The organism is Streptococcus ratti FA-1 = DSM 20564, from assembly GCF_000286075.1.
GTDB classification, from domain to species: Bacteria; Bacillota; Bacilli; order Lactobacillales; family Streptococcaceae; genus Streptococcus; species Streptococcus ratti.
Genome location: NZ_AJTZ01000005.1, coordinates 690,144 through 747,814 on the forward strand (window position 1 = coordinate 690,144; position 57,671 = coordinate 747,814).

Sequence of the window (57,671 nt, forward strand, 5' to 3'; positions counted from 1 at the left end):
GATGACTGCGGCCTTGCAGAGTTTCAAGCTGGCTGGTGTAACCGAGCATGAGGGTCAGAGGGTTGCGCAGATCGTGACTGATACCGCGTATCCAATGGCTGCGCATTTCCTTGGTTTCAATCAAGAACTGCGAGGTCTGATTAAGAGCGGACTTGATTTCAGACAGGTTGCCTTTTTCATTAAGGACAACAGGTCGGCTGTCAGACAAATCAGCAAGAGCTTGAGTGATTGGTTTGAATTCCTTACGCAGCCTCATTTGCGACCGTAGATAAATAGCCAATAAGGCTATGATCAGTCCCACAAAAATACCTGCAACCAGCTTTGCGATGCTAAAGAAATTTTGGACGTTGTAGTAGTTGGCAGGATATTTTTCAAAAGACCCCTTGGGATAGCCTAAGATGAGAACTTTTTCACCAACGACAAAGGTAAAAACAGGATAATCGTCCAAATACCAGCGTGACGAACGAGCCACATCTGCCATGCTGTAGTGGCGCTTAAGCTTGTCTGGTAAGCGGTAGGATTGTTCAATGTTCCCTTGCTCTGACAATAGCATAAGCCAGATTTTTTGCTTGTCTAGAACTTTCTTATTCTGAGTGGTTAGCTGTAACTGGCTATGACTGACCATTGTTTTGACGATAGCTGTCGGCTCTTCATGACTGTTTTGCATGCTATCAATGATGTGATAGCTACCAAATAAAAAGATAAAAATGGCAGTCAGCCCCAGAAGAACCACTGTCGCAAAATAGGTCAGCAAAACCTTAGAAAAATACTTAAAAGTCGTCATTTAATCCACCCGCAGCTGGTAGCCCAGCCCCTTAATAGTAATGAGGTGGACAGGTTTAGACGGATTAGCCTCTATCTTCTGCCGCACCTTGCGGATATGAGCCATGAGCGTATTTTCATAACCTTGATAATTGTCGCCCCAAACCTTACTCAAGAGCTGGTCGAAGGTGACGATTTTATTTTTGTGATTGTATAGCACCTTGAGTAGGCTGTATTCTTTAGCGGTTAGCGGAATTTCTTGGTCCTCTTTGAGAATGGCTGCGCGCTCAAAATCAATCTGACAACTATCTAATTGCACCACGTCATCTTGCGGCGGATAGCTGCGCTTGAGAATGGACAAGAGCCGTAGTTCTAGTTCCTTAGGACGAAAAGGTTTGACGATGTAGTCATCCGCTCCCAGCTCGAAACCTTGGTATTGTTTTTCAATGTCAGACACCGCAGACAGAAAGAGCACAGGCATGGCTGAGGTCTTCCGAATTTCTCTCAGCACCTCAAAACCAGAGCCGTCTGGTAACATAATATCCAAAATCGCCAAGTCAAAGGCTTCCCTTTCCAGAAGCTCTAGGGCTTCTTTTTTGCTGGCAGCCCGTGTCAAATGACTGAAACCAGCAATAGATAGACTTTCTGTGATCATGTCTAAAATCTCAGGATTGTCATCTAAGATGAGTAGTTTTCTCTCTTTTTCTTTCATATCAGTTTACCTCAATCTTAGTATAGCATAATCAAAAAGCCCGCTCTGCCATTTTCCTAAAAATTAAGGAAGAATTAAGGTAGAGAGTAAGGACTGGTAAGGTAGGAACGCTATACTGAATATGTAAAGACAAGGAGGAAGTCAAATGATAACAATGATAGAACTGAAGAATGTCAAACGCGTTTTCGGTAAGCAGGTAGCAGTAGACTTGAGCGACTTGAGTATTGAGCAAGGGGAAATTTACGGTCTGATTGGGCCAAATGGTGCTGGTAAATCAACCATTATGAAAATGATATGTGGTCTTCTAGAACCCAGTTCTGGTCAGGTTACAGTGGCAAGTGTTCCTATGACAGATACCAATCGGATTGGTATTCTGAAACAAATAGGTTCTCTGATTGAAGAACCAGCCTACTACGATAATCTGACAGGTTTTGAGAATATGCAGATTCTCAAAGAGTTGAAGGGGCTGACTGATCATGACGTGGCAGAAGCGCTGGCTATTGTCCGTTTGACGGATCACAAGGATAAGCGTGTCAAACATTACTCGCTTGGAATGAAGCAGCGCCTTGGAATTGCTATGGCCATCATGGGTCGTCCAAAGTTAATTATCTTGGATGAACCAACTAATGGGCTTGACCCGCAGGCGCGTGAAGAGATTCGTAAGCTTATTCGTAGCCTGCCTGAGAAGTTTCACACCACGGTCATGATTTCTTCTCACGCGCTAGATGAAATCGAAAAAATGGTAACTCAGATTGGTATCATCGGAAAAGGTAAACTGCTCTACCAAGGAACAATTGGTCAGTTCAAGAGCCAGCATAGCAGCAATATCTGCTTGAGAACATCAGCCAATGATAAGGTGGCTGCGCTTTTGGGGCTTGATGCCAGTCAAATCCAACTAACAGAGCAGGGCATTTTATTGCCGCATTATGCTGATGCCCAACTGGCACAAGTCGTGAAACGCTTGGTGCTTGCTGATGTAGCTGTCTATCGCGTGGTTGAAGTTAGCAAGTCTTTGGAAGAGCTCTTTATTGACTTCACGGCTAGTGATGTCTTATAGGAGGTGGCTATGTTGAAACTTTTTAAGATTGAAACTAAAAAGTATCGGGGGTTACCCGTCTTTAGACTTTTGTTTGTTTCTCTTGTCATATCTATCTTATTTTCTTGCATACAGATTTTTGATCATAAAACCGCGGCAGATTTGGCGAGTCTGGCCAAACTCTATGGGGTTTGGGATGCAGTTGCTATGGTCAAAATTATTGTTCAGCCGGTGATATTGGCTAGTCTGGTTAGTATAGCTGTTCAGCTGGAAAATCGTCATAAGATGTGGAAAATTTTGACTAGCAGCGGTGTGGATTATAAGTCTATCTACGCTGTCAAATTCTGCTACATCTATGCCGCCTATGCCCTAATGCAAATCTTAGAATTCTTGGCGATAGCTACCCTGATTAAAATGAAGGGATATACCGTCAGCATACCGATAGGAAGAATGGTTTTGTATGGCCTGACCATGCTGGCTATTTCAGGGGCAATCATGCTTATTCATTATCTCTTGTCGCTCAAATGGGCTAATCAGCTCATCAGCTTGTCAGTAGCTGTTTTAGCAAGTTTGATGAGCGTGATTATGATTTTCATTTCAAAAGCTACTATGTATGTCATTCCTTATACTTGGTATGCTTTTCTCATAGCCAGTCAGCCTGAGAAAGTTGGCGACAAGTTTATTTACCGTATCGCTGCATTTGATTATTATCCTTTGATAGCCTCGATTATTCTAGGACTTGTCCTTTATCAAGTCGGCAAGCGCGTTAAGATTGGAGATTAAGATGACTTTATTAAAAATTGAATGCTTAAAATTATGTCGGGCAAGATTGTGGCTGCCGCTCTTAATCTTACCACTCTTGTCAGTTCTTTATGGCAGCGTGAATTATGCTGGTAATCAAGGCATACTACATAAAGAGTGGCTGAGCCTTTGGACACAAGTTTATCTCTTTTACGGTGCTTTCTTCTTTCCATGTATGATTGGTATTGTCTGCGCCTATATTTGGTATGGTGAACACAAACATAATAACATCAAACTTTTGCTGACGTCGGCTTATTCACTTAGGCAGATTATCTGGGCAAAAATGCTGCTAGCCCTTGCCTTGGTTATGCTGTCGCAAGTTTACTTTTTGGGTCTGTATTCTCTAAGTGGTTTCTTTTTCCACTTTAAGATGGCCTATCCACTGGAGCTGCTGGGCTGGAACTTAATAGCTACGCTCTTTTCCATTGCTTTGGTGGCCATCCAGTCTTATCTCTCGCTGGTGATTAAAAGCTTTGCACCGCCTGTTGCTTTGTCAATGCTGGTAGGACTTGGAGGCTTTATTCTCACTGCGCAAAATCTCATTCCAGAGCTTGGCTATGTTCTCGCTTCCTTAAAATTAGCTAGCTTGATGAACCAAACGGATACTTCTCATATTGTCTTGCCTATGTCTATGTGGCTGCGCTTTGTTATCTATTCAGCCCTGATTGTACTTGTATCCGTCTTTTTGCAGAGAAGACATCTGAAAAGACAAATGCGTTAAAACTAGTCAGCTTAGGCTGGCTTTTTTATGTATAGACAGAAAAAAACTGACAGCGCCTTCTGACGATTCCCGTCAAACCACGTCGTATAGTTCTAGCAAAAATCGCTAGTCTATCTCTTATCATGACCATCAGTCAAGTGTTGGTTCTCTTGTTCTACATTGCCAGTGCTCTGATCTTGAAAGTACCTATCCTTGACCATTTGACAGACTTCTGTCTCTGGTCCATTACAGGCTGGCGACCATTACTACTGTTACCATACAAGTTTTTATTGGCATTCGACTGAAAAACTTTGCAGTCCCCATTCTTATCTCCGCTGTTTTGGCTATGGCAGGTCTCATGATCCTCTTCGTTGGAAAAAGTCTGTTTACCATTTTCCCTTACACTCAAGTTGCTGTTGGTATTCAGGCACGTACTTCGCCACCTTTTACCTTTCCAGAATTAGCCTTGTTCTTAGAGCTTAATGCGCTTTACATTATTCTCTTTTATGGCTTAGCCGTTAGACAATTAAAGAAGAGATTCATCTGATTAGCATTTCATAATAAAAAATAAGAAGTCTGAAATCTATTACCTCAGACTTCTCTTCTAGTTTCATTTATACATCACGATTAAAATCACTGTCCAATTCAAGGAAAGGCTGAATATCTTGAACATATTCCAGAACACCTTGAAAATCGCCAGTTTCATTGCGCACAGCTGCATAAGTTACATAAACAAATTTATTCAGTTTTTCCGACTTAAACCACATATCAACCTTATCACGCTGACCGCTGCGTAAAAGTTCAAAAATCTTTTTAACTTTATCTAAAACTTTTGGTGGATGGCAAAGCTCCACATGGCGGCCAACTTGGCTTGGTGTCCGCTTAAATATCATTTCCTGAGCTGGAACACTGTCGTTATAATATTGGAAAATATCGTCCTTATTGACAAAGGTGATTTCTAAGGGCAGATTGTTGAGAATGAAATTGGCTTGCTCGACTGACAAATAGCCGTTGCCAAAGGGCTGCGGTGTTGTACGGTCTGCCGCTGCTTCCTTTTCTTTGGGTTTAAAGGTAATGGTAAACTGGCCTTCTGGCATCTCAATGACTTTTGTATTGGTCAGATCAGTCAAACTGCCTGTTGGGGCTTGGTCAAGAGCGTCAGCCAGCTTGTCGTCAGAAGTGTCTGCGGCAGCCTCATTTGCAAAAGACTGACGCTCAGGAACCCACTTTTCCAGTGGTTTAATAATGGCGTAGCCATAAGCATCGCTCTCGCTGGCTATCTGCAGCCAATCGTCTTGGGTGAGAGATTCCAAGAGAATCATGAGGAGGATAGCTTCTTCCTTGAAAATCATCTCTTCAAATTCTTTGGCAAAGGCTTCAAACTTATCTAATAAGTCTTTAATGGAACCCTCAGGCAGTTTTTCCAATGCTGCCTTGGCTTCCTTAAACAAATCACGAATCTCATCGTCCACTCCCCACATCACCTTGGGCGGAGCATCATGACCGTAGCGCTCCATAATGGGAAAGAAAAGCTTTTCCTTTCGTGTGTAGTGCTTCTCGAATTGCCCCAAAAGACTAAATTGATGCCTAAGTCCTTTTAGAATTTCCCCGTGAAATGCTTCATTTTCAGGCTTGGCATAGTTTTCGATAATGCGACGGATACGCATGATAGCTGCGCGGAGAGCCAAATTCTCATCCTTGAAAACCTTGACGGGATGCCCTTCCTGCTCAGTGTCTGGAACATCTACATCAGCAATAGCTCCTTTAAAAAGATTGGCGTGGACATTGCAAAGCTTCATGACATCTTCAAAGGTTACTCCCGTATCAGTCGACATCAGTTCATGCTCCATGAGACTGATTTCCATCGCTGAAACACCTGTAAAATGCTGTTCAAAGCGCTCCTGAACACTTTCTGGCGAGGCCCCTCGATGGAGTTCCAGTAAAATATCTTTTAAAATGTCAATTCTTTCATCTACCATCATTTGTCTCCAATCACTTCATAGCCATTAAAAGTCAAGGTTTTCTTGATGTCATCAAGTGAAATACCTGCCATCTTTGAACCCGTTTTCAGGCTGGTAACCTTACCAACTGTATTGAGCATCGCCGGATTAGCCAAAGGCTTAAAGCCTAGGTCAATGAGCAGTTCCTTGATTTCTGGATGTTCTTTTAAAACTTCTGCTACAGGCTTTGATAAATCTATCGTATTATTCATAAGAATACCTCACGTTATTGATAACTTTATTATAGCGGAAAATAAAGAAAAAACCAGAAAAGGGGCATTTCCTCCTTGGTTTCTCTTATCTTTATTTCGGGTTAAATCTTTCTCAAGAAAGAAAAAAGGACCAAATAGATCCCTTTTAGAAATTACCAGTGTTTCAAACTCTTGTTAATAGCATTGTAAATCGAATTGTTTTCATGAGGCACACAATCCTGAACCCATTCCCACCAGAAATAACCACCAACATAGTGTTTTGTGTATTTAGGCATGGTATAATATCTCTTTGCCATAGCACCCTTACTGTTTTTAGTTGCATTAGCCGCTGTATTACCGCATTCACCCATGCCAACATTTGAATTTGGAAACAGATTCTGTAGCCGACTGAAAACTACTTGCCAGTCAGGCTGGTAATCTTCATTATCATCTTCATAATAACTGATAAAACTATAGTCAAGCTTAGAACGCAACCTAACTGGAATATTTTTCTTAATCCAAGCTAGCATATCATGGTCATACTTAGGATTTTCATAATAAAAGGTCAAAGCAGTCTTACCACCTGCAGAAGAGATAATTTGATAGGCTGCCTTTAACTTACTGACAACCAACGTGTCCTTTTGTTTGATCCAGTCGCTGCCGTTTACTTCATTACCAATTTCCCAAATATCTGTATAGTCTGACAAATACCGGTAAGAATCCGCAAAACGTTTTTGGTAGCTCTTGACATCTTTATACTGTCTCATTTCATAAGAATCAACTGGGCAGGCCATGACATAAGCGACCCGGTGAATCTTTTTGAATAGCCTGACATAATCCTTGGGAGATGTATCTTTAGACATGACAATTCTAGCAGTTGGCTTGACAGGCATGGCTTTCAGCGCTGATACAATGTCAGCTGTTTTAGTCGTGTCATACCAGCTGTCATCAATCGTCACACCATAAATTTGCTCATCCTTTTTCAAAGTCGTTTTTCTTGGCCTAATCTTACTGACACAAAGCCCTATAAACACAAAGATGGATAGACAAAGCAAACCTATTAGTATCATTTGACTTTTTCTTTTCATTGTTTCTCCCTCAAATGACAAATCATATTATGGTAATTCTCTTGCGGGACTTCTTATCGTACTTCCAACTTTTAGACTACTTATACCTATTAACTTAAATCTCTAAGGCAAAGCCGTAGCTTGCCTGTTTGAAACCGTAGTTTTGATAGAACTGATGCGCCTTATTGCGTTCATCTCTAATGCCACTATTCAGCGCTAAGGCATAGGCCCCTTCTAGGTGGGCAACTTCCTTCACGTGATCGATTAAAGAAGTCGCGACTCCTTGATGACGGTAGCTTTTTCCGACAGCCAAGGCAAGAATGCGATAATAAAACCCATCACGTTCAAAAAAATACATTTTTGAAAAACCAATAAAACCAACGACCTGATCATCAAGAAGAGCTATTTTTAACTGATAATTAGGCTGCTTCAACAAATGACTTAAACGCTTTTCTAATGACCTTTTATCTGTTGGATAGCCTAAATCAACATACAAGGGCAGCAGTTTCTTGAGGTCAGAAGACTGATAATGTCTGATTTCCATAAGAATCACTCCTTCAGGGCTTCAAATTTCGCTTTCATTGTCGGGTTTTTGCGGGTTAGTTTTTTGACGGAAACGTCGTCTAGTTTATTATTGGCCAAGCGCAATTGATTTTCGCTGGTAGTTAGAGCGGTCTTAACAGCTTCCATCCGCTTAATGGCCTTGTCAATTTCATCAATGGCTTTTTGGAAATTTTTACTGGCTGAATTATAGTTCTTGGCAAAGGCATTTTTGAAGGTTTCCAAATCATCTTCAAAGTGGGTAATGTCAATATTCTGTTCACGGACCAAAGCCAGCTCCTGCTTATATTTGAGTGAATTGAGGGCTGCATTGCGCAAGAGGCCAATTAACTGGATAAAGAACTGCGGCCGCACCACATACATCTTCTCATACTCATGACTAACATCAACAATACCTGTATTAAAGTAATCATTATCAGCCTCCAGCATGGTTACCAGAACCGCATACTCGCACTTCTTCTCACGGCGATCTTTGTCCAATTCCTTATAAAAATCACTGTTTTTATGCTTGGTCTTGGTTGTATCGGCTTCATTTTTCATCTCAAACATGATGGAAAGAATCTCAACCCCATTGTCATCAGCTTCACGAAAAATAAAGTCTCCCTTAGAACCAGAAGCAGACGACACCTCATTATCCTTGCCAAAGTAAGCATTCGGAAAGGCATAGGAACGAACTTTGTTGAACTCACTTTCTGCATAAGCTTCTAAGCTCTCGCCGATGGCCTTGGTCGATTGCTGCGCCTTGAAATTTTTATAAAATTCAACTTGCTCATTAGCAGCCTTAAGCTGTACTTCGTAATCGCTGCGCACTGCAGCTAAGGACAATGCTGATTCCTTTTCCTGCACCACCAATTGATTTTGCGCCTCATCGCGCTCCTTTTCAATCTGAGCAAGGGTCTTTTGCAGCTGATTTTCATGCTCCAAACGCAGCTTGTCTACTTGATTTTTCAGACTCTGCACTTCCTTATCCTTGTCAGACAAAGCATTAGCCAGTTCCAACGCATTCTTATCGGATAACTTATCCAACTCAGCCCTTAACTCAGCAATCTCCTTATCCTTATCACTGAGATTAGCCTGCAAGTCATTCTTTGACTTTTCTTGCAAAAGCTGAGTTTCTCGCTCTAGACGCTCATGAATCTCTTTTTCAAACTCTGCTCCTCGCACCTGAGCCAAAAGCTGACTGTATTCTGTTTCGTTGATCGTAAAAACTGTCCCGCAGTGGGGGCATTTGATTTCGTTCATGGTTTCTCCTTTAATTGATAGTTTTTGTTGTTAAACTTCTATTAAATATCATCTCTATTTTTTATAAAATAATTCCAAACACTACCATTATACCCCAATCAAGACAAAAAAGCACTGGGTTTAGCGTTTGGATACTCTTAAGGCTGACCATCAATTAAAGATCCAGTTAAATATAAATTGATATTTGAGTGTTTTAAAAAAACCTGTAAAATGTCGGGTTAACATTTAAAAGAGTTTTGTATTTGTTTACTTATAAAAAGGAGAAAACCTCATTTTTCATGGTTCTCTCCCTTTTGCTTCCCTGCCCTTGTTGGACAATTTGTCCTCTTTAAAATGTCAATCCACTGATTTCAGAGCCTCTAACATATCGAGATTTTTGAGACGGCGGTTGACCAGCCAGCCCAAAACTAGCAAAATCAAGAGGATAAAGAAAACTGGAATAAGATAAACAGTACTGTCAACTGTTGTGCCAAACATGACATTATCCGAACCAATCATTTCCATAATGAATTGATGCAGATAACGCCCTGAGAATAAACCAAGAACAATTCCCACTAAGGAAAGCACAATGGTTTCCCGATAAATATAGAGGGTTACTTCTCTATTGTAAAATCCTAGAACCTTAATGGTCGATAGTTCTCTAATTCGCTCGGCAATATTGATATTAGTCAAATTATAAAGAATAACAAGAGCTAAAAGAATGGTGTTGAAGACTAAAACAGTCATAGCAGCGTTCAGTGAGGTTACAATGGTTTTAATAGTCTTCATGCGAGCTGTATTTTGCGTAACCGAGGCAACATTAGTCATGGCTAAAAGCTTTGTTGCTGTATCCTTAATATGGGAGGTCGAATCATCTTTTAAATTGATAAAATAGGCATTCTTATCTGGTTTGTCAGCAAAGATTTGCTGGTAAACAGACTGGGTCATAAAAAGATAATGGCCAGCATTCATCTTAACGATTGCTGCCACTTTCACGCGTCTTCTTTTCCCGCTATTGTCCTTGAGAGTAAAGCTGTCACCTGCTTTAACCTTGTAAAAACGAGCTAATTTTTCAGAAATCAGGGCGCCTTCTTTTGGCAAGCGCAAGGATTTTCCAGAAGCAAGGTCTTGCAAGTGGACAAAGTCAGCAAAATCTTTCTTGTCCGATACCATAACGGCAATGGTCTGACGGTCCTTGATATTGGGAATCTTTTCCATCATGTGGGTATAGTAAAGACTTTGATAGCTGGATATTTCTTTTGATTTTAAGAAATCCGTCAACTCTTTATTATCCTTAGCGTCTTCCTTCTTGGTAACGACTAAATGATAAGGGGTTAGCTGTGTGAACTGCTCCTTGATAACCTTTCCCAAAGAAGACTGTATACCAAGTCCTGCAAAGAGTAAAGCTACAGAACCAGCAACACCAAAAACAGTCATCAGCATCCGCTGCTTATAGCGAAAAATATTTCGCGTGGTTACCTTATGCGTGAAACTTAAATGATTCCAGATAAATCCCACTCTCTCCAATAAGATTTTTGCCCCTCTCATCGGCGTCTTAGGCAGTAATAATTGAGCTGGCTTTTCACTTAGTTCCCGTCTGGCAATTAAGTAGGCGGGTAAGACGGCACTGATAAGTCCCAAAACAAGGGCAATGAGACTGTAAGTCCAATAGAAGGCAAGATGCGGATTGCCAATAGTCATTTTACCTGTAAAAATCTGAGCAACAATTCTAGCCAGAAGATAATGGCCGCCAAGGATTCCAAGAATGGTCCCTATTAAACTTGCCACAGCTCCATAAATCAGAAATTTTCTAATTACATCTCCATTAGAATAGCCCAGAGCCTTTAAAAGACCTGAATTGCTTCTTTCTTCATCAATAAAACGTGTCATTGTCGTAAAGGTAACCAGAGCCGCAACGGCATAGAGGACAATAGGAAAGATATTGCCAAGATTGCCCATGCTATTAGCATTAGAGTTATAAACAGTGTAACCTTCACCGCCTAACATGGTAGAGCGTGTATAAGTACTGTAAGTTGGCTCTGCCATAGCATCAACCTCAGCCTGGGCCTTTTGAATCTGCTTTTCTTTCTTAACAAGATCAAGCCTTGCCTTTTGGAGAGATTGTACCGCCTGCTGCTGCCGATAAGAGGATGGCAGAGCATTGACTTCTTCGGTTTTTTCTTGCAGCTGCTTTTTAGCTGCAGCTAAAGCCAGCTTACTCTGGTCAACTTTTGCCTGCGGTGCTTTCTTTAAATCAGCCAAACGCTTTTCCCCATTATCTTCCAGTAACTTATCCAGCTTATCTTGATAATAATTGACCCGTGAGCTGTAATCATCAGAAAAGGGATTGCTGTTTTTCAATTTACGATAGCGAATACGCGCTAAGGTATTGGTCTTATTAGCAAAGGCTGATGAAGTGACCAGAGCATAACTTGATAGGCTACCGTCCCCTGCTGTTGACGCTCCTAAATTTAAAGTTGACCATATTTCTGATGAATTGATAAAGCCAACAACCTTGAAGGTTCTTCTCTTTAATAAAGACTTTTGAGAAGACTGAAAAGTCAAAGTGTCTCCAATTTTGTAGTCTTTATTCAAGGTTGAAATCAAAGCAATTTCGTTTTCCTTTTTGGGTAAACGCCCCGATGTTACTTGATAGGTTGAAAGAGACTGACTGTCAGAAAATACACGCATGGCATCATCTTTACCTTCAAGCGTCATGTCGCTTAGTTTGCCAAAATCCACCTGCGTATTTTTAAGATGCTTTAATTCTGCTTCATCATCTCGACTAAAACCATAGTTGGCTGTGACAAACAGATCTGCCGTTCGATGCGTTTTCAGATAATCTTTTGCCAGAGTTTGCATATTGGGCTTGGTTGCTTTTAGACCGATAAAGGTAAAAGACCCCAGAAACATCAAAAGCAGAATTGAAATGAAACGTCCTTTAGATTGTCGTAAGGCAATATAAATCGTTTTCCAGTAAATCCTTCTTTTCATAAGACCAGCCTCCTTAATATGTCAAGTTCTCAATATCCTGAGGCTGCTCATTGATTTCAACAGCTTTGACTTTGGCATCATGCAAATGAATAACTCGATTAGCAATCGGTGCTAGGGCAGAATTATGGGTCACAATAACCACAGTCGAACCTTTTTGACGCGACATATCCTGTAAGAGTTTAAGAATTTGTTTGCCTGTTTGATAATCCAGTGCACCTGTTGGTTCATCGCACAAGAGCAATTTGGGATTTTTAGCCAGTGCCCGCGCAATGGATACACGCTGCTGTTCACCGCCAGATAACTGGGCAGGGAAATTATTTAAACGCCCGCCCAGCCCTACTTCGTTCAAAGTTTCTTCAGCATCTCTAGCATGACTAACAATTTCAGAAGCCAATTCAACATTTTCCTTGGCTGTTAAATTGGGGACCAAATTATAAAACTGAAAGACAAAGCCAACATCATTACGACGATAAGTCGTCAGCTGTTTCTGATTATAGTCTGCGATATTGACACCATCAATGATGACCTGACCTTCATCATTATTATCCATACCCCCAAGAATATTAAGAACCGTTGATTTTCCAGCACCGGATGCTCCTAGAATAATCACCAATTCCCCCTTTTCAACCTCAAAGCTAATGTCATCATTGGCAACAATCTCGCTTTCACCCATCTGATAGCGCTTATAGGAATGCTGCATTTCAATATAAGCCATAAGAAAACCTCCTTATTTAGACGTGTGTTGATTTAATTTTTGCTTTAGTATATAATGATTTCAAGACAAAAACAAGCATCATTATTTAGACAAATGTCTATTTAAGGAGAAAATATGGTTCAAAAACGACAGACACAAAGCAAGGCTAAAATAAAAGCAGCCATTACTGAGCTGCTGCTGGAAAATTCCGATTTCAATAGCATTACCATTCGAAAAATTACTGAAAAGGCTCAGGTTAATCGCAGTACTTTTTATCTGCATTATCAAGATAAATATGATCTTGTCAATAAACTGGCTCATGAAGTGACGGGAGATTTCAAAAAATACTTGATGACCAATTCTGCCAATAAAGACCTTCGGGCAAACCTCATCCAAGGCTTAACTTACCTTAAAAGTCAGCAAAAATTTATTTATGCTTTATCACAAATTATCCAAATTAATTTTTCTCAAAAAACGAGGAATTTTATTCAAGAATTGATCGATGAGGTTCCCTCTTTCTTTTATGACACCATCAATCCTAACTTAGGCCTGTCCCAAAAATATATGGCCGTTACTTATGTCGCCAGTCTTGAAAGCCTTTATATGCAATGGGTTCTAAGCGGTGCTCAAGAATCCCCGCAAGAGATTGCTGATATGTTCTTGATTGTTAGAGGCTTTTACCAAAACACTTAATACTCAATGAAAATCACAATCAGACTAGGCGACGCAGATGCAGATAGAACTGTCTTCATCAAATCAAGGCAACAACGTCTGAGTTTGATTTTCGAAGACTATAAAAAGTAAACATCCCCGCCTGACAAAACAGACGGGGGTAGTTATTATTTCAATTTATTAAGATAGTATTTAAGAGAGCTTTCGTCAAGACCGCCTGCAATCTTTTGCGAAAGACTGCCATCGCTGTTGATAAAAATATGGGTTGGAATAGAGCGAATGCCGTAAGCCTTAACAAAATTATCTTTATAGTCGTAAAGAATAGGATAAGTAATTCCTTTTTTCTTTGCTTTTGCTAAAATAGTGCTTCTCTCTTTATCAATAGGATTATTGTTTTGATATTTCAAATCACTGGGCGATGTTACAGACAGAAAAACAAAATTTTTCTTGCCTTTATAGGCTTGATAAACTTTTTTCAAACCAGGAATTTCCTGCATGCAGGGATCGCACCAAGTTGCCCAAACATTGATATAAACTTTTTTCCCTTTATAGTCAGACAGACTGACAATTTTGTCCTTTTTATTTTTTAATTTGAATGCAGGTGCTGACTTTTTAGCTGTCTGAACTAATTTAGGAGATGTTTTACCTTGAGCAGAAGACTTTGTCTGATTTATTAATCCCATTCCTAATAAGCTAACACCGAGAGCTAATGGCAACATAAACTTTTTCATGACTATCTCCTTTTAATTAAATAAGTGTGCTATTTTAGCAAATGAACCGGTCAAAATGGAAATTCCAATAATAATGAGAAGAATCCCTGAAACAAGCTTAGTATACTTTAAAAACCGCTGTTGTTTTTTAAAAATAGTCATTAGCTTCTGTGAGAAGACAGCAATTAAAACAAAAGGGAGAATAAATCCTAAACAATAGACTAAAATGAGCAAAACACTGTAAATTCCCTGATGAGTGCTGGCATACAAGAAAACACTGGCTAAAATCGGACCAATACAAGGGGTCCAAGAAAAACTAAAGGCAAAGCCCATCAAAAAGGCGATGAGTGGTGTCACTCTCTGGCCGGCTTGATAAACTCGATTTTTAGCTGAAAATTCTCTTGTCAAAAAACGAGATTTAATAAGCCCTATCTGGACTAATCCCATAATCAGAATTAAAACACCACCCAAATTCTGAAGAAAGTGGATATGACTTTGAAGAAACTGACTGATAAGACTGCTAGCAAAAGCTAGGATAAAAAAGGTAGCTGCTATGCCAGAAGTAAATAAGAGTGTATTGCTAAAAACTTTTCGCCTATCCCAAATTAATTCTCCAGATTGCTGCTCTTCTCCCTGACCAGCTAAAACACCAATATAAACGGGCAAAATAGGCAAGACACAAGGGGAGAAAAATGATAGAAGCCCTTCAATAAAGAGCGTTAAAATCGTAACATGTTGAAGATTCATCTCATTCCTTTATCAGCATTTTAAATCTTTTTGTTTATTATATCAAAAAAGCGTTTTCCAACTTTAAGCGTAATTTAAGGAATCATTACAGTTTAACTGAAAGAGCAAATCTAAAGTTTAGGATTTGAATTTTTCAAAGGTCGCTGCTATCTTGTCTGCCACCTGTCTGTGATAATCTTTCTCAAGTTTGACTTGCGTATCCGCAAAAGGGGTCAAATCTGCAAAATCACCCACCTGCACACTATAAAATGCTGCTTGAAACATAGCAATATCATTGCGATCATTACCAAAAGCAACAAAATCGTGATCAAAAAGTTCCTGAATGGTTGAAGACTTAGTGACTTCCTTGGGATTGAGATAGAGACAGCTTTCATCCTCATGAAAAGTAATGTCTAACTGTCTCAACTTAGCTAACTGATGACTGATTTCCGCTATCTTTTCAGAATGATCTCCAAAGAAAATAACCATTTTAATGGGATGTTTCAATTCTTCAACCCTTACTTTTTTGGCCAATTTTAAAGGATCCACACTATGAATAAAAGGAATAAACTGTCCCAAATGGTGTGCATAATTAAAATCATCATCCACAAAATAAGGAAGCTGATAGCGATGACAGAACTGAAGAGCCAAAGCAAAAGCCTGATGATTCATAGGCTTTTCCAAAATTAATTTACCAGCTTTATAGGCAAGCCCGCCATTAAGGCCAATGACAGTTTTTCGGCTTAATTCCTGACCTAAAACATCTATGCAGTCACGGTAAGAGCGTGCCGAAGCAAAGCAAATCTGATGACCATAGCTAGGGGCTTCATGTAAGATCGTTTTGATTCTCTCGTCTATCTGAAAACGATCAAAACAAATCGTCCCATCTATATCAAATACAAACTGCATTACCATCTCCTTTTATCTTTTTTGCCTAATACTTTTTTCATCTGCTCACTTTAATAAAAAAGACTGAGAACTATTGAACTGCCTCCACAAAATTCATTTCATGCTCAATTCAAGGGGCAATACAAATTATTCTCAATCCTGTAACTTATTAATCAACTATTGTCTAGCGCTGAGCGTAAATCTTCAATCAAATCATCAACATTCTCCAGACCGATGGAGACACGGATTTGATTGGGTTCAATACCGCAGGCAAGGAGATCCTTAGGGCTCATCTGAGCGTGAGTTGTTGTCGCCGGATGCACAACGAGAGATTTGGCATCAGCTACATTGGCAAGGTCTGAAAAGATTTCCAAGCTATCAATAACCTTACGGGCTGCCTGGGCTCCTCCTGCTACATTGAAAGTAAAGATAGAGCTGGCCCCCTTAGGCAGGTATTTTTGTGCCAGTTCATAGTAAGGGCTCGATGGCAGGCTGGCGTAGTTAACCTTGGTTACTTTGGGGTGATTTTCCAGATATTCTGCGATTTTCTTAGCATTTTCCACATGGCGTTCCACACGCAGAGACAGAGTTTCCAACCCCTGTGTTAATAGAAAGGCGTTAAAAGGCGACAAGCAGGCACCGGTATCGCGCAGCAACTGTGTCCGTACAGCAGTAATGAAGGCCGCTGTCCCGATGTCACGGGTGTAGCTGAGATTGTGATAAGAAGGATCTTCATCTACAAACTGCGGAAACTTTCCAGATTTTTCCCAGTCAAATTGACCCGAATCAACAATGACACCGCCAATAGAGGTTCCGTGTCCGCCGATAAATTTAGTAGCAGAGTGAACTACAATATCAACGCCATAAGAGAAGACATTGATCAGATAAGGGGTGCCAAAAGTATTGTCAACAACCAAAGGAAGAGCATGGCGGTGGGCAATTTCGGCCAATTTTTCAAGATCGGCAACATTGCCAAGGGGATTGCCCAAGGTTTCAGCAAGGATAAACTTGGTATTGTCCTTGATAGCTGCCTCAATAGCTTCAAAATCAGCCACATCTACAAAGCTGGTTGTAATCCCATAGCGCGGCAGGGTTTCTTTAAGCAGGTTAAAGGTTCCGCCATAAACAGTGGTTGCTGACACAATATGATCACCAGCATGGGCCAAAGCTAAAGCGGTATAAGTTATGGCTGCCATACCTGAAGCTGTCGCCAGCGCACCAACACCGCCTTCAAGAGCTGCCATCCGCTCTTCAAAAACAGCAGTTGTTGGATTAGTAATCCGCGTATAGATATTGCCTTCTGTACGCAAAGCAAAAGAATCCTCAGCATCCTGCGAATCATTGAAGACATAAGATGTGGTTTGATAAATCGGTAAGGCCCGAGATTTAGTCGTTGGATCAACAGTCTGACCTGCATGTAGCTGTAAGGTTTCAAATGAATAGTCTTTCGTCATAACCCTTCCTCCAAAAACATAACTAGAGTTATTGTACACCTAAAATCCTTTACTGGCTAATAGTTATCAGGCTAAAGGAGGTATAGCTGAAAGCTATACCTAATACGCTTACTCATCTAGCATAAAAATGCTCTGCCCCTACCACACCAACTCAAAGAAAATCACACATAAAAGTTTTTGAGCGGCCAAATACAGATGACAGAAGAAAACTAGGAAGTGAAACAGAGCCCAGCTAAAATGCAGACTGCTGTGAGCCGATAAGGAACTCTTTTGATGTTCAAAGCGTCTTATTTCTTTTCGATGGGTGCAAGGCTGGCTAGAACCTTTTTGAGACCAACGTCCGGAAACTTAATTTTAAGTTCTTGGGTCTTGCCGCTGCCTGAGACTTCCAAGACGGTGCCATCTCCCCATTTGCGGTGGCAGGCAATATCGCCAATCTTCCAATCGGTAGCTGGTGTATCATCAGCCTGTGTGGCAGCATTTGCCAGAGGCAGCTTGGTCTTTGTTGGCTGCGCCGCAGTTTTACGGGCCTGCAGAGCCTGAGCTAGGCTCATGCCTTGACCAAATTTGACAGGCCTGTCATCAGCATAACTGGCTTTAAAGGAGCTTGCTGCGGGGCGTGCCAAGCCTTGATAAGCCAATAAATCTTCTGAAATTTCCTTAATAAAACGGCTTTCACGGTTGTAATCCGTCCGGCCAAAAAGCGTACGAGCATTTGCATTGGTGATGAATAACAGCTCTTCTGCCCGTGTGATACCAACATAGGCCAGACGACGCTCTTCTTCTAATTCATCTTCTTCTTCAATGGAGCGCGACAAAGGAAAGACACCTTCTTCAAGGCCGATAATAAAGACAACTGGAAACTCCAAGCCCTTGGCAGCATGCAGAGTCATCAAAGTTACCTCAGCTGCTTCGGTATCGCCTTCATCAGTATCGGCAATCAGAGCTAAGTCGTTGAGGAAACGGCTGAGTTTATCAAGACCTGTTTCATCTTCGGGAGCCTCTTCGGTGTTTTCATCAAAATTCTTCGTAACAGATAGGAATTCCTCAATATTTTCAATACGTGCCTGACTCTCCAGTGTATTTTGCAGCTGCAGAGCTTCCATATAGCCGGTCTTTTCTAAGACGTTTTCAACCAGTTCGCTGATGCTGTACTGGTCCAAGTCAGACCGCAGGCCAAGCAGCGTATTAGCCAGATCCCAGACAGCCTGAGCAGCTTTTCCTTTGATGCTTGAGAGCATAATTTGCTCAGACGCTTCCAGCAGACTCATATCTTGCAGATTGGCAAAGGTCCGAATTTTTTCCAAGGTACCGGGTCCGACGCCGCGCTTAGGTTCATTGACAATACGTTCAAAAGAGATATTATCTGCGCTGTTAGCAATGACATTAAGATAAGCAATGACATCACGAATTTCCTTGCGGCTGTAAAATTTAGTACCGCCAACCATGGTATATGGAATATTAGATTTGAGCAGAGCTTCTTCAATGGTACGGGACTGGGCATTGGTACGGTAAAGGACAGCAAAATCTTTGAAGCTCTTACCCGTTTCACGAACAATATTATCAATAGTTGAAGCGACAAAAACAGCCTCGTCACGTTCATCATCTGCCCTGTAATAGACAATTTTCTCGCCATCAGCATTCTGCGTCCAGAGCTTTTTAGGACGGCGCTTGCGATTGTTTTTAATCACTTCATTTGCGGCCTGCAGAATTTTTTTCGTCGAGCGGTAATTTTCTTCAAGAAGAACGACTTTAGCCTGAGGATAGTCCTTCTCAAAATCAAGGATATTCTGCATATCAGCACCGCGCCAACCATAGATTGACTGATCCGCATCACCGACTACACAAATATTTTTAAAGCGCGATGCTAAGAGCTTGACCAGCTGATACTGAGCATGGTTGGTATCCTGATACTCATCCACATGGATATACTGGTAGCGCTGCTGATAATAGGCCAATACATCAGGATTTTTATCGAAGAGCCGCAGGGTCAGCATGATTAAATCATCAAAATCCATGGCTTCACTGCGGCGCAGTTCCTCCTGATAAGCCTTATAGCACTTGGCCACAATTTGGGTGTACATATCACCTGCTTGATTTTCATAAGCTACTTCATCAATCAGATCGTTCTTAGCGTTGGAAATGGTGCCTAAAATCGCCCGCTCATTCCATTTTTTAGAATCCAGATTAAGATTCTTAATAATACGTTTCATGAGGGTGCGCTGCTCACCTGGGTCAACAATGGTGAAATTGCGGTTATAGCCAATGTGGTCAGCATCACGGCGCAAAATTCGCACGCACATAGAGTGGAAAGTCGCAATCAAAGTGTCTCTGGTCGCCGGATTCAAAGCCATAGCCCGTTCACGCATCTCACGCGCCGCTTTATTGGTAAAGGTAATAGCTAAAATATTCCAAGGATTTACAAATTTTTCATCAATTAAGTAGGCAATGCGATGTGTTAAAACACGTGTCTTGCCAGAACCAGCGCCTGCCATAATCAAAAGCGGGCCTTCTGTTGTTTTAACAGCCTCTGCCTGCTTATCATTCATTCCATCTAATAAAGGATTCATTACATTTAACCAAAAGTCAAGTCAGTCTTTTAAAATTCCCTGCAAACACAGTCCCTTACAAGGTCATGTACCTTCTGCACAAACAGCAAGATTTGACTTTTGTTGTCCATTCCTTTCTTTACTATAATTATGCCTGTCTATTGTACCATTTTTAAAGCTAAAAAGAAAAAGAGAGTTGCCCCTCTTTTTAAAAATTAAAAACATCATTTAGGTTTTCAGCCATTGTCGGATGGGTGAAAACTTGATTTTTAAGATAAGTATAGGGAATCTTATTGTCCATAGCCATCTTGATCAGATTAATATTTTCCTGAGAAGCTTGGCCAAAAAGACTTGCTCCGAGGATTTCCCTAGTTTCTGAATGAACGACCACCTTATAGAGACCGCGCAGATCATTGTTGACATGGGCACGCGGCATATTGGCAACAGCTAATTCCTTGCTTTGATAAGGCAGACCTGCAGCTTGAGCTTCTTTTTCGGTCAAACCAACCTGAGACAAAGGTGGCTGAATAAAGATGGTATTGGGAACATTGCGACGCTCTTTTAAGCTGTAATGGCCTTTGCCGGTCAATTTGCCAAAAACAATTCGGAAATCATCAAGTGAGGTGTAGGTAAATTGAAGCCCTCCGTGAACATCGCCTACTGCATAAACATTTTCGACGCTCGTCTCACAGAAATCATCCACCTGCACAGCTCCGCGCTCAGTTAATTGGATGTCAGTATTTTCAAGTCCTAAATCCTCTACATTAGGTTTTCGTCCTGTAGCATAAAGGAGCGCATCAAATTCATAAGTTTTACCGTTTGCCTTAACAAGCACCGCATCGTCTTGGTTGCTCACCTTTTCCACTTGAGCAGCTAAAACAAAACTGACTCCGTCTTCTTCCAAATAGGATTTCGCCAGCTGCGCTACCGCTTCATCAGTAGGTCCCAAAATCATCGGTGAATTTTCAAATACAGTCACCTGACTGCCTAAATTGGCATAAAGACTGGCAAATTCTAAACCAATATTGCCGCCGCCAATAATTCCCAGACGCTGAGGCTGGCTCTCTAACTGCTGAATTCCTGTGCTGTCATAGACATTGCGGCTTTTTGCCAGACCTTCAATAGGCAGTCGGTTGGAAACGGCTCCTGTATTAATGACAATAACGTCAGCGCTCAGCTGCTCACGATCATCACCGGACCAGAGTTCCACCACCTTATTTGAAAGAAATTTTGCCTTGGCTGTATAAAGATCTACTCCCGATCCTGTAAGCGTAGCTTGATTTTTTTGACGCAGGCGTGCTGTAACGGTATCTTTCAGCTCCATGGCTTGAGCGAAAGATAGGTTTTCCTCAGCTGCATGAATCAAGGTCTTTGTCGGAATGCAGGCAACATTGATGCAAGTTCCGCCATACATCTGCGCATCCTTTTCTACCAAAGCAACCTTCTTGCCTAAGCTGCTCATTTTAGCTGCCAGAGTCTTTCCAGCCTTGCCAAAACCAATAACCAACAAATCATATGTTTTCATCTTTTTCTCCCTTTTATCTGATAGAGCCATTCTATCAACTTGCAGGGCTTTTGTCAGAAATCTGCTACGGAAACACTGGACAGACTGCCCAAAAATGAAGCTGCATTTTTAGCAATCATTCGGTTTTTGACCAAAAAATCCGGAAGGTGACCTTGACATCATTCGAGTTTTGTTATATCATAATTTTACTATATTAAAACCGATTGACGTTTTCAGGAGAGAAAAGATGGCAGACATCTTTCACCGAAGGAGTAATACTTTCAGGTGTCTTATGACAGGACTGATAAACTGACGGACTTCTGGAGAGACCTTTTTAGGCGCCGAAGGGGCAAGGCAGATGCTCAATCTCTCAGGCAAAAGGACAGAAGATAAGCAGATTTTTAGTGTTTTTCTAATGGCACTGCTTATCACCCGCTCACGGAAGTTGTCTTCAGGCAGCTTCTTTTTTCTGTGAAAAACGCAATCACTAAAGGAGATATTTTTTCATGTTGGACTTTTTTACAGCCTTGGACAATATCGTTTGGGGCGCCCCCCTACTGATTCTCTTGGTAGGTACCGGTATTTATCTTAGTTTACGGCTGAAACTTTTGCAGGTCTTAAAACTCCCCAAAGCTTTTAAGCTTATTTTTACCGATGACAAGGGAGAAGGAGATATCTCCAGTTTTGCAGCACTGGCAACTGCTCTTGCGGCAACTATCGGAACTGGAAATATCGTTGGGGTCGCTACAGCTATCAAGGCCGGCGGACCCGGGGCCCTTTTTTGGATGTGGGTCGCGGCTTTCTTCGGTATGGCAACCAAATATTCAGAAGGCCTGCTTGCCATCAAATACCGCTCAAAAGATGCTAACGGTGAAATTTCAGGCGGTCCCATGTACTATATCACTAATGGGATGGGGCAACAATGGAAACCTTTAGCTGTTTTCTTTGCGGTCGCCGGCATTCTTGTTGCTTTCTTAGGAATCGGGACCTTCTCTCAAGTAAATTCTATTACGTCATCGCTTGAAAACAGTTTTCATTTTTCACCAAAAATTGTTAGTATCATTGTCGCTCTTATCGTTGCTGTTATTATCTTTGGCGGTATTCAGTCTATTTCCAAGGTTTCTGAAAAAATTGTTCCTTTCATGGCAATCATCTATATCATTGCAACCTTGACCGTTATTTTCGCCAATGCTGATCAGATTATTCCAGTCTTTAAGGCGGTTTTCACTGGAGCCTTTACCGGAACCGCTGCTGTTGGCGGTTTTGCAGGAGCTGTTGTTAAAGAAGCTATCCAAAAAGGGATCGCCCGTGGCGTCTTTTCCAACGAATCAGGACTCGGCTCGGCACCAATTGCTGCTGCTGCCGCTAAGACTGATCAGCCTGTCGAACAGGGCCTTATCTCAATGACAGGAACTTTCATTGATACTTTGATTATCTGTACTTTAACAGGAATTTCTATCCTAGTAACCGGTAAATGGACGGTTGCAGGTTTAGAGGGAGCTCCTTTGACTCAGGCTGCATTTTCATCTGTCTTTGGCACACCGGGATCTCTTGCCTTAACCCTTTGTCTGGTTCTCTTTGCCTTTACAACTATTCTTGGCTGGTCTTATTACGGTGAGCGCTGTTTTGAATTCCTCTTTGGAACAAAACACATCGCTGTCTATCGAACTATTTTTGTTATCATGGTCAGTCTCGGCGGTTTTCTCAAACTAGAACTTATCTGGATTATCGCAGACATTGTCAACGGACTTATGGCTCTGCCAAATTTGATTGCCTTGCTTATTCTTTCACCGATCATTATTAAAGAGACAAAGATCTACTTTAACAGTAAACATTAAATCGCAAAAACCATTTTTTAATGGTTTCAGGTTGTAGACAAACTCTATAGTTAGCATTTCACAAGCACACACATCTTAGGATAATATCAATTCACAATCTATAAGAAAAATAGGCGAATTGAACGAGCTTAGCCCAGATACTTTCCGCTGTAGCAAAAACGCCAGAAATGAGTGATTTCTGGCGTTCGGAGATTTTGAGACTTAGGCTCAAAATCTAGGTATGAAATTCCAAAGGAAGTTGCTACCGTCCGCGCTACCTAAGGAAAGTATCATAACACAATAGTTCTTTTGATAAAAATTGACTTTGTCTTCAGTCTGAAACCATTTTTAAATGGTTTTTGTTTTGCCTTAAACGTGTTATAATAAGGACTATTAATACTTTTTGGGAGAACATTATGGCGACACCGGCAGATAATCTCAAACTGGCACAGCGCGGTCCTGTTGTCAGTATTATTGTTTATTCATTGTTAACTGTGTTTAAGCTTCTTGCTGGCCACTTTTTGCATTCGGCAGCCTTGATGGCTGACGGTTTCAATAATGCCTCTGACATTGTGGGAAATGCAACTATTTTGATTGGTCTGCATCTGGCAAGCAAGCCCGCAGACCGCGATCATAAATTCGGCCACTGGAAAATAGAAGATCTAGCAAGCCTTGTGACATCTTTCATCATGTTCACCGTTGGCTTTCAAGTACTTCTTGAGACAATCAATAAGTTGATCCACAATAATCAAATCAAAGTTGACCCTGTAGCAGCTTTTGTCGGTCTCATATCGGCTGTTCTGATGCTTTTGGTTTACAGTTACAACATCAGCCTGGCCAAACGGCTTAAATCTGGGGCACTCAGAGCAGCTGCCAAGGATAACCTTTCTGATGCCTTGACTTCGCTTGGAACAACCATTGCTATCGCAGCCAGCAGCTTTAGCCTTCCTATTATTGATAAGATTGCCGCCGTTATTATTACCTTTTTAATCTTGAAAACAGCTTACGATATCTTCATGACCAGCGCTTTTAGCCTTTCAGATGGTTTTGATGAAAAACAGCTGCAAGAGTATGAAAAAGCTATTTTGGAAATTCCTAAAATTTCAGCGGTTAAATCCCAGCGCGGACGTACCTATGGCAGCAACGTTTACTTGGACTTGGTCTTAGAAATGAATCCGGATTTATCGGTTTATGAGAGCCATGATATCACAGAAAGGGTAGAGAACCTGCTGCAGGAACGTTTCAATGTCTATGATATTGACATACACGTTGAGCCGGCCGCTATTCCTGAAGATGAGATCTTTGAAAATGTTTATCATAAGCTTTATAAATACGAAAAAATCATCTTATCTAAGATTCCCGATTATGAAAAATTATTAGCAGAACATTTTGCTCTGATTGACGAAGACGGCCATATCACTACCAAAAAGAATTTCCTTCAATCACAGCAAAGCAGAGCCAGCAATTTCACTTACTTTAAAATGATTTCCATCAGCCGAAAAAACAAGCTCATTACCTACGAACTTGATGGCTGCCGCCACAGCAGCCTTTGGCGCAGACATGAAAAATGGTTGCTCATTTACCATCAGATTACACCAATAAAAGCAATTAAAAAATAAGCCCGATTGGACTTATTTTTTAATTGCTTTGGTTGCGACGTCTTCGCCAAACCATTTTTGAGAAATTTCTTGGAATTTGCCATCTTTATACAGTTTCTTGAAGGCTTGATTGATCTTTTTAACCAGTGTCTTATCAGATTTGCGAGCGCCGACTGAGAAATCTTCGCTGGCATATTTTCCTTTAATAATATTATAATTATCCAGCTCTTGCTCCTGTTTGAGATAGTAATTGGCATAGACGCGGTCAATCAAGAGCCCAGCAATACGATCATTTTTTAAATCGATAAAGGCTTGTGTAAAGGTTTCATACTGGGTTGCATCATTATCCTTGACAATATCCTTTAACACCTTAGGATTGGCTGTAAAAGCATCATAACCTGATGAGCCTGACTGCGCTCCCAAGGTCTTACCCTTCATGTCGGCAAAGCTGGTAATGCCGGAAGATTTTTTTACCACAAGAACCTGATCATTTTTCATGTAAGGCTCTGTAAAGCTGACCTTGCGGGCACGTTCCTTGGTTTTTGAATAGCCGTTCCAAATAAGATCAATCTTACCGTTTTTTAACTCAGTTTCTTTTAAATCCCAGTTGATGGGCTGCCATTTGACCTTGATACCGTACTCAGCAAATACCGCATTAGCTAAATCAACGTCAAAACCAACGTTTTTCCCGTCTTTATCCTTGAAGCCCATAGGAACAAAGGTGTTGTCAAAACCAATGGTAATGGCCTTCTTCGATTCGAACTTCTTCCAATTATCCTTAGCATTAGTATCTTTTTTACCGCAGGCAATTAAGGTTACTGCTGCCAGAAGAGTCAGAAAAACCGCTGCTGCTTTTTTTAATGTCATCTTACTACCTAAACTTTCCTTTTTATTTTGGATTGATTTTAATAATCTCATCAGAGATGTTTTGGGCAAACTGCATATCATGCGTAACAACAATCTGCGTAATTCCCATTTCCTGATTTTGTAAAATCAGCTTTTCTACTTCCTGACGCAGCTCTGGATCAAGAGCACTGGTCGGTTCATCATAGCCGATAATTTTAGGATTAATCATCATGGCACGCGCCAAGGCCACCCGCTGCTTTTGCCCGCCTGATAAAGAATAGGGATAGGCATTTTCATGCTCCTGCAGTTCCAGCCGTTTCAAAAGCTCCCTGGCTTTTTGCTTGGCTTCTTCTTTTGATTCATGCATCGTTTTAGTCGGCGACAAAATTAAATTATCTAAAACTGTCAGGTGCGGAAACAGCTGAAAATCCTGAAAAACAAACCCCAGCAAGTTACGATTTTCCAAATGATTAATAGGAACTTCCTCGTCATTATAGATGACCTGACCGGAATCAATTTTTTCAAGCCCTGCCAGCATTCTAAGAAGGGTTGTCTTTCCGCCGCCGGATGGCCCTACCAAGGATAAAATCTTACCTTCCGGAATACTTAAATTAAACTGATCAAAAATAACTTTCTGACCGAATTGCTTGGATATATTTTTTAATTCTAACATGATTCACCCTTACTTATAATAGCTAAATTTCTTCTCAACATACTTAGATAAGAGAGTAACGATACCAATTAAAATCAAATAGATACCGCCGGCAATAAACATTGGTGCTAAAGTTGCATCGCGGTTAGCCGCTGTTTTGCTGGCCAAAAGCAAGTCGCCCACGCCCAGAACATAAACCAGCGAGGAATCCTTGACAAGGTTAATAATTTCATTAAAAACACTTGGCAGAACAATCTTAACCACCTGAGGCAAGATAATATAGCGGATAGTTTGCAGCTGGTTCAGCTTTAAGACCTTGGCGGCTTCATACTGGCCCTTAGGAATTGCTTCGATTCCGCCGCGGAAGATTTCTGCAAAATAAGCAGCATAATTCAGCGTAAAGGCTAAGATGGCTGCCGGCATGCGGTCAAAGGCAACACCTGCACTTGGTAAAACATAGTAAATAAAAATCAGCTGCAAAAGAAGCGGCGTCCCGCGCATGACCCAGACATACAGATTTAAAAGCCAGCGCAAAGGCTTGAATTTAATCTGCATCAGAAAAGCCAAAACAGCTCCTAAAGGAATAGATAAGACAATAACAATAAAAAAGACCTGTAATGTGATAAGCGCCCCATCTAAAAGACTGGGTAAAACTTCCGATATATAAGACATAACCGCTCCTGTAAAGATAATCGCTATTATTATATCAAATTTTCTGAAAATTTGATAGATAGATTTACATCTTTAAGTATCTTTTATCAGCTAAGTCATTCTAACAGCAGCCCGGATTAGCTCATCAGTATGTGCAAGCAAATAAGAGCAGGGTAATTTTCGATACCCTTTGTCGAAAATTACCTTGCTCTTTCCCATTTAAGTCAAAATACCTTTAACTGCAATCTACAGTTTTTTAACGAATTCTGATTTTAATTTCATGGCTCCAAAACCATCAATCTTGCAATCAATATTGTGATCTCCCTCAACAAGACGGATATTTTTAACACGCGTTCCTTGTTTGAGATCCTTGGGTGCTCCTTTAACTTTGAGGTCTTTAATCAGACTGACAGTATCCCCGTCAGCTAGTTTGTTGCCATTGGCATCAACAGCAATAGCTCCTTCATCTTCTTCAGCATCTGCCGGGTTCCATTCATAAGCACATTCCGGACAGACCAAAAGAAGGCCATCTTCATAGACATATTCTGACTGACATTTTGGACAATTAGGTAAAGACATATAAACTCCTTATTATTTTATTACTATCTAAGTTTACCGAAGTTTTCACTGCTTAGCAAGTCCTAAATATTCAATCTGAAGATCAAGCAAACCGCTCGTAAAAAGCAGCCAAACTTCATTATTTCAGCTGCTTTTTATTGTTATTTTAAGGATTAAATGCTGGCTGCAATTTCTTTGACCAGAGCTTCGTCTGTTAATCCCGTTACTTCTTTGATGACATCTTCCAAAGGTTTTTCCTGCAGCAATTTTTGAAGCTGAACACTTTGTTCATCATTTGAATCTTTGTAATGGAAAACATAGGCTACTGTCTTTAAAAGATTTTCATAAGACAAACCGCGGTCCCTTAACTCACGAATCGGACGAATAAAGCGTTCATCATAGCCCAGCTTTCGGATTGGGGTGCGGGCAACACGCGCCACATCATCAACAATATAAGGATTTTCAAAACGGCTGATGATAATGTCATGATAGGCTTTTAACTCATCTTCCTTGAAATTCCATTTAGCCATTAAAAGCTGTCTGATTTCTCCCAGCACGGCTTTGACCTGCTCTTTGACCTGCTGATTTTGAAGGGCTTCTAAGACTGTTTTAGCTCCAAAATAAGCACCTGTATAGGCAGTTGTGGCATGGCCAGAGTTAACAGAGAAGAGCTTTCTTTCAATGAAAGGCTCCAAATTTTCTTCATAGTGAACTGATGACAATTTTAAATCAGGATTTTTCATAGCAGCAGTTTCAACGACCCATTCTGAAAATGGCTCAACAACAACAAAGAGCGGATCCTCATGAACCTGAGCTGGAACAATGCGGTCAACAGCAGCATTGGGAAAACCGATATATTCTTTGGCGAAAGCAAGGCCGTCAGAATTAAGATATTTTTGTACTTCCTGCCAAAGAAAAGCAGAGCCGCCAATCATATTTTCACAGGCAATAACGTCAAGAGGCTGTTTATTGTCGTTTTCACGGCGTTTTTCAATACCTTTAGCAATCAATTCAGCAATAAAAGGCAAAATATTAGGACCGATGGCTGTTGTTACTAAATCAGCATCTGCTATAGCTTCTACAACAGCTTGGGGATTCTCTTTGTTGTTAATTCCTGAAACATTTGATACGGCAATATGGCGTTTGCCGTCTTCAGCAATTTCAATCTCGTAAGCGTGCCGCTCATTGAGAGCGCTGATAATCTTGTCATTGACATCAACAAAGTCAATAGCAAAGCCATTTTCAAATAAGATTTGTCCGATAAAACCGCGCCCGATATTTCCGGCACCAAAATGTACTGCTTTTTTCATGATTAACTCCTTTTAATGTACATTGCTCAAAAGTTTGATGACTTCATCTTCTGTCTGAGCATCAGCCAGTTTAACGACATTATCAACATCTGCACAGAAAATCGAAATCTTCTGAATGATTTGCAAATGCTCATCGCCAATTCCAGCGATACCGAATAAAACTGTAGCAACCTGTGGCTTATCTTCTGTACCAAAATTAACGCCTTCTGGTACCTGAACGACTGTGATGCCTGATTTAAGGACATTCTTCTTAGCCTCATCTGTTCCATGAGGAATAGCTATAAAATTCCCCATGTAAACAGATAGTTCTTTATCACGCTGCACCATGGCATCAACATAAGCAGGCTCTACATAGCCGCCATCAAGCAGGAGCTGACCGCAAAAGCGGATGGCTTCTGCTTTGTCTGCAAACTGCTGATTTAGTTTGATTAATTCTTTTTGAAACTCCATTTTAGGTCTCCAATTTCTTTATTTTTTCTGTAAATATCTGATTGAGTAATTGATAGATGATATCTTTATTACCGGTCTTATAAATTTCAGTATAAAGATGATTTTCGATAATTGACTGGCTGATAGCAGTCATTAGGTCTCTCATTTCCTGCGACTCATCCAATCGTGTCAGCATGACTAAAATTCTACTGACTTTTTCTTCCTGGTAATTCATCGATAAAGCAGTCACTGGATTTTTTAAATCATAAATCTTAAAACAAGATGTTTCAACCTTACTTGACTGTGTGTGCAAAAGAGCCAAATTAGTCTCTGGAATAGCCAAAGGACTAACTGCGAAACGTCTTAGCAATTTATCTGCCAGATAGGACTTATCAGATACTGCATCAATCGTATCAACAACTTGAGGAACAGTCATTTCAAATGAAACAGGATTATCAATCATTTGATAAGAAAACTCCCGTAAAAGCTGCTGAGTCGCCAAAAAATAATTTTGCAAATTATAGCCTTTTGCATCTGTTTTCTCGTTTCTGAGAATAATTTTTTGATGGGCCTGAACCTCCTGCAGATAATCTTGCAGCTGTACCATTTCCTTAGTGTTAGGGTAGATTGAAATCACTTTGATATCTGCTTCTTTAACAGGATTTGTTGCTAGAACACAGTTATAATAATTCTGATCTGAGTCCTGATACTGAGCCAATGTTTTAACAACTATTTTATCAACAAAAGGTGCAATCGTTTTGATACGCGTGATTAATAGTTCTCTGGCAAGCGGCCGTTCATCTGTCAGCAACAATATCCTAATCGGATAAATATCTGGGCTTCGCCGTAAACTAGAAGCAAAATGTAAGGTAATTAATTCATACTCAGATTCCCTTTGTAGGTATTTGGGGAAAATATCCTGAACCAAAAGACTGACAACACGGTGCAAATGCTCATTTTTCTGAACAACCTCATGAGCAATATGGATGTTAGACTTGTCTTCAAACATCTGAGGTACAGCTAAATTCAGCCGAATATGATTGAATAAGAAATGAAAAAGTGTCTTATCTTTAGCAAAATTAATTTTGGTATAAAGAGATACTTTATCAATCAAATTCGAAATATTGTAGAAAAAAGCACTGTCAAATTTTTCATGAAAAAGCGGCGTTTCCTGCCTCTTAATAACCAACTCATCTAAAACACTGGCATAATAAAGAATTTCTTGAATACTGTAAAATTGATTGGTCTCTTTCGAAAATTCGGTATAAATCTTCTGGGAAAAATCAAGTGCTGCTTTACTAATATTGTGTCCAGCCGCTTCATTATCCTGCCAGCCAGAAAGAGCTAAGAGAATGATGAAAAACTCACACATTTTAGCATCTAAATCTGGCAGGTCAGTCTGTGAGGCCTGAAAAATCTGCTTGGCTGTCTCAAGCTTATCGCTGCCAATATCTGTAAAATGTCCGTATTTCCCAGTCCAAAAATCAGAAACAGAGATATTATTTGTTAAGAGAACAGCCAGCAAGCGCCGCAGAGCATTTCTGCCGCCCAGCAGCTGGTAGCCCTTGTTACGTTCCAGATATACATCAAAATCAGCTAAACGTTTTTCAATTTCAGCAATATCCTGAATAATGGTCACATTTGATACCTTAAAATCGGCTTGCAGCTGTTCGTTTGTAATGCTGTCAGAGGCCAGCAAGAGCTTATAGGTAATCAAATTCAAACGCTCATACTGCTCGTAATTATCCAAATAATGAAAATCAGCTAAATTTTCTAATTCCCCCACTAAAAAATAGTGCCGGTCTTCTTTGATAATACTGATATTAATAGAACTAAGACTCTTTGTTAGGTCAGAAATAACCCGATAAACGGTTCGCTGAGATACCTTCAGCAAGTCCGCTATCTGCTTTATTGAAAGCTTCCCATAACCCTGGAAAGCTTTCAGCAATTGTTCTTCTCTTTTTGTTAGTAACATAAACTTATTATACAATATTCCAGTTTATTTTACTTATGCATTCTGGCAACAAGCTTATCATATTCCGGAGTTGTTACAAGACTGTCAACAACCAGCAGCTGAGCATGAGGAGCTGACTGCTGTACTTCTCCTTGATGCGCAATCGTTGTGACCACTAAAATGTTTTTAGCATTGTAATCTTTTAAGTCCTGATAAGCTGCTGTTGAAACTGGAATTTTGACCTCGTTATTTTTAAAGATTGAACGGAGCGTTTCCTGTCCCATAGTTGCTGAACCTTTAGCTTTGCCATAAGCAAAGACGACAGCATCAATATGGTTTAAATCAATTTCTGCACTATCAGTTTCTTCTGCAGAAGCTTTGCTGGCTTCAGAAACAGTACCACTATTTGTCAAATTTGCAACAATTTCATCATATTTTGGAGTTGCTAGGAAGTTATCTACCGCTACATGAACAGCTCGCGGTGTCTTTTGACCTGCACGATCAGCCAATTCTTCCTGAGTGACAATTAAAGTATTTGCTGTATCTTGCAGGTTAGAAATCGCTTGATTGCTTACAGGAATATCAAGACCCGCTTTTTTGACCTTATCACGAAGGATTGAAGCACCCATGGCTGAACTTCCCATACCAGCATCACAAGCAAAAATGATTTGATGGATATTATCTGTTGTAATATCTGAATTACTAGTAACCGCTTGACCTTTAGATTCAGCCTTTGCTGCTTGTGTCGCTGCCTGAGCTGCTTCTAAGGAGTCATCGTCAGATTTATCTGATTTTAAAATAACTGAAGCAACAAGGAAAGAAACTGCTGCTGCTGCAAAAACGCCAGCAAGAACAACTAAGTGAGGCCCCCATCCTTTAGGAGACATTCCCATAATAGCGATGATTGACCCTGGTGAAGCAGGTGCTGTCAAACCAGCATTTAGTGTTTGGAAAGTAAAGGTACCAGTCAGACCGCCGGCAATAACTGCTAAGAACATAGCCGGTTTCATCATGACATATGGGAAATAGATCTCATGGATACCGCCAAAGAAGTGGATAATCATGGCACCCCAAGATGAAGATTTAGCGGATCCTTTGCCGAACATAGCATAGGCAATCAGTACACCAAGACCAGGTCCAGGATTAGCTTCCAGCAGGAAGAGAACAGACTTACCAACTTTGGCCACTTGCTCTGTACCTAACGGAGTAAAAATACCGTGATTAAGAGCATTATTTAAGAAGAGAATCTTAGCTGGTTCAATAATCAAGTTCGCTAAAGGCAAGAGGTGAACTTTGACAATTGCTTCTACACCAATACCAACCCACTCTGTTAGCTGAGCAACAACTGGACCGATGATGAAGAAAGCTAAGACCATCAATGCAAAACCAATCAAACCAAGTGAAAAGTTATTAACTAACATTTCAAAACCAGTTTTAATTTTTGGCTGAACTTTTTCATCAAATTTCTTTAACAGCCAAGCTGACAGCGGTCCCATAATCATGGCACCGATAAACATGGTTACCGTAGAACCTGCAATAGCACCAAAGGAAGCAATGGCACCGATAACACCGCCACGCTGCTTGTGAATATTGTAACCGCCAGTATAACCAATTAAAAGGGGCAGTACATATTTCAGCATTGGTCCAACAACATTGGTATCTAAAGCCTTGTTGGGCAAGTAACCTGTTGCGATGAACAGAGAGGCTGCGACTCCCCATGCAATAAAGGCCCCGATATTAGGCATAACCATATTTGATAACGAAGTTCCGAGCTTCTGTACTCGTACCTTCAATGAAGATTTTTGTTCCATCAGAACGCCTCCTTTTTATTCTGATACTACTATATCACCATCCTTTTGCCAATGAAACTCAAACTTTGGCAAACTTTTTTTGCCATTTATGACTTCTTCTGACAAGCTGAAATGAGATTCTATTCTAGACACATGAAAAAGAGGCTGGACCAAAAGTCCAACCTCATCAATTAGAGTTCGTTTTAACATCATAAGGCAGTGGTTGGGAGAAACTCTGTTAGCGTTAGCTAACCTAGAGTTTCCCCTGCACAGTTCATTAGGCACTTTAGTGCCAATGAACCACTGTTGAATGGCAGTTTCGTTCGCGTTTTACGCTCTTGAGCTGACCGATTCAACTGTGCGGGGGTGGGGGTGAAACGGTCTGGGGAGAGACCGTTTCAGGTCACCGCCTAGAAATTAGGGAGCGGTGAGAACCAAAATTTTCAATTTTTGGATTGATCCCACTCCCCTTTCATATTATTCAACTGTAACGGCCTTAGCCAAATTACGAGGTTTATCAACATCAAGACCGCGCTGAAGCGAAGCATAGTAAGCAATCAGCTGTGTTGGAATAACCATTGAAATACTTGACAGATAAGGGTGCACTTGGTTAACCACAATGTCATCGCCTTCCTTATCCAACCCTTCTTCAACAACTGTCAAAACGTTAGCACCGCGTGCTGCAACTTCCTGAATATTGCCACGGGTATGAGCCGCAACAGTCTCACTTGATGAAATCAAGGCAAGGACAGGTGTTCCGTCTTCGATAAGCGAAATTGTTCCATGTTTTAATTCCCCGGCAGCAAAACCTTCACACTGAATATAAGAAATTTCTTTGAGTTTTAAAGAAGCTTCCATAGCTACGTAGTAATCGTTGCCACGGCCGATATAAAAGGCATTACGAGAGGTTGCTAATAAATTAGCGACTTTTTTCTCAATTACTTCTCGCTCTGACAGACTGGCTTCAATAGACTGAGCAACAATTGACAGTTCATGCACTAAGTCAAATTCCAAGGCCTCTTTCTTACCGTTGGCTTCACCGACTGCTTTTGAGAGGAAAGCAAGAGCTGCTATCTGAGCTGTATATGCCTTGGTCGAGGCTACCGCAATTTCCGGACCGGCATGGAGCAGCATTGTATAGGTTGCCTCACGTGACAAGGTTGAACCAGGCACATTTGTAATCGTCAAACTAGGAATTCCCATAGCATTGGCCTTAACCAAAACCTGACGGCTATCAGCTGTTTCTCCTGACTGGCTCAGCAAGATAAACATTGGCTTTTTGCTTAACAGCGGCATATTGTAGCCCCATTCAGAAGCAATTCCCAATTCAACCGGAGTGTCAGTCAATGTTTCAATCATTGATTTTGAAGCAAAACCAGCATTGTAGGAAGTTCCAGCAGCCAGAATGTAAATCCGGTCAGCCTCCTGAACAGATTTGACAATAGCAGGATCAACGGTTAATTTACCATTTTCATCCGCATAAGTTGAAATCAATTTACGCATAACGGTTGGCTGTTCATCAATTTCTTTGAGCATATAGTAAGGATAAGTTCCTTTGCCGATATCTGACAAATCAAGCTCAGCTGTGTAGGCTTCACGCTTGACAGGATTGCCGTCATAATCTGTCACCTCAACATTATCCTTGGTCAAGACAACCAATTCTTTATCGTGAATTTCCATGAACTGATTTGTCTCACGAATCATGGCCATGGCATCTGAGCAGACCATATTGTAGCCATCGCCAAGACCGATTAAAAGCGGTGATTTATTTTTAGCAACATAAATGGTATCTGGATTTTGTGAATCCACCAAAGCAAAGGCATAAGAACCTTCAATGATGTGCAATGCTTTTTTGAACGCCTCAAGTACAGACAAACCATCATCAACAAACTGACCGATTAAATGAACAGCAATTTCAGTATCTGTTTCACCTTTCAGATTATGCCCAGCTAAATAGTCTTCTTTGATTTGCAGGTAATTTTCAATCACACCATTGTGAACCAAAACAAAGCGGCCAGTCGCTGACGTGTGCGGATGAGCATTGGTCTCTGTTGCCTGACCGTGAGTGGCCCAGCGCGTATGACCAATCCCTGTAGAACCAGCCACATCAATACCAATTTTAGCCCGCAAATCAGCAATACGGCCGACAGATTTAATCAAGCGTCCGTTTTCAGGCTTATTGATAACATAAATTCCAGCAGAATCATATCCGCGATACTCTAATTTTTCCAATCCTTGCATCAAAATATCTGTTGCATTACGATTTCCTACAACACCTACAATACCACACATAGTTTTCCTACAGCAGTCCTTTTACTTACTGCTTCCTCCTTAAATTATTATAATTGGTATAGCCTAATAAAGCCTCCAAAAATCAACAAAACCAGTATATAACTTTATTTCTCTAAAGTCAACAACAAAATTGGTCTAGTCTTATTTAATAACAAAAAGCAAGAAAAAAGAGCAGCTTATGCTACTCATTTTTGACAAATCCAAACGTTTTTAAAGGCAAAATTCTAAAGGTTACAACACCTTTAATCTGTGATTTTTTGATGAGACCGAAAGTTCGGCTGTCCTTTGTATTTGTGCGGTTATCATTTAAAATCAAATATCTTCCTTTAGGAATTTCCTGATATTTTCCTTTAGTAACAGTGGCGATGGTAAAATCAGGTGTAAAAGGATTGTCTCCGTTTTTGGCATGATAATTGCTTTTCAGCTTCTCAATATAGGACTGACCTTCTACCTTGTTATTGAGATAAAAGATATCATCCATGTATGTTACACTGTCCTCAGGCTCGCCAATGATACGGCCGGTATAAGACTTACCAGCAACCTGATAAACGACAAAATCTTTATAGTCTGGCTTTTCTTTTTTTGAAATGGTAATGAGATCGCCCGCCTTCAAGTAGCTGTTAGCATCATCTTGTCTTACCCGATAGGTAGAAAAAACAAAAATGCGCAATAAAAGTAGGACACAAACCGCCAGTAGGACCAGAAGAATGTTTCTGATAAAATCACGTTTAACCATTGAACTCTCCTTAAGTTATTGCTCTTTATTATAGCATGTTTCAGACAATAAAAAAAGAGAGCGATTTAAAAATTGTGATTTGCAGTCAGTCTGAGTCTGCCTCATTATCACTCTCTGATTATATTTACAATAGGCTTTGTATGCTTAATTTTCACCTAAAAAGAAGGACACTACAGCCACAACAATAACGGCTCCTAGAATAGATGGCACCAAAGCCATACCGGCAAGACTTGGTCCCCAAGCTCCAAACAGAGCCTGACCCGCCCAAGAGCCAACTAGACCAGCAAAAATATTAGCAAAACAGCCCATCGTTTTTCCTTTGTTGGTCAGAGCACCAGCAATAGCTCCAATAATAGCCCCGACAATCAACGACCAAATCAATCCCATAATTTCTCTGCCTTTCTGTCTACGAATTATATCTAGTTTAACAGGAAAATCCTTAAATGCCAAGAAAAATGTTTTTCTTTTTTGCTGTCAACACTCTATAAACAGTATTCCAAAGAAAAAGTGAAGTGAGACAAAAATTTGATAAATCGTTATTAAAATAGCAATTTTGATTTTGTTGCCCCACCTACACACAGTTTATCAGCTATTGACATGAACCAGCCTTCATAGAATCGGATAGCCTCCAACAGTTCCCTAAACTGTTGGATCCATCACTTGTCTAATACTTAAACAGTCCTGTGGACTCTTTAAGGTGGACACCTGAAAATTGAAAATTAAGAAGTGTCCAGATAAGGAACGCTCCCAACCGCTGTGTCAAATAGTTGATAGTGCATAAATTAAAGAGTTTGAGACTTTTATCCCAAACTCTTTGTATGCATTTTTTATTTTACGGTACGGACACGCATTGTGTTTGTTCCGCCTGAACCAACTGGCACACCAGCAACGATGACAATATTGTCACCAGATTCTACCAAACCTGATTTAAGTGCTGCTTCTTCAGCAATTTCAAACATGTCATCAGTAGATGCAGGTTTCTTAGTCAAGATTGGAATAACACCCCAGTTAATCATCAAGGCTTTTTGAACTTTTTCATCAAAGGTCAAGGCCAAGATATCAGCATCTGGACGGTATTTAGAAATTAAACGGGCTGTATTGCCAGATTCAGTGATAGTAACAACCAATTTAATATCCATTGATTTAGTTGCGTCTTTAACAGCTGAAGCAACCACTTCTGTTTTGTTTGTACGAGGCAGATTGTCTGAATCCAAACGGCCATATTCGTTAAGCAACGTTTGAGCATTTTTGTCAATTGTCGCCATAGTGCGAACTGACTCAACCGGATATTTACCGTTAGCAGATTCTCCGGAAAGCATGGTTGCATCTGTACCGTCAATAACCGCATTGAAGACGTCAGAAACTTCTGAACGAGTTGCACGTGGTTTATCAGTCATTGTTTCAAGCATGTTTGTTGCTGTGATAACTGCTTTACCAGCTGCATTAACTTTAGTGATAATCATTTTTTGATAAACCGGAACCATTTCAAATGGTACTTCAATACCCATGTCACCACGAGCAATCATGATACCGTCAGCTGCTTCGATGATTTCATCAATATTATCAATACCTTGTTGGTTTTCGATCTTAGCAAACAATTTAACATGTTCATTGCCGGTTTCTTTACAGATAGCACGTACTTCATTGACATCCTTAGCAGTGCGGACAAAAGAGATAGCAATAAAGTTAAGTCCTTGTTCCAAACCAAAACGGATATCTGCATTGTCGCGTTCAGCAAGTGCAGGGAAAGGAATCTTTGTGTTAGGAATGTTAACACCTTTTTGCTTAGCAATAGTGCCGTCATTTTCAACAACTACTTCAAATTCACGAGTTGCAATATCTTTAGCTGTTACAGTAAGACCAAGTTTCCCGTCATCAATCAAAATAGTTTGGCCGACAGCAACGTCATCATAAATATCAAGACCACCGGCAACATTCAAAGCAATAACGTCTTTTGTTGATTGGATGCCTTGCTTAGTAGCTACGCGAAGCTTATCGCCAGTCTTGTAAGAAAATTCTTTCGAACCATCTTCAAACAATTCTGTACGCATTTCAGGTCCCTTAGTATCAAGAAGGAATCCAACCTTTTGGCGTGCCAATTCTTCGGCACGGCGCACAGTTGCCATACGCTCACCTTGCTCAGCATGATCACCATGTGAGAAATTGAAACGAAATACATTAGCTCCTTCAGTGATTAATTCAGCGATTTTGGCAGCTGATGCTTCAACATCAAGCTTTTCATCCCAATAACCATCTTCACCAAATCTTTTACCGCCGCGGATTTCAACCGCTGGACCTAATGTTGCAACAATTTTTACGCGTTTATTCATTTTTTATGAAACTCCCTTAAATTATATCAATAGATTGACTGTTAAAATAATAATAATCTGAGCGACTGACCCTTAGTGAGCTAAATCGCGATTCAAAGCAGCAAAATCAAGACGTGCTTTGTGCGGATTATTCACAACAATTTTGCCTGCTTCTGTCAGGCTAAAAAGTGCACCTTCTTCTGCACTTCCAAGAATTGGATGCTCAACCAGTTCTTCATTCTGAAGACCAACAGCCAAACCACCTTTTCCGGCTTTCAGCAATTCAACTGCATGGGCTCCCATCCATGAAGCAAGGACGCGATCACGAGGAGTTGGTGCTCCGCCGCGCAGAATGTGACCGAGGTTTGTCACACGAAGGTCACTGTCATCGCCTGCTTCTTTCATCTTAGCAGCAAAGGCATCACCGTGCATAACACCCTCAGCAAGAACGATTAAGTGGTGGTTTTTACCTTTAGTGGCATAACCATCTTTAACTTTAGCCACAACTTCGTTAATATCGTAGTCTTCCTCAGGGATAATAATCTGATCAGCACCGGCTGCAATCCCAGACCAAAGCGCGATATCTCCAGCGTTGCGCCCCATAACCTCAACAACAAAGGTACGGCCGTGACTGAAAGAAGTGTCACGAATTTTATCGAGAGCTTCCGTGGCAGTGCTGACTGCAGTATCAAAACCGATAGTATAATCAGTTCCGACAATATCATTATCAATTGTCCCTGGAAGACCGATAGCAGGAAAACCATGTTCAGTCAAACGCATAGCGCCGTGGTAAGAACCATCACCGCCGATAACAACGACACCTTCAATCCCATGCTTTTTCAGTTGTTCAATACCTTTTAATTGCCCTTCAAGCTTAGCAAATTCAGGATAACGTGCAGATTGGAGGAAAGTTCCTCCGCGAGAAAGGATATTTGACACACCTTTGGCGTCAAGCGGGAAAATATCACCCTCAACCATACCAGCATAGCCACGATTGATTCCGCAAACTTCCATTCCCTCAGAAATTGCTTTACGAACGACTGCACGAACAGCAGCATTCATACCAGGAGCGTCACCGCCACTGGTCAAAACAGCAATACGTTTCATTTTGCTTGATACTCCTTTATTTAAATTAACGTTATTATTATAGCACAAACCTTGGTAAAATGTTCACTTTCTTTCTTACTTTTTAGCGAAAAAGCGTTTTCAGCGCATAATTTGCCAGTTTTTCTTCCAGCTCCGAACTTTTAGCAACAAAATGACGGCTGCTTTGCAGGGTCTCTTTACTTTCTGCATAGTGCAGCACAACCGGAATATTTCCGGGATAATCCGCCAAAATAGCAGAAACTTCCTTATCGTAGGTATGATTTTGCAGTTTTATCCAAAATTTCTCTGTTAGGGCAGGTTCCAACTGGTTCAAAATCATCTGCAGACGATGGTCCCGTTCTTGAATTTTACCGGTAAAATAGTAGATAGTCTTTTCAGCTAAAAGCTGTCTGTATTTTTGATAAACTTCAGGGAAAAGGGTAAGGTCAAGTTTTTTCTTGGTGTCGGTCACACTGAGAAAAGCCATCTGCTCTCCTTTTGACTTGGTTCGAATGACTTTTATTGTATCAATTTGCGCAAGCAGAGTGACTTCACTTCCTTCGACAAGATCGCTTATACCCACCAAGTTTTTTGATGACTGCTTAGCAATTTCAACCAATGGATGAGGGCTGATGCCTGCTCCGATAATGTCCTGTTCCATCTGATATTTTTCGGCATTGGTGTAGTCCTCTTCTTCCAGCCAATTGTAAGAAGAATCAGCAAACAAACTTCCCAGCTCATTGACAAAAGTAAAGAGATGTTCTAAATTCACAACAATTTTTTTACGGTTCTTCTCAAACTGATCGAACAGACCGATTTGAACCAAAGGACTTATGATTTCAGTCTTCTGATATTTTTCCGGCATTCTGCTTAAAAAGTCTTCTACACTTGAAAAAGGACGGTTTTCAATAATCCAATAAGCAAAATCACGTGCTATTCCTTTGATATTTTTCAGACCTAAGTATATCTGACCCTGACTTATTTTATCAGAATAGGGAATTGTATTAATTGATAAGGCTCCTATTTTAAAATCTGCTTCCAAAGCGTTATCGAGGTAGTCACTACTAGAATAATTCAGCATAACGTCAAAGAAGACTGCCGGATAGTGTGCCTTAAAATAAGCCATCTGGAAAGCTAAAGCTGAGTAAGCATAAGCATGACTTCTGTTAAATCCATAGCCCGCAAACTTAGCCATTCTGGCAAAGAGATCTTTAGCTACCTTAGGATTTCGCCCCAGTTGCTCAGCTCCTGATAAAAAGTCTTTCTCCATCTTTTGCATTTCAAGTGCATTCTTTTTGGACATAGCTCGGCGCAATAAATCGGCCTTACCTAAGGTGAAACCTGCAAATACCTGAGCAATCTGCATTACTTGCTCCTGATACAGCATAATACCATAGGTTGACTCCAAAATAGGTGCAACCGCAGGGTCAATCAAATCCACTTCTTCCTGACCGTACTTACGCCGAATAAAATTTTCCGTATAATCGCTGGCACCAGGACGGTTAAGGCTGGTTGTTGCTACAACTTCTTCAAAGCGAGAGGGTTTGATCCGTTTTAACAGGTTGATAGCCCCAGCAGCTTCAAATTGAAAGATTCCCTTTGTATTGCCGGCTGCAAAAAGAGCCAGCGTTTCTTTGTCCTCTAAATCAATGGATCTGATATCGATAACCTGACCATATTCCTTGGCTACTTTTTCCTGCATCTTTTGAACAAAGGTTAAATTTCTGAGACCTAAAAAGTCCATTTTCAGCAGTCCGTTAGCCTCAACAGCAGGAGCATCATACTGGGTGATCATCATTTCCTCCCCTGCCTTCAAGGGAATGTGGTCAGTTAAGTTGTCATCGCTCATTACAATTCCGGCTGCATGGATTGAGGTCTGACGAGGTTTTCCTTCTATTTTTCGGGCAATTTCAAATGCTCGCTGATACTCTATTTTGCTGTTAATAATTTGGCGAAAAGCAATATTTTTTTCATAAACACTGGTCAAAGTATCACGAAAACTAATTTTTTTAGTGATATTGCTGAGCTCATACTCTGTTGCACCAAAACGCTTAAAGACATCTCGGATGGCCTGTCTGGCTCCAAAGGTCGAAAAGGTAACAATTTGGGCAGAATGGCTTGAACCATAGCGGTCACGAACATAACGAAGAAACTCACTGCGGTAAATATCGGGCAAATCGATATCAATATCTGGCATGCTGTAGCGTTCTTCATTGAGGAAACGTTCAAAAAGCAGATTGTTTTTCACAGGATCAATTCCGGTAATATCCAGAGCAAAAGCTACCAAGCTCCCCGCTGCGGAACCGCGCCCCATGCCCATATAATAGTTTTGAGAACGGCCAAAGCGCAGCAAATCCCAGACAATCAAAAAATAATCATCAAAGCCCATCTTATGAATGACATTCAGTTCGACTGCCAGACGTTCCTGATAGTTCCTGCCCACAAGATTTTTAGCCCTTAATCCCTGCTGGGCCAGCTCCTTCAGCTCCTCGACAGCAGGCTTATGGCGATTAAAACGCGGCAGTTTCAAATCAGTATCAAATTGATAAGAAACAGAAGTTACAAGATTTTCTAAATTCAGGAGACTCTCCGGAAAGCGTTCTGCAAAAACAGCTTCCATCTCCTTCTCAGAGAATAAATATTGATTTTTTGCGACCGGCTCCACTTCTTTTAAGGGAAGGTTATCCCTGATAGCATGCAGAATCTGCAGTGTTTCTGTTTCGGCATTTTCATAATAGCGCACAGTATAAAGAGGCAGGATTTTATGTGTAAAATTCAGCTGGGGCGTATCTGGCCCGACACCAATATAGAAAGAGGCAGGTATGTCAATGTTCTCAATTCCTTCAAAATATGGAATAACAACAGCAACTCCATCCATAAATTCTTCTACATCAGAGAACAGATGATGATCTGTCATTTTTGCTGTCGAAATTTTAAGCAGGTTCTGATAGCCCGCTGTATTTTGAGCAATAAAACACATCCTTACCTGTTCATCAGACAGCACTAAATTCATCTCAAGCCCCAGCACCGGCACCAAATTTTCCTGCCGTGCCATTTCAATAAAATGAAAGGCAGCATAGAGATTATCCCTGTCCATAATACCAATGTGCGAGTATCCAAGCTCCTTGGCTTTTTTGACATAAGACTTTAAGTCAATCAAACTATCCATAAAACTATAAACGGTTTTAGTATCTAACTGTGCAAACATAGCCTTCTCCTTAAAATCCTCTTGTTTTCTATTATACTATAAATAGTTAGAATTCTCTTCTCCTTCTTTCATGGTGTGATGGGCTAAAAGAACCTAAGACCCAGATTTTATTGACAGTCACAGTCTCCTTAGATAAGATGACTGCTGGAAAGTCTTAATTTTTGAGCGCTGCTGTATGCCTGTGAACACGACAAACGCATGAAGAAAATATCGTTTTCAGAAATTAATTTCATAAACGAGATAAAGGACTTCCGTTATAATAGTAGTGGAGGTCGTAGTTATGAATGAGATGATTCGTTTTTTGGTAGAAGTTAGAGATGTCAGGGAGCCCTGGAAAATCAAACATTTGTTATCAGACATTGTTCTCTTAATATTCTTCGCTCGTTTATCAGGCGCAGAGTACTGGGATGAGATTGAAGCCTTTGGCAATGCCTACGAAAGCTCCTTACGGACTGTTCTTAGTTTAGAAAATGGCATCCCATCACACGATACGCTTCAGCGTGTTTTCGCGACATTAGACCCACAGGTTCTTGTAGAAGTTACGCAGATGTGGGCTAACATTTTTAGAGGAGGCTGATCTCTCTGCCAAGACTTTTACAACCTTTTCGAAACGGTTGGTTGCGATTGATGGCAAAACTGTCCGAGGCAACGCCAGTCAAACCCAGAAAGCCTTGCATATTGTCACAGCTTATGCGACAGACTTAGGGATAGCCTACGGTCAAGTGGCGACTGATGAGAAGAGCAACGAAATCACAGCGTTCCCCGTCTTACTAGATATGATTTCTATCAAAGGTTGCCTGATTAGTATAGATGCTATAGGAACTCAAAAGGCCATTGCGGAAAAGATTATCCAGAAAAAAGGCGACTACTGTTTGGCTGTTAAAGAGAATCAGAAGGGACTATTAGAGGATATTCGTCCCTATTTTGAGTTGGATTCTAGGCGGGATGATACTTACGAAACCGTTGAAAAAGCCCACGGTCAAATCGAGGTCAGACAGTATGATGTCCTCCACGATGTCGGTTGGCTGAGAAAAGTTCATCCGGATTGGGGACATATTCAGAGTATAGGTCGAGCTCGTATTCAGATAACAAAGAATGGACAAGAAAGCAAAGAGAGTCGCTACTTTATTCTGAGTTGCCAGGTCAGTGCTCAGGAATTGTGTGCTTATGTTAGAGGGCATTGGCAGATAGAAAGTATGCACTGGTTATTGGATGTTGTTTTTCGTGAGGATGCCAATAAGACGCTAAACAAGCACTTAGCTTTTAATTTGAATGTGATGGATAAATTTTGTTTAGCTGTATTGAAGCGACTAGATACAGGAAAGAAAATGAGTATGAGGCATAAGAAATATGTCCTTAGTTTGTCCTTTGACAAGTATCTAAGCCGCCTACTCTAAGTTAAAAAAGGGTTCTATCGTTCAGAAAATGAATTGGAGCGTCTCATGCGTTTGTCGTGGCCTGTGAATTAACCTCTTGACATTATTTTTTTATAATTGTATTATATATATAACACAATTACACATTTAGAAGGGAGAAAAGATGGCTTGGAAATTTGATGAAAAATCGCCTATCTATCTTCAGATTGCTAATCACATTAAAATGCAGATTATCAGTCAGGAAATAAAGCCCGGCCAACAGCTGCCCACTGTCAGAGATCTAGCCGAAGAAGCCGGTGTTAATCCCAATACCATGCAGCGTGCTTTTACATCGTTAGAACAGGAAAATATGGTTTTTTCGGTCAGAACTTCTGGACGTTTTGTCACAGAAGATTTACAGCTGATTGAAGAGGAACGGCATAAACTGGCACAGACAGAGCTTAAGAGCTTTATTGACAAGATGACCCAATTTGGTTTTAGTAAAGATAAGCTAGTAACAGTATTAGATCAATATATTAAAGGAGAGTCGCAATGACAGAACAACTGCCCCTGCTGCAACTGCATCATGTTACCAAAAAATTCGGAAAAAAAGCTGCCCTTGATGATATTTCTTTCAAGCTGCCAAAAGGAAAAATTATTGGCTTGCTGGGACCAAACGGAAGCGGCAAGACAACACTGATTAAACTGGCCAACGGACTCTTACAGCCGACTGCAGGCGAAATCGTGGTTAACGGCCTAAGACCCTGTCCTGAAACAAAATCAATGATTTCCTACCTTCCTGATACGAGCTATCTCAATGATAAAATGCGGGTCAGAGATATTTTGCGGCTGTTTGAAGACTTTTACAGTGACTTCGACAGGCAAAAAGCTGAACAGTTGCTGGACGATTTGGCTATTGGTCAGGATGAAAAATTAAAAAATCTTTCTAAAGGAAACAAAGAAAAGGTACAGCTGATTCTTGTTATGAGCCGCAAAGCACAGCTTTATATTCTGGATGAACCCATCGGTGGTGTTGACCCTGCTGCCCGTGAATATATCTTAAGGACAATCGTTAATAATTACTCAGAAGATGCTTCTGTTCTCATCTCAACACACTTGATTGCTGATATTGAACAAATTTTGGATGAAGTCATTTTTATCAATCAAGGAAAGATTGTCTTACAGGAGACTGTTGATGATTTACGTGAGAAATACGCACAGTCTATCGATCAAATCTTTAGAGAACGATTCAGAGCTTAGGAGGATGCCATGTTTGGAAAATTATTAAAATATGAATTTAAATCAGTCGGAGCTTGGTTTTTCGGTTTATATGGATTAGCTATTTTTATTTCTTTAGGTCTGGGACTTTGGTTCCGTCATAATATTGGAATTCACAAGGAGACTATTTTTAATTCAAACACGCAGGATATTCTGCTTTTTGCTTTATCAAGCTCACTGGCAGCTGTTTTTATTGCTATTTTTATTGCCACCCTATTAATTATTATTCGCCGCTTTTATAATAATATTTTCGGCAGAGAAGGCTATCTGACCTTAACCCTGCCGGTATCAACGCACAAAACAATTTTGGCTAAATTACTGACCGGTTTTATTTGGAATGTCTGCAGCGGCATGATTTTCATTATCAGTGTCTTCCTATTAGCCTTTCCGGCTCTCCATCGAGTACAGCCTTCTGAACTGTCAGATCTGATAAATTCTGCTAAGGAGCTCTTTTTCTCCTTAAAATTTGGCCTGCTTGCCTTTCTTTTAATCGCAGGAATTTTCACCAGTATTTTAGAAATTTACTTTGCCATTTCTTTAGGACAGCTGTTTCAGGATTACCGCGGTTTGCTTGCTTTTGCTTTTTATTTTGTTATCAACCTTATCCGCAGCTTTTTATCCTATCTTACAGCCGGTGCGGAAGGTGGTCTGAATTTCCTGTTCTTAAGCAATAATTATGATGATCATTATTATCTGTTTTTAAATATCATTGTTACCATTATCTACGGTATTATTTTCTACTTTGGGACACACTACATCATCAAAAATAAATTGAATATCCAATAAAAATAAACCGCATTAGCAAATTTTGTCTGGAACAAGACTAAAGGAGGCTGGAACGACCAGTCTCCTTTTAGTTATTAGTTTAATCCATTTTGAGATTTGTTTTTCAAAAGATTATTTTCAAAATACAGTTGAATAGCTGCTGACTCAGATTTTGTCTCTAAACCGCTGGTCCAGACAGCCTGAATTTCTGACTTATCTGATGATACAGACTGAGACAAAACATCAGGCTCACCTAGCTGTTCAATGATTTGCTTGTAGCTGGCATTGGTCTGCAATTTTTGAAAATCGGACCTCGAGATTTTTGCCTTGCGCTTAAAGGAAAAGTTGGTAATAGAACGTGCTACCGTACTGTTCTGATAAAGATGAACGACGATTGCTGCGCCGTTTTTTTCCCAAGTATAGCTGTCCAAAGTAACATCCCCTGCCGGTTTTTGCTCATGTTTAACAGGCTCACCCAGCAGCTCTTTTAACGCTTCCAGATTTGTCCCGCCTGTAAAAGCAGTCCTGTCCTCAGAAACTTTAATCTTATTAAAGTTTAAACGAAAGTCTGCGTTTTCTGTTTTCATCAGCGATGCCTGATCAGAAGGCTTGGCATTCTTTGGCTGAGACTCTTTAGCCTGACAGCCTAGCAGCAAAAGGCAGCATATGCCAGCCGCTCCTGCCTGCAGCAGTTTTCCTAAATATTTCATAATAGTCCAACTTTCCCTTTAACCAAAAAAACGCCTATGCGTTTTAGTTTATGGAGCCGGTGGGAGTCGAACCCACGTCCAAACACCTGCCAGCTTATTTGTCTACAACCATAGGCTATGTCTTGATTTAACTAAGAAACGATACATAGCTCAAATCTTTCCTCAGCGAGTCTGTAGTTCTCTTTTTAACCAGCCAGACAATAGTTAAACGTAGCTTGCTAATCATAAGACTTCCGCCGAAACACAAGCAATCTCGTGGAAGTCACGCAGGCTGGTTTTTAGGCAGCTACTGCGTAAGAATTTGTATTTTTTGCAGTTATATTTAACTGGCATTTTTACATCTGCCGATGAGTCGCAAAATAAGCCGCACAATGCCTGTCGAATCCGTAACGACCCCAAAGCATTATTCTACGAAAATAGTATAGCAAAATACAGAAAAAATAGCAAAAAAATACCCTAATATGTTATCATAATAGTATGAAAATGAAATTAAGCAGGCACTACCTGATACTCCAAAAGACTATCCAGATTTTAGGAATTTTAGCCTTAATTGCTTCTGTCATTCTAGTCATCTGGTTCTATAAATTAGGCATTTTAAATGATAGCAATGCCTTAAAAGATCTGGTTCACCGCCATAGAGTGCTGGGACCTTTAATTTTTATACTCGTTCAGATTTTTCAAATTGTTTTTCCTGTTATTCCGGGCGGCGTTACTACTGTTGCCGGATTTCTGATTTTCGATGTCTGGCTTGGTTTCATTTTAAACTACATTGGCATTATTATTGGCAGTATTTTGCTTTTTCTTTTGGTTAAATGGTTTGGCCGCAAGTTTATTCTGCTATTTATGAAAAGGGAAACTTTTGATAAATATGAGGCAAAGCTAGAAAGCGAAACCTATGAAAAGCTGTTTATTTTTTGTATGCTGTCGCCTGTTTCCCCAGCTGATGTTATGGTCATGATTACCGGTTTGACTGACATGACCCTCAAACGATTTACAACGATTATTGTAATTGCTAAACCTTTATCCATCATTTCATACAGCTATTTTTGGATTTATGGCAGCAAGCTCCTGGAACATTTTTTTAAATAATAGAAAAAATGTGAAAAAGTGCGGGTTGTCATAAACAGCACTTCCTCTCTACTTCATACTTTTCTAAAATTATCACATGCGCAAAAGAGAGCCAGACAGAAAAGCAATCATTCGAAGAATTGCTTTTCTGTCTGGCTCTCTTTTTTGTTGCCCATTTTTTTAAAATCCACCTTGAGGGAATCGAACCCCCATCTCAAGAACCGGAATCTTACGTGATATCCATTACACTAAAGGTGGACAACACTAATAATTATACCATAGTTTTATCAATTTGGCTGCATATTTGACAAAATTATTTTAGGGATAACTACCAATGTTTTTAGTCCAGCTCCAAGACACCTGTATAGAGACGATAGTAGGTGCCTCTTTGCTTCATCAATTCTTTATGATTGCCGCTCTCAATAATACGTCCATGGTCCATAACCATAATGACATCGGAATTCACAATGGCTAACAGACGGTGAGCAATAACAAAGCCTTGCGCAGATTTTTAGCAGAACCGGCAGATGCTTTGGCTCCATATTTGGCAGACTGAATTCCGCAAAACAAAGATAAAAAAGCACAGAGCAGCATTAAAGAACCAAACTTCAAGATATTGCCCATATTTGATGACTTAACGCCATCATTTAAGAGATAGGCCATGACAAAAGGAATAGAAATTTCAAAAATAACTTCAAAGGCCATAAAGGCAGAGGCTAAAATTGAAGGCTTTTTATAATCTTTAATCTCAGCAATAAGAGATTTAAACATATATCCTCCTCTAATGAAAAGATCTAGTCCATAGCAATTAAAAACTTAAAATCAACAAAAAACAAACCCTTGCCCGTCTATTTCAGATAAACTACCAGCCAAACGGGATTGAATCAGTATCTTGATTGATAAAAGCAACCCCTGACCAAATGATCTAGGGGTTGACGTAATTTTTTCATTTTTTATAACTCAATATCACCAAACAAATCAGCCATCGAGAATCCAGTTTGTGTTTCTGGGAGCTCATAATCTTGTTTTTCCTGACGTTTTGGACGGCGAGGACGTGACTGACGTTTTTCTCCGCTGTTTTCATCTTGAGCTGGACGCTCTTCAAGAGCTTTGATTGAAAGCGATACACGTTCATCAGCTGTATTAACATCAAGAACTTTGACAGTTACATCTTGACCGACTGAAAGAACATCTTTTGGATTTTCAACACGTTTGTGCGAAATTTGTGAAATGTGAACCAAGCCATCAATACCTGGAAGAACTTCAACAAAAGCACCGAAGTCTGTCAAACGTTTTACCTTGCCTTCGATAACATCGCCTGCAGCAAGTTTTTGTTCAACACCATCCCATGGTCCAGGAGTTGTCGCCTTAAGAGAAAGTGACACACGACCTGCTTCTTCATCAATGGCCAGAACTTTAACCTGAATTTCTTCACCAACTGTTACAACTGATTTTGGTGACACATTGCGCTCATGTGATAGTTCAGTAACGTGTACCAAACCGTCAACTCCGCCAAGATCAATGAAAGCACCAAAGCTTGTCAAACGAGCAACAGTACCAGTAACAATATCGCCAACAGCAAGTTTTGAGAAGACTTCTTTGCGAGCTTCTTCTGCTGCTGCCTCAACAACATCGCGGCGTGAAAGGATGAAGCGATTTTCTGCAGGATCAACTTCTTTGATCTTAGCTTCAAACTCTTGACCGACAAATTTTTCTGTATTGCGTACGAACCGTGTATCAATCATTGATGCTGGAATAAAACCGCGCAATCCTTCAAACTCAACTGAAAGTCCGCCTTTAACAGCACGAGTTCCCTTGACAGTCACAACTTCGCCTTCGCGGCCAACAAGTTTGTCCCAAGCTTTGCGAGCTTCTAGGCGTTTTTTAGAAACAAGGAAAGTCACTGTATCTGTATCTTTTCCGACAACCTGACGAAGAACAAGCACTTCAACTTTATCGCCCGCTTTCACTAAATCGTTAATATCAGCATTGCGATCATTAGTCAGTTCACGAAGTGTCAATACAGCTTCAACACCTGTTCCATCAATAACAAGGTTTGCTTGTTCACCATCTACAGTTAAAACTTCTGCAGTAACAACATCACCTGGATTTACTTCACTAACACTGTTTAGCAAATCTTCAAATTCATTCATTCTAAAAAAACCTCCGACAAGAAATAAGGCATCTTATTTCTTGATAACAATATATTTTCACAAGGTAACCCGCAAGGACAAACAACAAGGCGCATATCTCTGACGGCCTTAGACTTAGTCTAATACCTCTGACTGGGGTAGCTGGATTCGAACCAGCGCATGAGGGAGTCAAAGTCCCTTGCCTTACCGCTTGGCTATACCCCAAGGATTGATAGTTAAGATAACAATAGTGCAATTGAACACGAGCTAAGCGCTGGGCCAAAAAAGATAAGCCGGTTAGAAAATCAGGATTTTCTATCGCCTTCCTATTTTGACTGGGCGCTTTACGCTCTTTGTATCTTAACAATGGAAGGGGAGGGATTCGAACCCCCGAACCCGAAGGAGCGGATTTACAGTCCGCCGCGTTTAGCCTCTTCGCTACCCTTCCAGCGAGAACTAAAGACTAGTTTATCATAATATCATGTTAAAATCAAGCCTTTTCTTAGTTTAGTTATTCAAATTATAAGCCTCAATAATAGCTTCCACAGCGACTTCTAAATTTTTATGAAAATCTGCAACGTCACCATTTTTAACAGCTGCATATTTTTCATCAATTTCAGCGATTTCGCCGATAACTTTTTTGCCGATTGTCAGCTGATAGCCTGGCAGCTGAGCACCGTTTACTTCAACCTGAGCATCACTGATTTGGATTTCGATTTTCTTATCTTTTTTACGCATAATTTACCTCTCAAATATTTTACACAAAAAAAGAAAAGCTTGCAAGAGCAAGCAAATTTTTTCTTTTTAGTCATTGACCTTGTAAATCCATCCTTCCGGCGCTTCAACATCACCGAACTGGATGCCTGTCAATTCATCATAAAGCTTACGCGTAACAGGTCCTACTTCTGTTTCACTGTAAAAAACATGGAAATCATCACCGTACTGAACACCGCCGATTGGCGAGATAACAGCCGCTGTACCGCAGGCACCAGCTTCAACAAATTTATCCAAGTCATCAATTTTAACATCGCCTTCAATGGCTTTCATGCCGAAACGTTCCTTAGCCAGATAAAGAAGGGAGTATTTAGTGATTGATGGCAGAATAGACGGACTGAGCGGTGTGATAAATTCATTATCTTTTGTAATACCAAAAAAGTTTGCTGAGCCCACTTCTTCAATCTTAGTATGAGTGGCTGGATCAAGGTAAATAACATCTGAAAACTTGTGATCCTGAGCAACCTTTCCTGGCAAGAGACTGGCTGCATAGTTCCCGCCAACCTTGGCTGCACCCGTTCCATGCGGAGCTGCACGGTCGTAATCATCCTGAATCAAGAAATTCGTCGGTGCCAATCCGCCCTTAAAATAGTTGCCAACCGGCATTGCAAAAACTGTAAAAATGTATTCATTTGCCGGATGAACACCGATAACATCACCAACACCAATCAGCAATGGACGCAGATAAAGTGTGGCACCAGTACCATATGGCGGTACATAATCATCATTAGCGCGAACTACCTGCTTAACAGCGTCAACAAATTTATCAGTTGGTACCTGAGGCATTAAGAGACGGTCTGCTGTTCGCTGCAGACGCTCAGCATTCATGTTAGGACGGAACAATTGCACAGAACCGTCTTTGGTGCGATAGGCTTTGAGTCCTTCAAAGGCCTGCTGACCGTAATGAAGAGCCGGTGAGCTTTCTGAAATATGGAGAGTAGCGTCTTCTGTCAATTGCCCTTCGTCCCACTTGCCATCTTTATAATAAGAGATGTAACGAAATGGAAGTTTGTGATATTCAAATCCAAGGTTTTCCCAGTCTAAATCTACTGTCATGTTAAAATCCTCTTTCTTCCTTTATTCTTTTTCTATTGTACGCTTTTCCCTAAAATTTTCAAGTATTTTTTCGTAAAATTCTGAAAATTCCTTAAAAAATAACCACCGTCAAACGGGTGGTCATGATTTGTCACGCACCAAAGGATGCGTGACGGACTTAAAGCCACATAATAAAAGCCAAGCAGTCAAATCACATTTACCGCTTGGCCTTTTAATCATTATTTTGAAGATTCCAATCTCCGTTCGGACTAATAACCTAGAGAATTATCTTTTTTATTGAGCATTTTATCAGCTTCCGGTTCATGAAATCATCAAAGACATGTTTTAGTATGATTTTATTCTGGCAGAAAGAACACCTTCATCTGAAATCGTATCTGAAATGAAACTGCCGTTGCTGGTGCGTTCAGACAGAGACAGCTCAGCTAGATTAACTTCATAGGCCGCCAAAGTCTGGGATTTAACCTCAAGTATTTCTGCCTGCCTATCACTAAAATCTGCTGTTGTAAACAAGTCCAGCTCTTCGGCTTCTGTCTCTGAAAACACCGGTCCGGCCGCAAAGACACGATGCGGCTTGCTCTTAAGTTCACGCAGTACCTGCAGACCTCTTTTAGCCCGGCTGGTAACCGGAATAAGACTGATGACCATCCGCTTTAAGCTGCCTCGCTGAGTCAGGATGTAAATGCTGTCCGTATTAGCAATAAAAGCGCTGGCCAAATAATCGCCATCTTTGAGATTGACAGCCTTAACACCTGCAGCTTTAGGGCCTACAATCGGTACTTCTTCAATGTTGAAGCGCAGAGCGTAGCCCTTGCCGGTAACCAGCATGACATCATCTAATCTGATTGGAGAGACGGCAGCGATTCGATCATCATCGCTTTTTAATTTGGCATACTTGACTGATTTTGTTTTATAGCTGCGCCATGGCGTCAAATCTTTGCGCTCGAAACGCTTGATTTGTCCCAGACGGGTAGCAGCATAATAAGTGCCTTCTTCGAAATGATCCACTAAGTCAACATAGAGAATTTCTTCGTCCGTAGCAAAATTAGTAACAGTCTGACTGAGATGTTCACCGATTTCCTTCCAGCGAATATCAGCCAGTTCATGAACAGGCCGATAAATGACATTGCCCAAGTTGGTAAATAAAAGCAAGCTTTGAGTTGTCTTGGCATTCCTAATAAAGATAGCTTCATCATCGTCGCGTTTGCCTAGCTCTTCAACTGTTGAGGCATTGAAAGAACGCGGACTGGTGCGCTTAATATAACCGCCGCGAGTAACACTGACAAAGGTTTCTTCCTCAACAATAAGGCTGGCTGTATCAATCTCTATCGCCTGTGCCTTAGCCTGCAGTTCTGTCAAACGCGGGCTGGAAAATTTCTTTTTAACTTCACGCAGCTCGCGCTTCATGACATTGTACATGGTGCGTTCATCACCAATGATAGCAGATAAGGTGGTGATTTGTTCACGCAGCGCTGCATCTTCTTCTTCCAAGGTAACAATATCGGTATTGGTTAAGCGATAAAGCTGCAAAGTCACAATAGCTTCGGCCTGCTCCTCGGTAAAGTCGTAGCTGATTTTGAGGTTTTCCTTGGCATCAGCCTTATTCTCAGATGCACGGATAAGAGCGATGACCTCATCCAAGATAGACAAGACCCTGATAAGCCCCTCAACGATGTGCAGACGCTTTTCCGCCTTTTCCTTGTCAAATTTAGACCGCGCCACAATAATGTCCTTACGGTGAGCAATGTAGCTGGATAGCATAGGAATAATGCCCACCTGCCGCGGTGTATAATTATCAATAGCCACCATGTTAAAGTTATAATTGATCTGCAGATCCGTATATTTGAAAAGATAGTTCAAAATAATCTCTTCATCAGCATCTTTTTTGAGCTCAATAGCAATGCGCAGACCATCACGGTCAGACTCATCGCGCACTTCAGCAATGCCAGGTACCTTGTTATTAATACGGATGTCGTCAATCTTTTTAACCAGAATGGCCTTGTTAACCTCATAAGGGATTTCCCTTACGACAATCTGTTTTTTACCGCCTTTGAGGTTCTCGACCTCCGTACGCGAACGGACAGCTACGCGTCCTTTGCCGGTTTCGTATGCTTTGCGGATTTCGTCTTTGCCCTGAATGATAGCTCCCGTCGGAAAATCCGGACCAGGCAGGAATTCCATGAGCTTGTCCAGTTTTGCCTTGGGATGGTCAATCATGTAGACAACAGCATCAATAACCTCAGCTAAATTATGGGGTGGAATATCAGTCGCATAACCTGCTGAAATGCCTGTCGCTCCATTGACGAGGAGATTGGGAAAAGCTGCCGGCAGTACAGTCGGTTCTTTCTCGGTATCATCAAAGTTCCATGCCCAAGGAACGGTGTTTTTGTCAATATCCTGAAGCAGATAGCCTGCAATTTCAGACAGACGGGCTTCGGTATAACGCATGGCAGCTGGCGGGTCGCCGTCCATAGAACCGTTGTTCCCGTGCATTTCAATCAAAGTTTCACGGTTTTTCCAGTCCTGACTCATCCGTACCATGGCATCATAAATCGAACTGTCGCCATGCGGGTGAAAATTACCCATGACATTACCGACAGATTTAGCAGACTTACGAAAGCCTTTGTCATGCGTATTGCCATCCTTATTCATGGAATAAAGAATGCGGCGCTGAACAGGCTTCAGCCCATCACGAATATCAGGCAGCGCCCGTTCCTGAATGATGTATTTGGAGTAGCGACCAAAACGCTCTCCCATGATGTCCTCAAGGGACATGTTTTGAATATTAGACATAATCGTTGTCCTTACAAAATTTTTCGTTTTTCTTTTTAATAGTTGCTTTGGGTGATGCGGACACCAGCAAACCTACGGTTTCATGGCTAAAAATGGAGCCAAAGTCTCTATTTTCCCTCCTACGACGCTCGAAAACGAAATCAATAATATTTCGTTTTCGAGCTAGTGAGTGAGTTAGCTTGTTCGCCCTAGCGGCAAGCATCTTTTCATTGACGCTAAATCGTCTAATGAAAAGTACTCAATCAAAACACCGTCTGTTCTTCCAAGGTAAACTTAACATTATCCTCAATCCACTTACGGCGGGGTTCGACCTTGTCGCCCATGAGAACGGAGACGCGGCGTTCGGCACGCGCCAAATCTTCAATGGTAACACGAATAAGGGTGCGGCTGTCAGGATTCATGGTGGTTTCCCAGAGCTGGTCGGCATTCATTTCACCCAAACCTTTGTAGCGCTGAAGGACAGCACCCTTGCCGAATTTCCTGCGCAGGTCTTCAAGCTCTTGATCGGTCCATGCGTATTCAACTACTTCTTTAGCTCCCCTGCCTTTAGACATCTTGTAGAGCGGTGGCAGAGCAATATAGACATGGCCTGCTTCAACCAAAGGTCGCATATAGCGGTAAAAGAAGGTTAAAAGTAAGGTCTGGATATGGGCACCGTCCGTATCAGCATCGGTCATAATAATGATTTTATCATAATTGGAATCGTCAACTTTAAAATCAGCCCCGACGCCGGCACCAATGGTATAAATCATGGTATTGATTTCTTCATTTTTAATAATATCTGCCATCTTAGCTTTGGCGGTATTGAGCACTTTCCCGCGCAAAGGCAAAATAGCCTGAAACTTCCGGTCCCGTCCTTGTTTGGCTGAGCCGCCGGCAGAGTCTCCTTCGACCAGATACAGTTCATTTTTCTTGGGATTCTTGGACTGAGCAGGCGTTAGTTTCCCTGACAGCAGCCCCTTATCTTTTTTATTTTTCTTGCCATTGCGGCTCTCATCTCTGGCTTTACGGGCAGCTTCTCTGGCATCTCTGGCTTTAATGGCCTTACGGACAAGATTGGAAGCCAGCTCGCCATTTTCCATGAGAAAGAAGGTTAGCTTATCAGACACCAAACTGTCAACAATAGGACGAGCCAAAGGACTGCCCAATTTATCCTTGGTCTGTCCTTCAAACTGCAGATGCTCCTCCGGAACCAAAATGGACAGGACTGCAGACAGGCCTTCACGATAATCCGAACCTTCTAAATTTTTATCTTTTTCTTTCAGCAGACCGGTCTTTCTGGCGTAATCATTCATAGCCTTGGTAATGGCAGATTTCAAGCCCGTTTCATGGGTTCCTCCGTCCTTGGTCCGAACGTTATTGACAAAAGAAAGGATATTATCTGAAAACCCATCATTGTACTGCAGAGCAACTTCTACCTGAAAATCGGACTCTTCGCCTTCAAAGTAAATAACCGGTGTCAGTGTTTCCTTGTCTTCATTGAGATACTCAACAAAGTCCTGAACACCGTTTTCATAATGAAACTCCGCATGCAGGGCTTCTTCCGGCCGCTCATCGGTCAATGTCAGCGTCACATTTTTGAGCAGGAAAGCCGACTCATTAAGACGCTCGGCAATCGTATTATAAACAAAATTGGTCGTTGAAAAGATACTTGCATCCGGCATAAAAGTGACTTTGGTGCCGCTTTTAGATTTTGGCGCTGTTCCAATCTTCTTCAAGGTTGTTGCCGGCTTGCCGCCGTTTTCAAAACGCTGCTTATAGACAGTGCCGTCTCTGGTAATTTCAACTTCTAACCAGCTGGATAAGGCATTAACAACCGATGAGCCGACACCGTGCAGACCGCCGGATGTCTTGTAGCCGCCCTGACCAAATTTACCGCCCGCATGCAGCACGGTAAAAATGACTTCAACGGTAGGAATCCCCATGGCATGCATTCCTGTCGGCATCCCGCGGCCGCTGTCAGCAACTGACAGGGAACCATCTTTATTAATAGTCACATCAATACGCTCACCAAACCCTGACAGGGCTTCATCGACTGCATTGTCAACAATTTCCCATACCAAGTGGTGTAAGCCCGTGCCGTCAGTTGAGCCGATGTACATTCCCGGCCGCTTACGGACAGCATCTAACCCTTCTAATACCTGAATGGCATCATCATTGTAATTAGTAATTGTAATTTCTTTTTTAGCCAAAACTGACCTCCGATTATTTCATCTTTTTTATCTTACAAGTTTTTTGGAAATTTTGCAAAGTTATTTTTGAAAATCAAGAGATTTTCCCAAAATGATTTGATATAATGTTTTTATGAAAGTCATTATGTTTTTAATTATTGCCTACTTACTGGGTTCTATCCCTACCGGACTATGGATTGGCAAGTATTTTTACGGAAAAAATCTAAGAGACTACGGCAGCGGCAACATGGGGACAACCAACACATTTCGTGTTCTTGGTCCCAAAGCGGGTTCTGTAACCTTTATCATTGATATGCTAAAAGGAACTTTGGCTACGGTACTGCCAATGATTTTTGGAGTCAGCGGTGTAACTCCGCTGCTCTTTGGCTTTTTTGCCATCTTGGGACATACTTTTCCCATCTTTGCCGGATTTAAAGGCGGCAAGGCCGTCGCAACCAGTGCAGGAATTCTGCTTGGCTTAGCACCGCTGTTCCTTCTTTATCTCTTAATTATTTTTACAGTTGTTCTCTATTTATCCAGCATGATTTCTCTGGCCAGTGTTACAGCTGCTGCTGCTGCTATCATCAGCGCTTTAATTTTTCCGGCCTTTCATTTTCTCATACCATTTTATGACTGGCTCTTCACCGGAATTATTATTCTGATTGCAGGAATTATCATTGTCCGCCACAAGGATAATATGATCCGTATCAAAGAAAAAAATGAAAATTTAGTCCCTTGGGGGTTAAATCTGACCCATCAAAAAAAGAAGGCTGAGTAACCTTCTTTTTTTATTTGGTAAAATACGCTAATACTCAGTAAAAATCAAAACCAGACTAGGCGACACAGATGCAGACAGAACTGCCTTCATCAAATCAAGGCAACAAGGTCTGAGTTTGATTTTCAAAGAGTATAAACAGCAAAATATCCCAGACGATTCAGGCAGACTACCATAAGATGGCCTATTTCCTATAAGTCTTACGGCCAATACCGTACAGGCCATATCCCATTAAAGAAATACCTGCTAAAAGAGCAAAGGCTGATTCTTGACCATTAGTCTGCGGCAGACGCTTGCTGAGCCGATAAGAGCCATTCTG

The 57,671-nt window shown here is 40.9% G+C and carries 49 protein-coding genes, 3 tRNA genes, 1 other RNA gene, 3 pseudogenes and 1 riboswitch (2 of these 57 cut by a window edge); of the genes and pseudogenes, 13 read left to right on the forward strand and 43 right to left on the reverse strand.

The annotated features are described in order from the left end of the window. Both SRA_RS05335 and SRA_RS05340 read right to left on the reverse strand, forming a co-directional pair. Nucleotides 1-784, reverse strand: partial view of a sensor histidine kinase gene (locus SRA_RS05335; protein WP_003088462.1) — the 5' portion only. It extends 527 nt beyond the left edge of the window; 784 of the gene's 1,311 nt are visible here — the first part of the coding sequence; its start codon is at nucleotides 782-784; the stop codon falls past the left edge of the window. Further along, nucleotides 785-1,474 carry a response regulator transcription factor gene (locus SRA_RS05340; RefSeq protein ID WP_003088464.1) on the reverse strand — a complete coding sequence of 230 codons (690 nt, stop codon included), beginning with the start codon at nucleotides 1,472-1,474 and terminating at the stop codon, nucleotides 785-787. Nucleotides 1,475-1,619: 145 nt separating this feature from the next. Here SRA_RS05340 and SRA_RS05345 point away from each other — a divergent pair, with 145 nt between their 5' ends. The 4 genes and pseudogenes from SRA_RS05345 to SRA_RS10460 all read left to right on the forward strand — a co-directional run. Beyond that, nucleotides 1,620-2,531 (forward strand): ABC transporter ATP-binding protein, encoded by a 912-nt coding sequence (locus SRA_RS05345; RefSeq protein WP_003088467.1) that lies wholly within the window; start codon nucleotides 1,620-1,622, stop codon nucleotides 2,529-2,531. A 9-nt stretch (nucleotides 2,532-2,540) separates the two neighbouring features. Next, nucleotides 2,541-3,293: an ABC transporter permease gene (locus SRA_RS05350; RefSeq protein WP_003088478.1), complete on the forward strand. Its 753-nt coding sequence runs from the start codon at nucleotides 2,541-2,543 to the stop codon at nucleotides 3,291-3,293. Between the two features lies 1 nt (nucleotide 3,294). Continuing rightward, a complete protein-coding gene (locus SRA_RS05355; protein WP_003088480.1) occupies nucleotides 3,295-4,032 on the forward strand; it encodes an ABC transporter permease in 738 nt (245 codons plus the stop codon). Nucleotides 4,033-4,082: 50 nt separating this feature from the next. Further along, nucleotides 4,083-4,558: pseudogene (locus SRA_RS10460) on the forward strand (ABC transporter permease); the annotation flags it as partial. Between the two features lie 67 nt (nucleotides 4,559-4,625). Here the strand turns inward: SRA_RS10460 and SRA_RS05365 are convergent. The 7 genes from SRA_RS05365 to SRA_RS05395 all read right to left on the reverse strand — a co-directional run bounded on the left by SRA_RS05365 (nucleotide 4,626) and on the right by SRA_RS05395 (nucleotide 12,760). Continuing rightward, nucleotides 4,626-5,990 (reverse strand): DUF438 domain-containing protein, encoded by a 1,365-nt coding sequence (locus SRA_RS05365; protein WP_003088485.1) that lies wholly within the window; start codon nucleotides 5,988-5,990, stop codon nucleotides 4,626-4,628. Continuing rightward, the gene (locus tag SRA_RS05370) at nucleotides 5,990-6,223 is read right to left on the reverse strand and encodes a DUF1858 domain-containing protein (RefSeq protein ID WP_003088487.1); all 234 of its coding nucleotides are present in this window, start codon (nucleotides 6,221-6,223) and stop codon (nucleotides 5,990-5,992) included. Before SRA_RS05370 ends, SRA_RS05365 begins: the two co-directional genes overlap by 1 nt. A 152-nt stretch (nucleotides 6,224-6,375) precedes the next feature. Then, complete coding sequence (locus SRA_RS05375) at nucleotides 6,376-7,290, reverse strand: hypothetical protein (protein ID WP_037611372.1); 915 nt, start codon at nucleotides 7,288-7,290, stop codon at nucleotides 6,376-6,378. Nucleotides 7,291-7,384: 94 nt separating this feature from the next. Beyond that, a complete protein-coding gene (locus SRA_RS05380; protein ID WP_003088491.1) occupies nucleotides 7,385-7,813 on the reverse strand; it encodes a GNAT family N-acetyltransferase in 429 nt (142 codons plus the stop codon). Between the two features lie 5 nt (nucleotides 7,814-7,818). Further along, nucleotides 7,819-9,072, reverse strand: coding sequence for a DUF2130 domain-containing protein (locus SRA_RS05385; protein ID WP_003088493.1), 1,254 nt, complete (start codon nucleotides 9,070-9,072; stop codon nucleotides 7,819-7,821). Nucleotides 9,073-9,408: 336 nt separating this feature from the next. Then, entirely contained in the window at nucleotides 9,409-12,045 is a 2,637-nt protein-coding gene (locus SRA_RS05390; protein ID WP_003088495.1) for an ABC transporter permease, read from the reverse strand. A 13-nt stretch (nucleotides 12,046-12,058) separates the two neighbouring features. Beyond that, nucleotides 12,059-12,760, reverse strand: a complete 702-nt coding sequence (locus tag SRA_RS05395) for an ABC transporter ATP-binding protein (protein ID WP_003088497.1) — start codon at nucleotides 12,758-12,760, stop codon at nucleotides 12,059-12,061. A 114-nt stretch (nucleotides 12,761-12,874) separates the two neighbouring features. Between SRA_RS05395 and SRA_RS05400 the strand changes: the two genes are divergently transcribed. After that, on the forward strand, nucleotides 12,875-13,432 hold the full coding sequence (locus SRA_RS05400) for a TetR/AcrR family transcriptional regulator (RefSeq protein ID WP_003088498.1): 558 nt from the start codon (nucleotides 12,875-12,877) through the stop codon (nucleotides 13,430-13,432). 146 nt (nucleotides 13,433-13,578) lie between these two features. Here the strand turns inward: SRA_RS05400 and SRA_RS05405 are convergent, their stop codons facing one another. The 6 genes from SRA_RS05405 to SRA_RS05430 all read right to left on the reverse strand — a co-directional run bounded on the left by SRA_RS05405 (nucleotide 13,579) and on the right by SRA_RS05430 (nucleotide 21,263). After that, complete coding sequence (locus SRA_RS05405; RefSeq protein ID WP_003088500.1) at nucleotides 13,579-14,142, reverse strand: TlpA family protein disulfide reductase; 564 nt, start codon at nucleotides 14,140-14,142, stop codon at nucleotides 13,579-13,581. A 12-nt stretch (nucleotides 14,143-14,154) separates the two neighbouring features. After that, on the reverse strand, nucleotides 14,155-14,868 hold the full coding sequence (locus SRA_RS05410) for a cytochrome c biogenesis CcdA family protein (protein WP_003088503.1): 714 nt from the start codon (nucleotides 14,866-14,868) through the stop codon (nucleotides 14,155-14,157). A gap of 117 nt (nucleotides 14,869-14,985) precedes the next feature. Then, entirely contained in the window at nucleotides 14,986-15,756 is a 771-nt protein-coding gene (locus SRA_RS05415) for an HAD-IIB family hydrolase (protein WP_003088505.1), read from the reverse strand. Nucleotides 15,757-15,908: 152 nt separating this feature from the next. After that, a complete protein-coding gene (locus SRA_RS05420; protein ID WP_003088507.1) occupies nucleotides 15,909-17,189 on the reverse strand; it encodes an O-acetylhomoserine aminocarboxypropyltransferase/cysteine synthase family protein in 1,281 nt (426 codons plus the stop codon). A gap of 287 nt (nucleotides 17,190-17,476) precedes the next feature. Next, entirely contained in the window at nucleotides 17,477-19,759 is a 2,283-nt protein-coding gene (gene pcrA / locus SRA_RS05425; protein WP_003088509.1) for a DNA helicase PcrA, read from the reverse strand. A gap of 187 nt (nucleotides 19,760-19,946) precedes the next feature. Then, complete coding sequence (locus tag SRA_RS05430) at nucleotides 19,947-21,263, reverse strand: FAD-containing oxidoreductase (RefSeq protein ID WP_003088512.1); 1,317 nt, start codon at nucleotides 21,261-21,263, stop codon at nucleotides 19,947-19,949. 289 nt (nucleotides 21,264-21,552) lie between these two features. Then, nucleotides 21,553-21,638, forward strand: a riboswitch (glycine riboswitch). A 110-nt stretch (nucleotides 21,639-21,748) separates the two neighbouring features. Here SRA_RS05430 and SRA_RS05435 point away from each other — a divergent pair. Together SRA_RS05435 and SRA_RS05440 are read left to right on the forward strand one after the other, a co-directional pair. Then, a complete protein-coding gene (locus tag SRA_RS05435) occupies nucleotides 21,749-23,080 on the forward strand; it encodes an alanine/glycine:cation symporter family protein (RefSeq protein ID WP_003088516.1) in 1,332 nt (443 codons plus the stop codon). Between the two features lie 395 nt (nucleotides 23,081-23,475). After that, the gene (locus tag SRA_RS05440) at nucleotides 23,476-24,678 is read left to right on the forward strand and encodes a cation diffusion facilitator family transporter (RefSeq protein WP_003088519.1); all 1,203 of its coding nucleotides are present in this window, start codon (nucleotides 23,476-23,478) and stop codon (nucleotides 24,676-24,678) included. A gap of 12 nt (nucleotides 24,679-24,690) precedes the next feature. Here SRA_RS05440 and SRA_RS05445 read toward each other — a convergent pair whose 3' ends face one another. The 15 genes from SRA_RS05445 to SRA_RS05510 all read right to left on the reverse strand — a co-directional run bounded on the left by SRA_RS05445 (nucleotide 24,691) and on the right by SRA_RS05510 (nucleotide 42,478). Then, entirely contained in the window at nucleotides 24,691-25,524 is an 834-nt protein-coding gene (locus tag SRA_RS05445) for an amino acid ABC transporter substrate-binding protein (protein WP_003088521.1), read from the reverse strand. A 22-nt stretch (nucleotides 25,525-25,546) separates the two neighbouring features. Beyond that, a complete protein-coding gene (locus SRA_RS05450; RefSeq protein ID WP_003088522.1) occupies nucleotides 25,547-26,176 on the reverse strand; it encodes an amino acid ABC transporter ATP-binding protein in 630 nt (209 codons plus the stop codon). A 9-nt stretch (nucleotides 26,177-26,185) separates the two neighbouring features. Then, the gene (locus tag SRA_RS05455) at nucleotides 26,186-26,827 is read right to left on the reverse strand and encodes an amino acid ABC transporter permease (protein ID WP_003088523.1); all 642 of its coding nucleotides are present in this window, start codon (nucleotides 26,825-26,827) and stop codon (nucleotides 26,186-26,188) included. 225 nt (nucleotides 26,828-27,052) lie between these two features. Beyond that, the gene (locus tag SRA_RS05460) at nucleotides 27,053-27,385 is read right to left on the reverse strand and encodes a zinc ribbon domain-containing protein YjdM (protein ID WP_003088525.1); all 333 of its coding nucleotides are present in this window, start codon (nucleotides 27,383-27,385) and stop codon (nucleotides 27,053-27,055) included. 152 nt (nucleotides 27,386-27,537) lie between these two features. Next, a complete protein-coding gene (locus tag SRA_RS05465; RefSeq protein WP_003088526.1) occupies nucleotides 27,538-28,674 on the reverse strand; it encodes a mannitol-1-phosphate 5-dehydrogenase in 1,137 nt (378 codons plus the stop codon). A gap of 12 nt (nucleotides 28,675-28,686) precedes the next feature. Beyond that, nucleotides 28,687-29,124 carry a PTS mannitol transporter subunit IIA gene (locus tag SRA_RS05470; RefSeq protein WP_003088527.1) on the reverse strand — a complete coding sequence of 146 codons (438 nt, stop codon included), beginning with the start codon at nucleotides 29,122-29,124 and terminating at the stop codon, nucleotides 28,687-28,689. A 1-nt stretch (nucleotide 29,125) separates the two neighbouring features. Beyond that, entirely contained in the window at nucleotides 29,126-31,078 is a 1,953-nt protein-coding gene (locus SRA_RS05475; RefSeq protein WP_003091261.1) for an HTH domain-containing protein, read from the reverse strand. Between the two features lie 29 nt (nucleotides 31,079-31,107). Further along, the gene (locus tag SRA_RS05480; protein WP_003088529.1) at nucleotides 31,108-32,868 is read right to left on the reverse strand and encodes a PTS mannitol transporter subunit IIBC; all 1,761 of its coding nucleotides are present in this window, start codon (nucleotides 32,866-32,868) and stop codon (nucleotides 31,108-31,110) included. Between the two features lie 15 nt (nucleotides 32,869-32,883). Continuing rightward, nucleotides 32,884-33,060: a hypothetical protein gene (locus SRA_RS10295; protein ID WP_162129583.1), complete on the reverse strand. Its 177-nt coding sequence runs from the start codon at nucleotides 33,058-33,060 to the stop codon at nucleotides 32,884-32,886. Nucleotides 33,061-33,324: 264 nt separating this feature from the next. Then, nucleotides 33,325-35,139 carry a glutamine--fructose-6-phosphate transaminase (isomerizing) gene (glmS, locus tag SRA_RS05485; protein ID WP_003088530.1) on the reverse strand — a complete coding sequence of 605 codons (1,815 nt, stop codon included), beginning with the start codon at nucleotides 35,137-35,139 and terminating at the stop codon, nucleotides 33,325-33,327. Between the two features lie 181 nt (nucleotides 35,140-35,320). Continuing rightward, entirely contained in the window at nucleotides 35,321-35,875 is a 555-nt protein-coding gene (lepB, locus tag SRA_RS05490) for a signal peptidase I (protein WP_003088531.1), read from the reverse strand. Nucleotides 35,876-36,019: 144 nt separating this feature from the next. Next, on the reverse strand, nucleotides 36,020-36,262 hold the full coding sequence (locus SRA_RS05495; protein ID WP_003091400.1) for a GlsB/YeaQ/YmgE family stress response membrane protein: 243 nt from the start codon (nucleotides 36,260-36,262) through the stop codon (nucleotides 36,020-36,022). Nucleotides 36,263-36,702: 440 nt separating this feature from the next. Next, a complete protein-coding gene (gene pyk / locus SRA_RS05500; protein ID WP_003088534.1) occupies nucleotides 36,703-38,205 on the reverse strand; it encodes a pyruvate kinase in 1,503 nt (500 codons plus the stop codon). Nucleotides 38,206-38,277: 72 nt separating this feature from the next. After that, nucleotides 38,278-39,291, reverse strand: a complete 1,014-nt coding sequence (gene pfkA / locus SRA_RS05505; protein WP_003088536.1) for a 6-phosphofructokinase — start codon at nucleotides 39,289-39,291, stop codon at nucleotides 38,278-38,280. 82 nt (nucleotides 39,292-39,373) lie between these two features. Next, the gene (locus SRA_RS05510) at nucleotides 39,374-42,478 is read right to left on the reverse strand and encodes a DNA polymerase III subunit alpha (RefSeq protein ID WP_003088538.1); all 3,105 of its coding nucleotides are present in this window, start codon (nucleotides 42,476-42,478) and stop codon (nucleotides 39,374-39,376) included. Nucleotides 42,479-42,758: 280 nt separating this feature from the next. Between SRA_RS05510 and SRA_RS05515 the strand changes: the two are divergent. From SRA_RS05515 to SRA_RS05530, 4 genes and pseudogenes are all read left to right on the forward strand, one after another. Continuing rightward, nucleotides 42,759-43,875, forward strand: a pseudogene (locus SRA_RS05515) (ISAs1 family transposase). Between the two features lie 142 nt (nucleotides 43,876-44,017). After that, the gene (locus SRA_RS05520) at nucleotides 44,018-44,389 is read left to right on the forward strand and encodes a GntR family transcriptional regulator (RefSeq protein ID WP_003088540.1); all 372 of its coding nucleotides are present in this window, start codon (nucleotides 44,018-44,020) and stop codon (nucleotides 44,387-44,389) included. Beyond that, complete coding sequence (locus SRA_RS05525) at nucleotides 44,386-45,093, forward strand: ABC transporter ATP-binding protein (RefSeq protein WP_003088541.1); 708 nt, start codon at nucleotides 44,386-44,388, stop codon at nucleotides 45,091-45,093. The genes SRA_RS05520 and SRA_RS05525 overlap by 4 nt, the downstream gene beginning before the upstream one ends. 9 nt (nucleotides 45,094-45,102) lie before the next feature. Then, nucleotides 45,103-45,897, forward strand: coding sequence for a hypothetical protein (locus SRA_RS05530; protein ID WP_003088543.1), 795 nt, complete (start codon nucleotides 45,103-45,105; stop codon nucleotides 45,895-45,897). Between the two features lie 74 nt (nucleotides 45,898-45,971). On the opposite strand, the gene SRA_RS05535 is transcribed toward SRA_RS05530, so the two are convergent. After that, nucleotides 45,972-46,586: a DUF3862 domain-containing protein gene (locus tag SRA_RS05535; protein WP_003088544.1), complete on the reverse strand. Its 615-nt coding sequence runs from the start codon at nucleotides 46,584-46,586 to the stop codon at nucleotides 45,972-45,974. A gap of 48 nt (nucleotides 46,587-46,634) precedes the next feature. After that, nucleotides 46,635-46,983, reverse strand: a transfer-messenger RNA (tmRNA) gene (ssrA, locus tag SRA_RS09965). Nucleotides 46,984-47,063: 80 nt separating this feature from the next. Here ssrA and SRA_RS05540 point away from each other — a divergent pair. Beyond that, on the forward strand, nucleotides 47,064-47,675 hold the full coding sequence (locus SRA_RS05540) for a TVP38/TMEM64 family protein (RefSeq protein WP_003090979.1): 612 nt from the start codon (nucleotides 47,064-47,066) through the stop codon (nucleotides 47,673-47,675). A gap of 165 nt (nucleotides 47,676-47,840) precedes the next feature. Here the strand turns inward: SRA_RS05540 and SRA_RS05545 are convergent. The 10 genes and pseudogenes from SRA_RS05545 to parE all read right to left on the reverse strand — a co-directional run bounded on the left by SRA_RS05545 (nucleotide 47,841) and on the right by parE (nucleotide 56,598). Continuing rightward, nucleotides 47,841-47,912 (reverse strand) — tRNA-Arg (locus SRA_RS05545). 82 nt (nucleotides 47,913-47,994) lie between these two features. Beyond that, entirely contained in the window at nucleotides 47,995-48,096 is a 102-nt protein-coding gene (locus tag SRA_RS09970) for an ABC transporter ATP-binding protein/permease (protein ID WP_126417936.1), read from the reverse strand. Nucleotides 48,097-48,146: 50 nt separating this feature from the next. Then, a pseudogene (locus SRA_RS05550) lies at nucleotides 48,147-48,425 on the reverse strand (ABC transporter ATP-binding protein); the annotation flags it as partial. 182 nt (nucleotides 48,426-48,607) lie between these two features. Continuing rightward, the gene (gene rpsA / locus SRA_RS05555) at nucleotides 48,608-49,807 is read right to left on the reverse strand and encodes a 30S ribosomal protein S1 (protein ID WP_003088552.1); all 1,200 of its coding nucleotides are present in this window, start codon (nucleotides 49,805-49,807) and stop codon (nucleotides 48,608-48,610) included. 132 nt (nucleotides 49,808-49,939) lie between these two features. Beyond that, a tRNA-Gln gene (locus SRA_RS05560) sits at nucleotides 49,940-50,011 on the reverse strand. 142 nt (nucleotides 50,012-50,153) lie between these two features. Beyond that, a tRNA-Tyr gene (locus SRA_RS05565) sits at nucleotides 50,154-50,234 on the reverse strand. A 59-nt stretch (nucleotides 50,235-50,293) separates the two neighbouring features. Next, the gene (locus SRA_RS05570; protein WP_003088554.1) at nucleotides 50,294-50,524 is read right to left on the reverse strand and encodes a DUF2969 domain-containing protein; all 231 of its coding nucleotides are present in this window, start codon (nucleotides 50,522-50,524) and stop codon (nucleotides 50,294-50,296) included. A 66-nt stretch (nucleotides 50,525-50,590) separates the two neighbouring features. After that, entirely contained in the window at nucleotides 50,591-51,616 is a 1,026-nt protein-coding gene (locus SRA_RS05575; protein ID WP_003088556.1) for a branched-chain amino acid aminotransferase, read from the reverse strand. 324 nt (nucleotides 51,617-51,940) lie between these two features. After that, nucleotides 51,941-54,406 (reverse strand): DNA topoisomerase IV subunit A, encoded by a 2,466-nt coding sequence (gene parC / locus SRA_RS05580; RefSeq protein ID WP_003088558.1) that lies wholly within the window; start codon nucleotides 54,404-54,406, stop codon nucleotides 51,941-51,943. A 242-nt stretch (nucleotides 54,407-54,648) separates the two neighbouring features. Then, nucleotides 54,649-56,598 (reverse strand): DNA topoisomerase IV subunit B, encoded by a 1,950-nt coding sequence (gene parE, locus SRA_RS05590; RefSeq protein ID WP_003088562.1) that lies wholly within the window; start codon nucleotides 56,596-56,598, stop codon nucleotides 54,649-54,651. A 112-nt stretch (nucleotides 56,599-56,710) separates the two neighbouring features. Here parE and plsY point away from each other — a divergent pair, with 112 nt between their 5' ends. Further along, nucleotides 56,711-57,355 (forward strand): glycerol-3-phosphate 1-O-acyltransferase PlsY, encoded by a 645-nt coding sequence (gene plsY, locus SRA_RS05595; RefSeq protein WP_003090956.1) that lies wholly within the window; start codon nucleotides 56,711-56,713, stop codon nucleotides 57,353-57,355. A gap of 181 nt (nucleotides 57,356-57,536) precedes the next feature. On the opposite strand, the gene nt5e is transcribed toward plsY, so the two are convergent. Next, nucleotides 57,537-57,671 carry the final stretch of a cell surface ecto-5'-nucleotidase Nt5e gene (nt5e, locus tag SRA_RS05600; RefSeq protein ID WP_003088565.1) on the reverse strand. 2,136 nt of this gene lie beyond the right edge of the window, so 135 of the gene's 2,271 nt are visible here — the last part of the coding sequence; its start codon lies beyond the right edge, outside the window; it ends in the stop codon at nucleotides 57,537-57,539.

What these genes read in the sequence shown, in the direction of transcription:
- SRA_RS05340 (WP_003088464.1), bottom strand. Translation starts at nt 1,474, where the DNA reads ATGAAAGAAAAAGAGAGAAAACTACTCATCTTAGATGACAATCCTGAG.
- SRA_RS05345 (WP_003088467.1), top strand. Translation starts at nt 1,620, where the DNA reads ATGATAACAATGATAGAACTGAAGAATGTCAAACGCGTTTTCGGTAAG.
- SRA_RS05350 (WP_003088478.1), top strand. Translation starts at nt 2,541, where the DNA reads ATGTTGAAACTTTTTAAGATTGAAACTAAAAAGTATCGGGGGTTACCC.
- SRA_RS05355 (WP_003088480.1), top strand. Translation starts at nt 3,295, where the DNA reads ATGACTTTATTAAAAATTGAATGCTTAAAATTATGTCGGGCAAGATTG.
- SRA_RS05365 (WP_003088485.1), bottom strand. Translation starts at nt 5,990, where the DNA reads ATGGTAGATGAAAGAATTGACATTTTAAAAGATATTTTACTGGAACTC.
- SRA_RS05370 (WP_003088487.1), bottom strand. Translation starts at nt 6,223, where the DNA reads ATGAATAATACGATAGATTTATCAAAGCCTGTAGCAGAAGTTTTAAAA.
- SRA_RS05375 (WP_037611372.1), bottom strand. Translation starts at nt 7,290, where the DNA reads ATGAAAAGAAAAAGTCAAATGATACTAATAGGTTTGCTTTGTCTATCC.
- SRA_RS05380 (WP_003088491.1), bottom strand. Translation starts at nt 7,813, where the DNA reads ATGGAAATCAGACATTATCAGTCTTCTGACCTCAAGAAACTGCTGCCC.
- SRA_RS05385 (WP_003088493.1), bottom strand. Translation starts at nt 9,072, where the DNA reads ATGAACGAAATCAAATGCCCCCACTGCGGGACAGTTTTTACGATCAAC.
- SRA_RS05390 (WP_003088495.1), bottom strand. Translation starts at nt 12,045, where the DNA reads ATGAAAAGAAGGATTTACTGGAAAACGATTTATATTGCCTTACGACAA.
- SRA_RS05395 (WP_003088497.1), bottom strand. Translation starts at nt 12,760, where the DNA reads ATGGCTTATATTGAAATGCAGCATTCCTATAAGCGCTATCAGATGGGT.
- SRA_RS05400 (WP_003088498.1), top strand. Translation starts at nt 12,875, where the DNA reads ATGGTTCAAAAACGACAGACACAAAGCAAGGCTAAAATAAAAGCAGCC.
- SRA_RS05405 (WP_003088500.1), bottom strand. Translation starts at nt 14,142, where the DNA reads ATGAAAAAGTTTATGTTGCCATTAGCTCTCGGTGTTAGCTTATTAGGA.
- SRA_RS05410 (WP_003088503.1), bottom strand. Translation starts at nt 14,868, where the DNA reads ATGAATCTTCAACATGTTACGATTTTAACGCTCTTTATTGAAGGGCTT.
- SRA_RS05415 (WP_003088505.1), bottom strand. Translation starts at nt 15,756, where the DNA reads ATGCAGTTTGTATTTGATATAGATGGGACGATTTGTTTTGATCGTTTT.
- SRA_RS05420 (WP_003088507.1), bottom strand. Translation starts at nt 17,189, where the DNA reads ATGACGAAAGACTATTCATTTGAAACCTTACAGCTACATGCAGGTCAG.
- pcrA (WP_003088509.1), bottom strand. Translation starts at nt 19,759, where the DNA reads ATGAATCCTTTATTAGATGGAATGAATGATAAGCAGGCAGAGGCTGTT.
- SRA_RS05430 (WP_003088512.1), bottom strand. Translation starts at nt 21,263, where the DNA reads ATGAAAACATATGATTTGTTGGTTATTGGTTTTGGCAAGGCTGGAAAG.
- SRA_RS05435 (WP_003088516.1), top strand. Translation starts at nt 21,749, where the DNA reads ATGTTGGACTTTTTTACAGCCTTGGACAATATCGTTTGGGGCGCCCCC.
- SRA_RS05440 (WP_003088519.1), top strand. Translation starts at nt 23,476, where the DNA reads ATGGCGACACCGGCAGATAATCTCAAACTGGCACAGCGCGGTCCTGTT.
- SRA_RS05445 (WP_003088521.1), bottom strand. Translation starts at nt 25,524, where the DNA reads ATGACATTAAAAAAAGCAGCAGCGGTTTTTCTGACTCTTCTGGCAGCA.
- SRA_RS05450 (WP_003088522.1), bottom strand. Translation starts at nt 26,176, where the DNA reads ATGTTAGAATTAAAAAATATATCCAAGCAATTCGGTCAGAAAGTTATT.
- SRA_RS05455 (WP_003088523.1), bottom strand. Translation starts at nt 26,827, where the DNA reads ATGTCTTATATATCGGAAGTTTTACCCAGTCTTTTAGATGGGGCGCTT.
- SRA_RS05460 (WP_003088525.1), bottom strand. Translation starts at nt 27,385, where the DNA reads ATGTCTTTACCTAATTGTCCAAAATGTCAGTCAGAATATGTCTATGAA.
- SRA_RS05465 (WP_003088526.1), bottom strand. Translation starts at nt 28,674, where the DNA reads ATGAAAAAAGCAGTACATTTTGGTGCCGGAAATATCGGGCGCGGTTTT.
- SRA_RS05470 (WP_003088527.1), bottom strand. Translation starts at nt 29,124, where the DNA reads ATGGAGTTTCAAAAAGAATTAATCAAACTAAATCAGCAGTTTGCAGAC.
- SRA_RS05475 (WP_003091261.1), bottom strand. Translation starts at nt 31,078, where the DNA reads ATGTTACTAACAAAAAGAGAAGAACAATTGCTGAAAGCTTTCCAGGGT.
- SRA_RS05480 (WP_003088529.1), bottom strand. Translation starts at nt 32,868, where the DNA reads ATGGAACAAAAATCTTCATTGAAGGTACGAGTACAGAAGCTCGGAACT.
- SRA_RS10295 (WP_162129583.1), bottom strand. Translation starts at nt 33,060, where the DNA reads ATGATGTTAAAACGAACTCTAATTGATGAGGTTGGACTTTTGGTCCAG.
- glmS (WP_003088530.1), bottom strand. Translation starts at nt 35,139, where the DNA reads ATGTGTGGTATTGTAGGTGTTGTAGGAAATCGTAATGCAACAGATATT.
- lepB (WP_003088531.1), bottom strand. Translation starts at nt 35,875, where the DNA reads ATGGTTAAACGTGATTTTATCAGAAACATTCTTCTGGTCCTACTGGCG.
- SRA_RS05495 (WP_003091400.1), bottom strand. Translation starts at nt 36,262, where the DNA reads ATGGGATTGATTTGGTCGTTGATTGTCGGGGCTATTATTGGAGCTATT.
- pyk (WP_003088534.1), bottom strand. Translation starts at nt 38,205, where the DNA reads ATGAATAAACGCGTAAAAATTGTTGCAACATTAGGTCCAGCGGTTGAA.
- pfkA (WP_003088536.1), bottom strand. Translation starts at nt 39,291, where the DNA reads ATGAAACGTATTGCTGTTTTGACCAGTGGCGGTGACGCTCCTGGTATG.
- SRA_RS05510 (WP_003088538.1), bottom strand. Translation starts at nt 42,478, where the DNA reads ATGTTTGCACAGTTAGATACTAAAACCGTTTATAGTTTTATGGATAGT.
- SRA_RS05520 (WP_003088540.1), top strand. Translation starts at nt 44,018, where the DNA reads ATGGCTTGGAAATTTGATGAAAAATCGCCTATCTATCTTCAGATTGCT.
- SRA_RS05525 (WP_003088541.1), top strand. Translation starts at nt 44,386, where the DNA reads ATGACAGAACAACTGCCCCTGCTGCAACTGCATCATGTTACCAAAAAA.
- SRA_RS05530 (WP_003088543.1), top strand. Translation starts at nt 45,103, where the DNA reads ATGTTTGGAAAATTATTAAAATATGAATTTAAATCAGTCGGAGCTTGG.
- SRA_RS05535 (WP_003088544.1), bottom strand. Translation starts at nt 46,586, where the DNA reads ATGAAATATTTAGGAAAACTGCTGCAGGCAGGAGCGGCTGGCATATGC.
- SRA_RS05540 (WP_003090979.1), top strand. Translation starts at nt 47,064, where the DNA reads ATGAAAATGAAATTAAGCAGGCACTACCTGATACTCCAAAAGACTATC.
- SRA_RS09970 (WP_126417936.1), bottom strand. Translation starts at nt 48,096, where the DNA reads ATGGACCATGGACGTATTATTGAGAGCGGCAATCATAAAGAATTGATG.
- rpsA (WP_003088552.1), bottom strand. Translation starts at nt 49,807, where the DNA reads ATGAATGAATTTGAAGATTTGCTAAACAGTGTTAGTGAAGTAAATCCA.
- SRA_RS05570 (WP_003088554.1), bottom strand. Translation starts at nt 50,524, where the DNA reads ATGCGTAAAAAAGATAAGAAAATCGAAATCCAAATCAGTGATGCTCAG.
- SRA_RS05575 (WP_003088556.1), bottom strand. Translation starts at nt 51,616, where the DNA reads ATGACAGTAGATTTAGACTGGGAAAACCTTGGATTTGAATATCACAAA.
- parC (WP_003088558.1), bottom strand. Translation starts at nt 54,406, where the DNA reads ATGTCTAATATTCAAAACATGTCCCTTGAGGACATCATGGGAGAGCGT.
- plsY (WP_003090956.1), top strand. Translation starts at nt 56,711, where the DNA reads ATGAAAGTCATTATGTTTTTAATTATTGCCTACTTACTGGGTTCTATC.